This is a genomic window from Brevibacillus sp. FSL K6-0770 (assembly GCF_038000275.1).
GTDB classification, from domain to species: domain Bacteria; phylum Bacillota; class Bacilli; order Brevibacillales; family Brevibacillaceae; genus Brevibacillus; species Brevibacillus parabrevis.
Window position 1 is genome coordinate 5,390,172 of sequence record NZ_JBBOBQ010000001.1, and the last position, 55,334, is coordinate 5,445,505.

At 47.1% G+C, this 55,334-nt stretch carries 65 protein-coding genes and 1 riboswitch (2 of these 66 cut by a window edge); of the genes, 11 read left to right on the forward strand and 54 right to left on the reverse strand.

Annotated features, from left to right (window positions below; all coding sequences use genetic code 11):
• The 39 genes from NST23_RS25605 to NST23_RS25795 form a co-directional block, all read right to left on the reverse strand.
• A protein-coding gene (locus tag NST23_RS25605; RefSeq protein WP_173596418.1) for a Gfo/Idh/MocA family protein crosses the window boundary here: on the reverse strand, window positions 1-369 show its start. 606 nt of this gene lie to the left of the window's left edge; 369 of the gene's 975 nt are visible here — the first part of the coding sequence; the start codon lies at window positions 367-369; the stop codon falls past the left edge of the window.
• 12 nt (window positions 370-381) lie between these two features.
• Window positions 382-1,404, reverse strand: a complete 1,023-nt coding sequence (locus NST23_RS25610) for a Gfo/Idh/MocA family oxidoreductase (RefSeq protein WP_242775242.1) — start codon at window positions 1,402-1,404, stop codon at window positions 382-384.
• Complete coding sequence (locus NST23_RS25615; protein WP_173596416.1) at window positions 1,404-2,285, reverse strand: SGNH/GDSL hydrolase family protein; 882 nt, start codon at window positions 2,283-2,285, stop codon at window positions 1,404-1,406. Before NST23_RS25615 ends, NST23_RS25610 begins: the two co-directional genes overlap by 1 nt.
• Before the next feature lie 27 nt (window positions 2,286-2,312).
• Complete coding sequence (locus NST23_RS25620; RefSeq protein WP_173596415.1) at window positions 2,313-3,140, reverse strand: SDR family oxidoreductase; 828 nt, start codon at window positions 3,138-3,140, stop codon at window positions 2,313-2,315.
• Complete coding sequence (locus NST23_RS25625) at window positions 3,121-3,840, reverse strand: acylneuraminate cytidylyltransferase family protein (protein ID WP_173596414.1); 720 nt, start codon at window positions 3,838-3,840, stop codon at window positions 3,121-3,123. Before NST23_RS25625 ends, NST23_RS25620 begins: the two co-directional genes overlap by 20 nt.
• Window positions 3,837-4,748, reverse strand: coding sequence for a Gfo/Idh/MocA family protein (locus tag NST23_RS25630; RefSeq protein WP_173596413.1), 912 nt, complete (start codon window positions 4,746-4,748; stop codon window positions 3,837-3,839). Before NST23_RS25630 ends, NST23_RS25625 begins: the two co-directional genes overlap by 4 nt.
• Window positions 4,745-5,794, reverse strand: a complete 1,050-nt coding sequence (locus tag NST23_RS25635) for a nucleotidyltransferase family protein (RefSeq protein ID WP_173596457.1) — start codon at window positions 5,792-5,794, stop codon at window positions 4,745-4,747. The genes NST23_RS25630 and NST23_RS25635 overlap by 4 nt, the downstream gene beginning before the upstream one ends.
• A gap of 13 nt (window positions 5,795-5,807) precedes the next feature.
• The gene (locus NST23_RS25640; protein WP_173596412.1) at window positions 5,808-6,440 is read right to left on the reverse strand and encodes an acetyltransferase; all 633 of its coding nucleotides are present in this window, start codon (window positions 6,438-6,440) and stop codon (window positions 5,808-5,810) included.
• On the reverse strand, window positions 6,437-7,516 hold the full coding sequence (gene neuB, locus NST23_RS25645) for an N-acetylneuraminate synthase (protein WP_173596411.1): 1,080 nt from the start codon (window positions 7,514-7,516) through the stop codon (window positions 6,437-6,439). Before neuB ends, NST23_RS25640 begins: the two co-directional genes overlap by 4 nt.
• 15 nt (window positions 7,517-7,531) lie before the next feature.
• On the reverse strand, window positions 7,532-8,203 hold the full coding sequence (locus NST23_RS25650) for a PIG-L deacetylase family protein (protein ID WP_173596410.1): 672 nt from the start codon (window positions 8,201-8,203) through the stop codon (window positions 7,532-7,534).
• Window positions 8,203-9,363 (reverse strand): UDP-N-acetylglucosamine 2-epimerase, encoded by a 1,161-nt coding sequence (gene neuC / locus NST23_RS25655; protein ID WP_173596409.1) that lies wholly within the window; start codon window positions 9,361-9,363, stop codon window positions 8,203-8,205. The genes NST23_RS25650 and neuC overlap by 1 nt, the downstream gene beginning before the upstream one ends.
• Window positions 9,360-10,019: an HAD family hydrolase gene (locus NST23_RS25660; RefSeq protein WP_173596408.1), complete on the reverse strand. Its 660-nt coding sequence runs from the start codon at window positions 10,017-10,019 to the stop codon at window positions 9,360-9,362. The genes neuC and NST23_RS25660 overlap by 4 nt, the downstream gene beginning before the upstream one ends.
• Window positions 9,991-10,893, reverse strand: a complete 903-nt coding sequence (locus NST23_RS25665) for an ATP-grasp domain-containing protein (protein ID WP_173596407.1) — start codon at window positions 10,891-10,893, stop codon at window positions 9,991-9,993. Before NST23_RS25665 ends, NST23_RS25660 begins: the two co-directional genes overlap by 29 nt.
• 28 nt (window positions 10,894-10,921) lie before the next feature.
• A complete protein-coding gene (locus tag NST23_RS25670; RefSeq protein WP_217365012.1) occupies window positions 10,922-11,449 on the reverse strand; it encodes a TylF/MycF family methyltransferase in 528 nt (175 codons plus the stop codon).
• Between the two features lie 179 nt (window positions 11,450-11,628).
• Window positions 11,629-12,804, reverse strand: a complete 1,176-nt coding sequence (locus NST23_RS25675; RefSeq protein ID WP_173596406.1) for a LegC family aminotransferase — start codon at window positions 12,802-12,804, stop codon at window positions 11,629-11,631.
• Window positions 12,801-13,811: an NAD-dependent 4,6-dehydratase LegB gene (locus NST23_RS25680; protein WP_173596405.1), complete on the reverse strand. Its 1,011-nt coding sequence runs from the start codon at window positions 13,809-13,811 to the stop codon at window positions 12,801-12,803. The genes NST23_RS25675 and NST23_RS25680 overlap by 4 nt, the downstream gene beginning before the upstream one ends.
• Window positions 13,812-13,826: 15 nt before the next feature.
• Entirely contained in the window at window positions 13,827-15,704 is a 1,878-nt protein-coding gene (locus NST23_RS25685; protein WP_173596404.1) for a motility associated factor glycosyltransferase family protein, read from the reverse strand.
• Window positions 15,691-16,272 (reverse strand): hypothetical protein, encoded by a 582-nt coding sequence (locus NST23_RS25690; protein WP_173596403.1) that lies wholly within the window; start codon window positions 16,270-16,272, stop codon window positions 15,691-15,693. Before NST23_RS25690 ends, NST23_RS25685 begins: the two co-directional genes overlap by 14 nt.
• A gap of 130 nt (window positions 16,273-16,402) precedes the next feature.
• Window positions 16,403-17,227 (reverse strand): flagellin N-terminal helical domain-containing protein, encoded by an 825-nt coding sequence (locus NST23_RS25695; RefSeq protein WP_173596402.1) that lies wholly within the window; start codon window positions 17,225-17,227, stop codon window positions 16,403-16,405.
• 195 nt (window positions 17,228-17,422) lie between these two features.
• Window positions 17,423-18,121, reverse strand: a complete 699-nt coding sequence (locus tag NST23_RS25700; protein WP_173596401.1) for a class I SAM-dependent methyltransferase — start codon at window positions 18,119-18,121, stop codon at window positions 17,423-17,425.
• Window positions 18,118-18,393 carry a carbon storage regulator CsrA gene (gene csrA / locus NST23_RS25705; protein WP_173596400.1) on the reverse strand — a complete coding sequence of 92 codons (276 nt, stop codon included), beginning with the start codon at window positions 18,391-18,393 and terminating at the stop codon, window positions 18,118-18,120. The genes NST23_RS25700 and csrA overlap by 4 nt, the downstream gene beginning before the upstream one ends.
• 11 nt (window positions 18,394-18,404) lie before the next feature.
• Window positions 18,405-18,821 carry a flagellar assembly protein FliW gene (locus tag NST23_RS25710; RefSeq protein ID WP_173596399.1) on the reverse strand — a complete coding sequence of 139 codons (417 nt, stop codon included), beginning with the start codon at window positions 18,819-18,821 and terminating at the stop codon, window positions 18,405-18,407.
• 13 nt (window positions 18,822-18,834) lie between these two features.
• Window positions 18,835-19,413: a DUF6470 family protein gene (locus NST23_RS25715; protein ID WP_173596398.1), complete on the reverse strand. Its 579-nt coding sequence runs from the start codon at window positions 19,411-19,413 to the stop codon at window positions 18,835-18,837.
• A gap of 21 nt (window positions 19,414-19,434) precedes the next feature.
• Window positions 19,435-20,337, reverse strand: coding sequence for a flagellar hook-associated protein FlgL (gene flgL, locus NST23_RS25720; RefSeq protein ID WP_173596397.1), 903 nt, complete (start codon window positions 20,335-20,337; stop codon window positions 19,435-19,437).
• A 17-nt stretch (window positions 20,338-20,354) separates the two neighbouring features.
• On the reverse strand, window positions 20,355-21,842 hold the full coding sequence (flgK, locus tag NST23_RS25725; RefSeq protein ID WP_280648634.1) for a flagellar hook-associated protein FlgK: 1,488 nt from the start codon (window positions 21,840-21,842) through the stop codon (window positions 20,355-20,357).
• Between the two features lie 12 nt (window positions 21,843-21,854).
• Window positions 21,855-22,346 carry a flagellar protein FlgN gene (locus NST23_RS25730; protein WP_063230725.1) on the reverse strand — a complete coding sequence of 164 codons (492 nt, stop codon included), beginning with the start codon at window positions 22,344-22,346 and terminating at the stop codon, window positions 21,855-21,857.
• A 36-nt stretch (window positions 22,347-22,382) separates the two neighbouring features.
• Window positions 22,383-22,658 (reverse strand): flagellar biosynthesis anti-sigma factor FlgM, encoded by a 276-nt coding sequence (gene flgM, locus NST23_RS25735; RefSeq protein WP_063230724.1) that lies wholly within the window; start codon window positions 22,656-22,658, stop codon window positions 22,383-22,385.
• A gap of 132 nt (window positions 22,659-22,790) precedes the next feature.
• Entirely contained in the window at window positions 22,791-23,222 is a 432-nt protein-coding gene (locus NST23_RS25740; protein ID WP_122962640.1) for a TIGR03826 family flagellar region protein, read from the reverse strand.
• A gap of 85 nt (window positions 23,223-23,307) precedes the next feature.
• Window positions 23,308-24,165, reverse strand: coding sequence for a ComF family protein (locus NST23_RS25745; protein WP_340964893.1), 858 nt, complete (start codon window positions 24,163-24,165; stop codon window positions 23,308-23,310).
• The gene (locus NST23_RS25750; RefSeq protein ID WP_340964895.1) at window positions 24,162-26,195 is read right to left on the reverse strand and encodes a helicase-related protein; all 2,034 of its coding nucleotides are present in this window, start codon (window positions 26,193-26,195) and stop codon (window positions 24,162-24,164) included. Before NST23_RS25750 ends, NST23_RS25745 begins: the two co-directional genes overlap by 4 nt.
• Before the next feature lie 230 nt (window positions 26,196-26,425).
• Window positions 26,426-26,803: a glycosyltransferase family 2 protein gene (locus tag NST23_RS25755; RefSeq protein WP_340964896.1), complete on the reverse strand. Its 378-nt coding sequence runs from the start codon at window positions 26,801-26,803 to the stop codon at window positions 26,426-26,428.
• Between the two features lie 67 nt (window positions 26,804-26,870).
• Window positions 26,871-27,578: a response regulator gene (locus NST23_RS25760; RefSeq protein ID WP_063230720.1), complete on the reverse strand. Its 708-nt coding sequence runs from the start codon at window positions 27,576-27,578 to the stop codon at window positions 26,871-26,873.
• Window positions 27,579-27,613: 35 nt separating this feature from the next.
• Complete coding sequence (locus NST23_RS25765) at window positions 27,614-28,756, reverse strand: sensor histidine kinase (RefSeq protein ID WP_122962636.1); 1,143 nt, start codon at window positions 28,754-28,756, stop codon at window positions 27,614-27,616.
• Window positions 28,753-29,769: a polysaccharide deacetylase family protein gene (locus tag NST23_RS25770; RefSeq protein ID WP_242773983.1), complete on the reverse strand. Its 1,017-nt coding sequence runs from the start codon at window positions 29,767-29,769 to the stop codon at window positions 28,753-28,755. The genes NST23_RS25765 and NST23_RS25770 overlap by 4 nt, the downstream gene beginning before the upstream one ends.
• Before the next feature lie 143 nt (window positions 29,770-29,912).
• Window positions 29,913-31,124 (reverse strand): methionine adenosyltransferase, encoded by a 1,212-nt coding sequence (gene metK, locus NST23_RS25775; RefSeq protein ID WP_122962634.1) that lies wholly within the window; start codon window positions 31,122-31,124, stop codon window positions 29,913-29,915.
• Between the two features lie 132 nt (window positions 31,125-31,256).
• Window positions 31,257-31,357, reverse strand: a riboswitch (SAM riboswitch).
• Window positions 31,358-31,535: 178 nt separating this feature from the next.
• Window positions 31,536-34,106, reverse strand: coding sequence for a S8 family peptidase (locus NST23_RS25780; protein WP_309538606.1), 2,571 nt, complete (start codon window positions 34,104-34,106; stop codon window positions 31,536-31,538).
• Between the two features lie 286 nt (window positions 34,107-34,392).
• The gene (locus NST23_RS25785) at window positions 34,393-35,388 is read right to left on the reverse strand and encodes an SLAP domain-containing protein (RefSeq protein WP_122962633.1); all 996 of its coding nucleotides are present in this window, start codon (window positions 35,386-35,388) and stop codon (window positions 34,393-34,395) included.
• A 40-nt stretch (window positions 35,389-35,428) separates the two neighbouring features.
• Window positions 35,429-36,391: an SLAP domain-containing protein gene (locus NST23_RS25790; protein WP_122962632.1), complete on the reverse strand. Its 963-nt coding sequence runs from the start codon at window positions 36,389-36,391 to the stop codon at window positions 35,429-35,431.
• An 82-nt stretch (window positions 36,392-36,473) separates the two neighbouring features.
• The gene (locus NST23_RS25795; protein ID WP_122962631.1) at window positions 36,474-37,421 is read right to left on the reverse strand and encodes an accessory Sec system S-layer assembly protein; all 948 of its coding nucleotides are present in this window, start codon (window positions 37,419-37,421) and stop codon (window positions 36,474-36,476) included.
• Window positions 37,422-37,650: 229 nt separating this feature from the next.
• Here NST23_RS25795 and NST23_RS25800 point away from each other — a divergent pair, with 229 nt between their 5' ends.
• From NST23_RS25800 to NST23_RS25825, 6 genes are read left to right on the forward strand one after another with little or no spacing between them, the layout of a single operon-like run.
• Window positions 37,651-37,848 (forward strand): hypothetical protein, encoded by a 198-nt coding sequence (locus NST23_RS25800; RefSeq protein WP_173596393.1) that lies wholly within the window; start codon window positions 37,651-37,653, stop codon window positions 37,846-37,848.
• Window positions 37,849-37,907: 59 nt separating this feature from the next.
• Window positions 37,908-39,482 carry a spore germination protein gene (locus NST23_RS25805; protein WP_122962630.1) on the forward strand — a complete coding sequence of 525 codons (1,575 nt, stop codon included), beginning with the start codon at window positions 37,908-37,910 and terminating at the stop codon, window positions 39,480-39,482.
• 31 nt (window positions 39,483-39,513) lie between these two features.
• Window positions 39,514-40,614: a GerAB/ArcD/ProY family transporter gene (locus tag NST23_RS25810; RefSeq protein ID WP_340964898.1), complete on the forward strand. Its 1,101-nt coding sequence runs from the start codon at window positions 39,514-39,516 to the stop codon at window positions 40,612-40,614.
• Window positions 40,611-41,786 carry a Ger(x)C family spore germination protein gene (locus NST23_RS25815; RefSeq protein ID WP_340964900.1) on the forward strand — a complete coding sequence of 392 codons (1,176 nt, stop codon included), beginning with the start codon at window positions 40,611-40,613 and terminating at the stop codon, window positions 41,784-41,786. The genes NST23_RS25810 and NST23_RS25815 overlap by 4 nt, the downstream gene beginning before the upstream one ends.
• Window positions 41,783-42,004: a hypothetical protein gene (locus tag NST23_RS25820; RefSeq protein WP_122962627.1), complete on the forward strand. Its 222-nt coding sequence runs from the start codon at window positions 41,783-41,785 to the stop codon at window positions 42,002-42,004. Before NST23_RS25815 ends, NST23_RS25820 begins: the two co-directional genes overlap by 4 nt.
• Window positions 42,005-42,040: 36 nt before the next feature.
• Window positions 42,041-43,144, forward strand: coding sequence for a GerAB/ArcD/ProY family transporter (locus tag NST23_RS25825; RefSeq protein WP_173596390.1), 1,104 nt, complete (start codon window positions 42,041-42,043; stop codon window positions 43,142-43,144).
• Between the two features lie 121 nt (window positions 43,145-43,265).
• Here the strand turns inward: NST23_RS25825 and NST23_RS25830 are convergent, their stop codons facing one another.
• The 3 genes from NST23_RS25830 to NST23_RS25840 form a co-directional block, all read right to left on the reverse strand.
• Entirely contained in the window at window positions 43,266-43,433 is a 168-nt protein-coding gene (locus NST23_RS25830) for an aspartyl-phosphate phosphatase Spo0E family protein (protein WP_063230709.1), read from the reverse strand.
• Window positions 43,434-43,521: 88 nt separating this feature from the next.
• A complete protein-coding gene (locus tag NST23_RS25835) occupies window positions 43,522-44,232 on the reverse strand; it encodes a YjjG family noncanonical pyrimidine nucleotidase (protein WP_173596389.1) in 711 nt (236 codons plus the stop codon).
• A gap of 155 nt (window positions 44,233-44,387) precedes the next feature.
• Window positions 44,388-44,597: a hypothetical protein gene (locus NST23_RS25840; protein ID WP_340964902.1), complete on the reverse strand. Its 210-nt coding sequence runs from the start codon at window positions 44,595-44,597 to the stop codon at window positions 44,388-44,390.
• Here NST23_RS25840 and NST23_RS25845 point away from each other — a divergent pair.
• Window positions 44,596-45,657, forward strand: a complete 1,062-nt coding sequence (locus tag NST23_RS25845) for a GerAB/ArcD/ProY family transporter (RefSeq protein WP_340964904.1) — start codon at window positions 44,596-44,598, stop codon at window positions 45,655-45,657. The genes NST23_RS25840 and NST23_RS25845 overlap by 2 nt on opposite strands.
• A gap of 121 nt (window positions 45,658-45,778) precedes the next feature.
• On the opposite strand, the gene NST23_RS25850 is transcribed toward NST23_RS25845, so the two are convergent.
• From NST23_RS25850 to NST23_RS25860, 3 genes are all read right to left on the reverse strand, one after another.
• Window positions 45,779-45,946: an aspartyl-phosphate phosphatase Spo0E family protein gene (locus tag NST23_RS25850; RefSeq protein WP_063230709.1), complete on the reverse strand. Its 168-nt coding sequence runs from the start codon at window positions 45,944-45,946 to the stop codon at window positions 45,779-45,781.
• 88 nt (window positions 45,947-46,034) lie between these two features.
• Complete coding sequence (locus NST23_RS25855; protein ID WP_173596389.1) at window positions 46,035-46,745, reverse strand: YjjG family noncanonical pyrimidine nucleotidase; 711 nt, start codon at window positions 46,743-46,745, stop codon at window positions 46,035-46,037.
• 155 nt (window positions 46,746-46,900) lie between these two features.
• Window positions 46,901-47,110, reverse strand: coding sequence for a hypothetical protein (locus NST23_RS25860; RefSeq protein ID WP_340964902.1), 210 nt, complete (start codon window positions 47,108-47,110; stop codon window positions 46,901-46,903).
• Here NST23_RS25860 and NST23_RS25865 point away from each other — a divergent pair.
• Entirely contained in the window at window positions 47,109-48,170 is a 1,062-nt protein-coding gene (locus NST23_RS25865) for a GerAB/ArcD/ProY family transporter (RefSeq protein WP_340964904.1), read from the forward strand. The two genes, NST23_RS25860 and NST23_RS25865, sit on opposite strands and share 2 nt — an antisense overlap.
• 121 nt (window positions 48,171-48,291) lie before the next feature.
• On the opposite strand, the gene NST23_RS25870 is transcribed toward NST23_RS25865, so the two are convergent.
• From NST23_RS25870 to NST23_RS25880, 3 genes are all read right to left on the reverse strand, one after another.
• Window positions 48,292-48,459 carry an aspartyl-phosphate phosphatase Spo0E family protein gene (locus tag NST23_RS25870; protein WP_063230709.1) on the reverse strand — a complete coding sequence of 56 codons (168 nt, stop codon included), beginning with the start codon at window positions 48,457-48,459 and terminating at the stop codon, window positions 48,292-48,294.
• 88 nt (window positions 48,460-48,547) lie between these two features.
• Window positions 48,548-49,258, reverse strand: coding sequence for a YjjG family noncanonical pyrimidine nucleotidase (locus NST23_RS25875; RefSeq protein ID WP_173596389.1), 711 nt, complete (start codon window positions 49,256-49,258; stop codon window positions 48,548-48,550).
• A 155-nt stretch (window positions 49,259-49,413) separates the two neighbouring features.
• On the reverse strand, window positions 49,414-49,623 hold the full coding sequence (locus NST23_RS25880) for a hypothetical protein (protein ID WP_340964902.1): 210 nt from the start codon (window positions 49,621-49,623) through the stop codon (window positions 49,414-49,416).
• Between NST23_RS25880 and NST23_RS25885 the strand changes: the two genes are divergently transcribed.
• Complete coding sequence (locus tag NST23_RS25885; RefSeq protein WP_340964904.1) at window positions 49,622-50,683, forward strand: GerAB/ArcD/ProY family transporter; 1,062 nt, start codon at window positions 49,622-49,624, stop codon at window positions 50,681-50,683. The genes NST23_RS25880 and NST23_RS25885 overlap by 2 nt on opposite strands.
• A 121-nt stretch (window positions 50,684-50,804) precedes the next feature.
• Here NST23_RS25885 and NST23_RS25890 read toward each other — a convergent pair whose 3' ends face one another.
• The 3 genes from NST23_RS25890 to NST23_RS25900 form a co-directional block, all read right to left on the reverse strand.
• On the reverse strand, window positions 50,805-50,972 hold the full coding sequence (locus NST23_RS25890; RefSeq protein ID WP_063230709.1) for an aspartyl-phosphate phosphatase Spo0E family protein: 168 nt from the start codon (window positions 50,970-50,972) through the stop codon (window positions 50,805-50,807).
• 88 nt (window positions 50,973-51,060) lie between these two features.
• On the reverse strand, window positions 51,061-51,771 hold the full coding sequence (locus NST23_RS25895) for a YjjG family noncanonical pyrimidine nucleotidase (protein WP_173596389.1): 711 nt from the start codon (window positions 51,769-51,771) through the stop codon (window positions 51,061-51,063).
• Window positions 51,772-51,926: 155 nt separating this feature from the next.
• Complete coding sequence (locus NST23_RS25900; protein ID WP_340964902.1) at window positions 51,927-52,136, reverse strand: hypothetical protein; 210 nt, start codon at window positions 52,134-52,136, stop codon at window positions 51,927-51,929.
• Between NST23_RS25900 and NST23_RS25905 the strand changes: the two genes are divergently transcribed.
• Window positions 52,135-53,196, forward strand: a complete 1,062-nt coding sequence (locus NST23_RS25905) for a GerAB/ArcD/ProY family transporter (RefSeq protein WP_340964904.1) — start codon at window positions 52,135-52,137, stop codon at window positions 53,194-53,196. The two genes, NST23_RS25900 and NST23_RS25905, sit on opposite strands and share 2 nt — an antisense overlap.
• A gap of 121 nt (window positions 53,197-53,317) precedes the next feature.
• Here NST23_RS25905 and NST23_RS25910 read toward each other — a convergent pair whose 3' ends face one another.
• The 3 genes from NST23_RS25910 to NST23_RS25920 all read right to left on the reverse strand — a co-directional run bounded on the left by NST23_RS25910 (window position 53,318) and on the right by NST23_RS25920 (window position 54,649).
• Entirely contained in the window at window positions 53,318-53,485 is a 168-nt protein-coding gene (locus NST23_RS25910; RefSeq protein ID WP_063230709.1) for an aspartyl-phosphate phosphatase Spo0E family protein, read from the reverse strand.
• Between the two features lie 88 nt (window positions 53,486-53,573).
• Window positions 53,574-54,284: a YjjG family noncanonical pyrimidine nucleotidase gene (locus tag NST23_RS25915; protein WP_173596389.1), complete on the reverse strand. Its 711-nt coding sequence runs from the start codon at window positions 54,282-54,284 to the stop codon at window positions 53,574-53,576.
• Between the two features lie 155 nt (window positions 54,285-54,439).
• Window positions 54,440-54,649 (reverse strand): hypothetical protein, encoded by a 210-nt coding sequence (locus NST23_RS25920; protein WP_340964902.1) that lies wholly within the window; start codon window positions 54,647-54,649, stop codon window positions 54,440-54,442.
• Between NST23_RS25920 and NST23_RS25925 the strand changes: the two genes are divergently transcribed.
• Window positions 54,648-55,334 carry the 5' portion of a GerAB/ArcD/ProY family transporter gene (locus NST23_RS25925; protein ID WP_340964904.1) on the forward strand. The gene runs 375 nt beyond the window's last position, so the window shows 687 of its 1,062 coding nt (coding positions 1-687); its start codon is at window positions 54,648-54,650; the stop codon falls past the right edge of the window. The genes NST23_RS25920 and NST23_RS25925 overlap by 2 nt on opposite strands.

Here is a 55,334-nt window from a genome sequence, read left to right on the forward strand (position 1 = left end):
CATCACACTGGTTTTAAACTGTCTGGACATCTCTGATAGATGATTGGCTTGCTGTTTCGTTAGTCCGGGCGGCTTCTCTAATAGCACTGGTATTCGGTATGGGATTAATTCAAGTGCAATATCATAGATTGCTGTAGCTGGAACCGCAACTACGATACCGTCCAACTTTTCAAAAGAAAGCATGTCAGAAATGCTCGTATACGTCCGAGGTATGTTTAAATCGCACCGCGCCCTTTGGTTACCAATCTCGGTACGATTTACCGCCGCTACAACTTGAATCTTCTCGTCATGGTTCTCGTTTAGCCAATTGATTGCTTGAATATAAGAAGGAGCAATCGTCCCCGTTCCAATTATGCCCAGAGAAATCATCGAATCGCTCCTTTACGTAAATTTGAATAATCGATTTATGCACTCCTCATCCGCAATCGGTAAGGCAATTTGTTTATTACCCTTTTCATGGGACAGATGAATCCCGATCACAGCTTCTAGAGCCTTGACCGCATACTCGGGGTCAGCAGGTGCCTCATCCTGAAATACAGCTTGCAGCAGATCATGACTTAAAGCGTGAATATCGAGTTCCAATTTCTCTTTTTCAACTCGCCGCAATGGTGTTCCATAACGAGTCACTGGCAGTGCCCAATCGTCCTCGTTTCTTGTTTCAATCAAATAGAAGCGCTCTATTTCGTTGATCGTAACACGCCCGCATTTCCCATTAATAACCATCAACGGAGGAATCCCCAAATCTTCTGCCATCTCAAAAAACATGCGTGCGCCCGCTTCAAAATGGACAATCGCATATCCACCTGGGTCTTTAAAATTAGCCCCTCTCGGGTTCGCTATATTTTCATCATTCAGGAATCCGCAAACTTGTACTACATTTTGCTCCAGCAAATAACCAGCAAGATCGATAAAATGGGTACCGTTGCACCCCATTTGTCCGCCGCCCATTGAAAACATGATACTTTCCACTGAACCGATAATTCCGCTGCGCAGCTTTTCCCGTAACGATACATAATCCTTTGACCATCGTCGCCCATGATTGACAGCCAGGGTAATGCCTTCTGCGCGGGCAATTTCAACCATTTCCCTAGCTTGGGCAATAGAAGTTGCGATCGGTTTTTCGCAGATGATACGTTTCACGCCATGCTTTACCGCATCCAGATAGATGGGGTAGTGGCTGGGGCCGTTCGTTGCAATGATCAGAACGTCAAGTTGCTCATGTTGAAGCATGTCCGCATGAGATGAATAGGCGACGACCTCATGCTTCAATTGCCGCTCTTTCACTTGCTGAATTGCTTCTTGCCTCAAGTCCACTACTGCCAGTTTAATCTGTTCCATTTTTTTCATCACTTCTACGTACCTAAGCCCCATCGGACCAAGTCCAACAATCCCAATTGTTTTCATCACTTCATTTGCTCCTTGATCGTTTCAACAAGCTCAGGTAAAACAGGATGCTGAATTTTATTTTGTCGAACGAATTTGATATATTCAGTGGTTTTCCCAAAGTCGTTCATTTGATACGAAAGAGCAATCAGGTTGTACAAGTTGTCGCCGTAATAAGGGTATGCCTCGAATGATTGGGAAAAATGCATATAACTCCTATGCATATCCTCTTCAAAGCATCGACACCCCAATACGTTCTCATAAAAGGCTCGTGTAATCTGGAGGAGATGCCGACTTACAAGCTCATTTCCTCTTTTATTCAAATGATGGTCATCCGGCAACAAATACGTATGCGGATGATAAGCATCAACATGTGATTCCATATCAATGAAAAATACTTGGTGACGGTTTGCACCACTTTTCAAAACTTGGTTGTATGCAGATATTTGATGCAAGATTCCGGGATAGCGTTGCTCCATCTTCATTGAAGTTTTGCAAATTCCCAAAACAACCAGTTTCGTCTGAGGACGCATCTCAGCAAGGTAGAGAATCTCTCTGTAGAATCTCTCAAAGTCGCCAATCTCAACAAGCTGTTTCCCGCCCAAATTTTCTCGAAACCAACAGTCGACAATCCCTACTTGAAGGACAATTACGTCTGGTTGAAAGAAGAACAAATGGTTTGCAAATTGTTCGTGAATATCCTTGATGGTAGAGAAGCGTTGAGCACGATTCGTTACGCTTATGTCCGCTTCAGGATAGTTGGAACGCAACTCTTTCTCTAAAAGATACCCGTACGTCTCGTTAAAATGAACGGCCAACTCTTTATCAACAACTGGATCAAAGTTGTTAATTCGGTGAGGGCGCGGCAAAGCAAGGGAATCACCCAAAATAAGTATGTTCATGAAATCCACCCTATGTCGATTTTTCCATTACCAGGCTGACAAACCACCGTCAATTACAAATTGCTGACCCGTTACGTAACTCGATGCATCAGAAGCCAAGTACACCATTACCCCTACAATCTCATCTGGTCTTCCCATTCTGCCTAACGGAACACGATTAGAGTATTTCTCAATAAAGACTTCATTTTGGCCGCTTTGAATTCCACCAGGAATCAGAGTATTGACACGAATTTCCTGCGGAGCCCAATAGCTAGCCAAATATTTAGTCAGTCCGACGACTGATGCCTTAGAAGCCGAATAAACGGCAGGGGTGTTAATCTGCCGCCCTAAATAATGGGACCCTTCATAAATTCTATTATCCGGAGCTACGATCCCGTAGATCGATGCCGTTTGAATAATAGATCCCCCTTTTCCCTGCTGTACCATTTGCTTCCCTACTGATTGAGCAACCAAAAACATGCCATCGATATTGACGGACATAATTTCACGCCATTGATCCATAGAATACTCTTCGAACGGCGAGAAAAATGCATCTAAATCTTTGGACTTGCTTGCAGCATTGTTGTGAAGAACATGAATCTCCCCCAACGTTTTGACAACTTCATTTACCATTTCTTTCACAGATGTTGGCGAGGAGACATCACATGCTACCCCCAAACACTTGACACCAAAGGACTCTGAAAGCTCTTTGGAAAACTCTTCTGCTTCCTGTTGATTTAAATCAATAACAGCAACATTGGCACCGAATTCAGCAAGTCCCTGACAAATTTGCTTGCCGAGTATCCCAAGTCCCCCCGTTACAATAGCGGTCTTTCCTTCTAAGCTAAACATATTTTTATACAAATAAGGTTTCATATTTCTCCCTCTTTTCGCTCATTAAAAACTCGACAAATTTAAAATCAATTTCCGAATCAATATCGATCGAGCGATCCTCAGGCATTACATACAGCAACGTCTTTTCATTAAAGAGAGTTTTCTGAGCGAAAAATTCTTCGCGCTTCCACACATAAATAGAAGCATTCATATCAAAACACTTTGGAGAATCCTGTCTTCTAACAACCTGTCGCTCCAATGGCTTCGACAAGCGGACAATATTATTCGGGTCGAGTTCAACCAAGTTAAAATATGGAGACCTTCTGGCAGGGGCACCCGTTATCAAGTTAGCTCCATCTTGTTCTTCCAGAATCCGAATAGCCTCTTGAATGTCCTCTACATATCTCAATGGAGAAGTCGCATCCATATCGATAACAATATCAAAAGTCGTTTTCATCTGTTGCTCCACGGTTGTTACACAATGCTGGATAGCCGGTAATTTCGCTGACTCATCAGTTGCCATCTCGCTGGGACGTTCAATCAGTATGTCTGCACCATACTTTCTGGCTGCCTCCAGTATTTCGCTAGAATCACTGCTGACCGCTACACATTCAAACATTCCAGAAGCCTTCGCCTGCTTAATGCTAAACGCAATGAGAGGATGACCTAGCAAGGGGCGTATATTTTTATTTTTCACCCCTTTTGATCCTCCTCTGGCACAAATGGTACATAACCTCTTCATCTTGTGACCCAACTCCGTTTCTCATTTGCCTCTTCTGCTGCTTTTATCATGCTCATTACTTGCATAGCTTCATCAGATCGGCAAATGTCATGATCCACTCCACTCAAAGCAGCTCTGTGTTGCTCGATATACGTAAAATCACGTGATACGTTAAAATCCGTGTGTTCCTCGTTTACTGTTATCGTACTTTGAATCATGTCCAGCTTTATGGTGCCGTGGTCTGTATTCACTATTACAAAACGTTTCGCAACTCGATCTAAATAATTCACACTGATGGTTACAGCAGGGCAAAGCTTTGTTCTCATCAATAGCGTGTACACATCGTCGCTGCTTATCTCGAGTTCACTGAACTTCCCGCCTACCGCAGTCAGGCTTTCCCAACCTCCTAGTAACCAATTCGTATAATCAAGTTCATGGCTCAAATCTCGTAAAACACCGCCCCCCTTTTCTTTGCTCGCAGAGTAAGACTCTCTATAATCAGCCTGAGGGCGCCACTGCGGAAGATACTGACCTGTATATACATGAAAAGATAAAACTGTTTTATTGGCTAATAGCGACCGTAATTTTTGAATACCTGGATGAAAGCGAAGATTATAGCCCACATATAATTTTTGAAAAGAGTTGTTGGGCATGTTACATTCATGATCAAATATCGGCTTTTCTATAAGGACTTTCCCTTTAAATCCGTTCGCATTTAATTCTGAGATGGTGGCTAAATGTTCGGATGTTCTGTTAGCTACAATGACATAGTCAGGCTCTTCTCTTATTAACGCTTCCGAAATAGAAGGATAATAACAATCCCATTCAATTTCACGACGACTCACAACAGCTACTTTACAACCAAGACTGGTTAGCACTCTCGCATGCCGCATCCCGATAGACCCGAAGCCAATAACAAGTGCCTTCAACTGAATACCTCCATGTATTCCCTATTCGCTTTCTCAAAGTCTGTGATTCGCCCAATGTCCAACCAATACTCTCGAATCGGGAACGCAATCGTATCTTTTGCTTCTTTCAATAGCTTGTCGAACAGGCTTGGCATATCCAGATATGTGTTATGCGGGATATATTCAAGTACACTTGGATTCAACACATAGATTCCAGCATTCACAAAAAAGCGCTGTATTGGCTTCTCTTCAATGCTTGTCAACCGCTGCTTGTCCAGTCTGACTACCCCGTACGGAATCTGATGATCGTACTCACGAACACACATAGTTGCATGAGCCTGATAGTTCTTATGAAAGTCAAGCAATTGTTCAAAATGTACCTTCGTCAATAAATCGCCATTCATGACGAAAAATGGATCAGTCGGTCTTGCCGGCAACAAGCTCAGTGCTCCTGCCGTCCCTAAAGATTGCTGTTCTTCAATATAGCGAATCGTCACACCCCATCGCTCACCTGATCCAAAATGTTTCTGGATCATCTCTGCTTTATACTTCACTGAGATATAAAATTTATAGAAGCCTTGGTCTACAAAGCTTTGCAAGATCGTTTCTAATATTGGTTTGTCCCCCACCTTTAAAAGCGGTTTAGGGCAATCATGCGTGAGGGGATGTAACCGGGTTCCCAAACCCCCGGCCATTAATACGACCCAGTTTTCCTTCTTCTTCGGCCTAAGCAGTTCATCTAAAATTTCCACATGAACAATCCGACCATCCTCGTCAACAACCGGGATCTGGTGGAGCTGTTTAATTTTCATCAAAGCCAGCACATTATCCCTAGTATCGTAGGGAGAGGCCACAGTAGGGAACGAGTTCATTACTAAAGAAATATGATCGGTCAAAGCTCGTCCCTTTAACAAGCCTCTACGTATATCACCATCGGTTACAGTACCCAGCAAGCGATCTTCTTCATCCACTACAAGTGCAATTTGCCGTGCATTTTTATCTATAATTTCCAACGTATTAATGATAGGAGTTTGAGGAGATACTAGCAGATCTCTCCAGTTCACTATTCCTCACACCTTTCTAGCTGCAAGTCCCAATTATTTTAGCAGGTACTCCCACTACCTTCGTCTGTTCCGGGACATCCCTTATCACTACGGTCCCAGCTCCGATGATGCTCGACGTTCCTACTACGATGCCCTGAATAATGACAGCGCCCGTGCCTATATGAGAACTCGCATGAATTGTTATGCCTCCAGACAATGTAGCCCCAGGTGCAATATGAACGTGCTCTCCTATGATACAATCATGATCTACTGAAGCACGTGTGTTGACGATGGTATTGCATCCCAACTTGGTACCCGCTTGGATAACTGCCCCCGCCATAATTTGCACGCCTTCCCCTACAATTGCATTAGGAGAGATGATTGCACTTGGATGAATTGCATTGATAAACGAATACCCTTTTTCCTTAAAAGAAAGGTAGAGTCGCATTCTGCCCGAATTATCGCCTATGGAACCAAGGCCGTTGGCTAACAAAATCTTGTCCGCTGAGTAGGTCTCCACAACAGAATCATCGCCCAAGTAGTGAATACCCCAAAGCTTTCCTTTATTCGTTACATCTGTGTATCCAACAATTTGATAGCCCTGAAGCATCAACACCTCGGCGACAATTCTGGCATGATCACCTCCACCAAGAATTAGCACACTTTTCATAGTTCAATCACTTCATCAGGCTGATAATCTTTCATTGCTGGCTTTCCAATCAGTTCCCAAAAATGCATTGGCGTAATTCCATTCCCCGGCCGTTTGGCAGTAATATTTTCGCTGGTTAACAGCTCTCCCTTTTTAATACTGTGCGCGGCTACCAAGCTTTTGCGTGCAACATGCTTGTTTTTTAGTTCCGACAATGTCGGCATTTTCACGTTGGTTCCCAACGCCAACTCGATCTGCCTGATGGATTCTATCATTTGTTTCAACTCTTGCGGCTCAAGAGAAGCTTTATGGTCCGGGCCAGGCAAATTTCTGTCCAGAGTAAAGTGTTTTTCAATAATAACGGCACCACGCGCAACGGCTGCGATGGGAACAGCAATACCTTCTGTATGATCAGAGAATCCAACAGGGAGACCAAATGCTGTAGACAACGTATCCATTGCCCTCAAGTTGACTTCCCTAAAAGGGGCTGGATATTCCGTTGTGCAATGAAGCAATGACACTTTCTGTTGTAACGCTCGTTGTCCTTCAGCACTCGCGAACGCTCTCTGAAAGGCTGAAATGGATGAACTCTGATCCGAATGCACATATCCAAACGCAAGGACACCGAGTGCATCCTCAATTTCCCCCAAGGTAGACATTCCTGTGGAAAGAATAATCGGCAAGCCTGTCATCGCAGCTTTCAACAAAAGTGGAGCATTTGTAATTTCCCCAGAAGGCAGCTTGAGTTGATCCACGCGGATTTGCTCGGCCAATAAATCCACACTTTCAAGGTCAAATGGTGTAGACAAAAATTTAATGTTCAATTCTTTGCAGTATGCCACTAACTCCTCGTGCATGTCTGCCGTCATTTCAAGCTTTTCGACCATGTTAAGCTGGGACTCTTGCTCATCAGTCGTCTTCTTTTGATAATCGGCTTTTTCAGCATGTTTGCTGATAATATTTTTCGCCTTAAACGTCTGAAACTTCACTGCATCAGCCCCTGCTACTGCCGCTTGATGCACAAGTTCTTTTGCCATTTTCAAGGAACCATTGTGATTGACGCCTGCTTCAGCAATGATAAAGGTTTTTCTTCTCACAAAATCACCTTCTTTTTACAATATCTCTTTTAAGAGCATGAATGCTTCCGCAGCTTCAACACCAGCAGCCGATCCGCGGACATATGCGAGAGAACGAATAGTTTGTTCACTTCTTGGAAACGGAAAAGTACCCACTTCGCTTTCAAACATACGCATTACTTCTAGTTTTTTTTCTAAGTGGTCGGTAATATCCACAAAAACATTTGGTCGAAACCCGTTCGTATCCGGGTTCAAACCGAATTCCGTTTCAGATAAGGTTTCGTAAGCCAACACTCTTTTTACAAAGGAGTAGCGAAACCATTTAGTACATGAGACGGCAGCATCGAAGACATATTTATGATCGGTGTGGACATCTCCTGGATATGGAATATAGAGCACTTCTGGTTGAATGGCAAGAATAGCTGCACCCATTCTCTCCACAATCAGGCTCATCCCTACTTCATCCAGTTTCGTAGTTGGTAACTTTAGCTTATGTGTACTTGTGAAATTGTACTTCGTGGCAACCGCTTCTATTTCTCGCTCTCTAACCGCAATTTTCTCAGCGGAAAATCCTTGCTCTTCCCTCATCTCCGTAACAATTATCCAATGAACCTGATCGCCCTGTTCACCGTGTTTATAAATCGTCCCCCCACAACCCAATGTCTCATCATCGGGATGCGGAGCAATAAAAAGTACATTTCTGCTCATTAGTATGTAATGTCCTTTACTAAAAGATTGTCATCAATAGGAATATCAGCCAGCACATTTGCTATTTTCTGTGAAGAAAATCCATCGCCATAAGGATTGACACAATTCTTTACCTGTTCTCGATAATTCCTATCTGAGATAGCCTTGATAACAGCCGAACATATTTGCGGAACGGAGTGCGGAACAAATTGAACATTTTCTGCATGTAATCGGCCCTTCTGCCTGTTTCCTATATTAATTACAGGCAGATGCAATAAAGGAGCTTCAAGAATTCCAGCGCTAGAATTGCCAATCATGCAGCTCGCCTCTCTCATGATATTAACAAATTCCAGTCTGGGAATGTTTTTTGCCATATAAAGATACGGAAGATCTTGATATTCTTGTATAGCTTTAATTAATTGCTGGCTACCTGCATCTGAGTTCGGGTAACTTAGAATCGTTTTGATTCCCAGTTCCTTAACCGCTTCCATCGTCTGCTTCATCTGAAAGTAGGCTTCGTTAATTTCTGTCGAGATAATATGCTGAATCAGCAAAAGGAGTGGCTCGTTTTCTTCGATTGTAAAACCCAGTCTTGTAGATAATTCTTTTCTAGAAAGAACTGGTGTCTGTCGAATACGATCCAATCCTGGATTACCTGTATTGTAAACGCGGAAAGATTGTTCCCCCATTTTAAGCAACCGGGTAGCACTCTCTTCGTTTGTAACAAAATGCAAATGAGCTAGCTTGGAAACTGCATGCCTAACCTGATCATCTACGTTACCCACTACGCGGTCTCCTCCAGCAACATGAGCAACAGGAATGTTCATGTATGCTCCCACCAGAGCAGTCGTCATTGATTCTTCACGGTCTCCCAATACTAGTAAAAAATCTGGTTTTATCCGATTTACTGCCTGTACCAGACCTTGCAACTGTATAGCCAAGCCTTTTACTCGCGCAGAAGCCTGGTCACCATTTATCAAACTCTCGATTTCCTCTGCAATAAAAAAGCCGTCTTGTTTGATTTCGTTAACAGTAAGTCCATAAGCATCACTTAAATGGGCTCCAGTCACAATCAATTCCAGTTCCAAGTTAGGATGGGATTCAATCGCACAGTAGACAGAAGACATGATGTCATATTCAGAACGAATTCCGGTCACACCTAGCACTTTCCGCTTTTTCATCTTGACGCTCTCTCCCTTTGCAAACAATGGGTTAAAACAAACTGATATCCAATTCCTTTGGCGAACTGTTCGTCTACCTCTCTATCACCGAAAAAAACTACCTGTCTTGGATTCTTCACATCATGTAAAAGCTTTATTTTGTTTACTATGAGGGGAGATGGCTTCCCATATGCACTTCCATAAAGACCTGTAAAACCAACATTTTCTTCTTCAAACCACTTTGTTAACCCAAGTGCGTGGAATTTGGACCTCTGTAATGGAACCCTACCATCCGTTATAAGAAACATACCGTATTTTTGGTGAAAGTGCTGAAGCAAGTAAGTAACTCTATGTGTCAATGCCAATTTTGGCGAATAATTTCTGAATATATGCAAGCATTCCTCAATGATAGCTGCTTTTTCGCTCTCACTTAATTCACCATTCGAGAGGATTTCGTCAAAAATTCGATTGTACGAGCTTCCTTTCTCCAGCCATCTTTCTAGTAGACTTTGATAGACATCAGTAGCAGGCGAACTGACAAATGGGGCTATCAAGCTGGCAATAGGCTCATACACCTGCCTGATAAACTCCAGTTCATCATATAAGGTCCCATCCATATCAAATCCGACGTATTTCACAATATCCCAATCAATTGTTGGAAACAAAGACTTCAGCATAATACCTCTTCATTTTCAATCCATATTGGATAGGCTTAGGAGTGATTCGTTTTCCATAAATAAAATGATCTACCATCAACGAGATCCAATTTTCTGTGGCCGCAAAACCTAGAGCCATGCCGCCCGCAATTCGAGGATTAATTTCAATAAATTGAATCTCACCATTTTCTTGCAAAAAACATTGCATATTAACCGGCCCGGCAAAAGGGATAGCCCTGCATATTTTTTGCACCCATTCTTCGATCAAGGGTTGCTTCTCTACAATTCCTCCAGTAGACTTCCCTTGAATAACCCCTTCTCTGCGACGTGGTACAATGTATACTGGATGTGACTCTTTATCACAAAAAACATCTACGGTATATTCAATTCCACTTGCAAGCTCTTGTGAAATCATCCCGTCCATTTCCACACTGGATTTTTCCACTCGTACTCCAACTGCCCCGCGACCATTCCTTGGTTTTACCAACGGGAATATTTGCTCAAGGCTCGTAGCAGGAGTCGGTATTCCTTCACGAACAAAAAATTGATAAGTTTGCCACTTATCCTGAAAAGTACGTACCGTTTCTACAGGAGACAAAATTATATCAATACCTAGTTGGGACATTTGCTGTTGGCGCTCTGCCCAGCCACTCAATGTTTCATCTAGCGAGGGAATAACCGCATTCACTTTATGATCTATCAGTTTTTCCACCGTTTGTTCCCAAAGATCAGGGGCATTCTTAGATGGCATCCGAATGAAATCTGTTGCGAGGTATCGCCCGACACAATCCGGGTCGATATCAGATGCAATTGCCGCATGACCAGCTTGTCGAATGGCACGAATGATGTAGGCGGCTGACATGCTCCCGGATGCTTCAGTCAAAATCCTTAGCATAGCGAGTCTCCCCCTATCTTTTTATCTACTACAAGACTATATACGAGATATTTGGCTCAAACGGAAAGCGATTGACTTGTGTTTTTCTAAGGTCCAATGTTTCTAGTAATGCTTGTGTCTCCCCAGGCCACCATGGGTTGTGAATTTCGTCAAAAGCCAAAATTGCTCCTTTTGGCATCCGATGGAGAAAATGATCTAATGCTACTTTTGTCGGCTCATACAGATCAAAATCCAAAAATAACAAGCTTACCAATAAATGTGGATTTTCTTTTATATATTGCGGAATAGTATGAGTCGCATCGCCTTTTACCAATTCCACTTTAGAAAATTGATTCAAGAATCGGTTTTGATCATATTCTTGAATCACATCTGTCAATTCCTGAAAAGAATCGTAACCTGTAGCAAAACCACCTACACGCATTTGACTATTCTCGTTACTAATACTTCCTTGATCGCTCTCATGAATAGAAGGAAATCCTTCAAATGTATCAAATCCAATAACTCTTCGATCAAAAGCATACGGTTCAAGACCCGAAGACAGTTTTGCCCATGCCATTACGCCACCGCCATGATGCAACTATGCTTCCCTTTATATTGGCTTGTAGTTTAAACAACTCATATCTAGCTAAAAATCTAGTCATCGTTTGTCGCCGAATATATTTCTCAAAATTATCAAGTCTATTCTGTAGAGAACCATATCCTTTTTCAAAAACAGTCGACACTCTGATTCCTCCTTTATAAGGATATCAACCCAGGACTACTTGGAATATTGATCAATTTCCGTTCAATGACTGTCGCTGTGTCGATTTTCATACTCGGGCATCCCTCGAAAATTTGCAGTGTATGTAACAGCTTCCACACAGGCCTTGTCATAATGCCCTCTGAATTAGTTAACTCCAGTATCTCATCGCGAAGCTCCACGTTATCCTGATCCAGCAACAATGCATTGAGCCAAAAATTACTCGAAACGTTTTCTTGCTCCTCCCAAAATGAAATCCCAGCCAATTGGCTAAAAGCATCTCGATATAAATTGGCCAGCTTTCTTTTTCTGCTCAGGAAGTCTGGTAACTGTTCCAGTTGTGCGCATCCCAGAGCTGCGTTTATGTTGGGCAAGCGGTAGTTATAACCGACTTGATCATGCTCGAATTCCCATTTGTGCATTTTTTTGGCCGTGGTGGTCAAATGCTTCGCCAATTTCCCTAATGACTCATCATTGGTTAAAATTGCGCCACCGCCACCTGTTGTAATAACTTTATTCCCGTTAAAACTGAGTGCCGAAACACGTCCCCAGTTCCCGGTATGCTTTCCCTTGTAATAAGATCCTAGTGATTCAGCCGCATCTTCTATCAATTCCAGCCGGAACCGCTCGCATACGCTCACAATCGCGTCTAGGTCCACAGGATGTCCAAAAGTATGCATCGGCACTAACGCTTTAATTCGCCTTCCGGTAATTCGGTTGTAGCAACCATCGCCGCGGACTTCTGCAATTTCCTGCAAATAGCCTTCAAGCTTGTGAGGATCAACTCCCAATGTCTTTTCACATGCATCAACAAAATGAGGAATCGCTCCGCAGTAAACAACTGCGTTTGCCGTTGCAATAAAAGTCAGCGTTGGAATCAACACCTCGTCCCCTTGCTCGACCCCCACCAGCTTCAAGCAAATATGCAAAGCAGCTGTGCCATTTACCACGGCAACAGCACGCTTCACACCTGTATATTCGGCAAGCATTTCCTCAAAACGATCTACATATTTGCCAACAGACGACACCCAGCCAGTATCCAGGCAGTCTTTTACGTACTTCCATTCATTCCCTTGGAAACTAGGTTCATGAAGAGCAACAAATGCTTTATCGGTATCGGCTACTGCTTTTATAGTGGATACTACCGCTTCAACTGAAAATGGTCGCATCATACGTTATATATACCTGCCTTATACTGCGATAGATTCGCTGGATTCGTAAACCACTCGATCGTTTCCTGCAATCCGCGTTTCAACCCGTTTTTGTCCCCATATGCCGGTTCCCATCCCAACAATTGCTTGGCCTTTGTATTATCCGCCCACAAACGCTCAACTTCACTTTTTTCTGGACGAATCCGTTTATCATCTGTTTGGATGTCAATCGATTGCCCCATCAATTCAGCAATGATCTCTGCTGTCTCTCCGATGGATACTTCGTAGTTGCTACCTATATTAATTACCTCTCCTACGGATTGACTCGACTGTGCTATCGCTATAAAGCCACTTACTGTGTCCTGTACATAATTAAAATCACGAGTCGGATGAATGGAGCCCAGACGAATAACGTTTTGCCCACTCGCGATTTGCGTGATAATGGTAGGAATCACAGCGCGAGCGGACTGTCGAGGGCCATAGGTGTTAAAAGGACGAATAATAGCGACAGGTAAATCAAACGAGTTATAGAATGACATTGCCATTTGATCAGCACCAATTTTGCTTGCCGAGTAAGGCGATTGGCCTTGTAACGGATGCTCTTCAGTAATAGGTACAAACTTTGCTGTCCCATAAACTTCACTGGTAGAGGTATGTACAATCTTTTCCACGCTACATTCACGAGCAGCCTGCAGAATATTCAGCGTCCCTTTAATGTTCGTATCCACATAAGTATCGGGTGAATGGTAGGAATATGGAATGGCAATAAGAGCCGCCAAATGCATGACGACGTGACAGTCCTGCATCGCTTTTTTTACTCCATGCGGATCTCGAATATCCCCAGCAAAAACATCCAATTCGCTCAGGATTTCTCTTGGGGAATGATCCAGCCATCCCCATGAGTTAAACGAGTTATAATTCACAAAAGCCTTTACATCTACTCCATCTCGCACTAATTTCTCCGTCAAATGGGAGCCGATAAAACCATCCGCTCCAGTAACAAGCACTTTTTTTCCACTGAGGTTCATCTCAGCGCCTCCAGTCTATACTACAATTGGTTCCCCCAGTATTTTCTCGTGAATATCTTCCAAGATCTTTTTGACAAGCACAGAATCACTTTTGCAAGAACTCAAATAGTTACCGAATTGATCAACCACACGACGTGATTTTGTTTTTGGATCAGGCTCTGGCCGTATATCATCAAACATTTTTAGTACCAACTGAAACTCCATATGATTCATCGGTTGAACGATTCGCATATTAAGTTTATTCGCCTGGAGTCGATCAAACAATTTATCAAATTTGGTAAGGCAAACTTCCAACTGCTTGTTATTTTGACTCTCAATAAATCGATCCATATCCTCCAGCAGTTCAGCAAATCGTCGAATGATTTTGCCAAGTTCGTCGCAGGAAGAAAGCAACTCTCGAATCACCTTTTTAAAATACTCCAAGTCGTAGCGATAACCATCTTGTTGGGAGATTACTTCCAGCCAATCTGTCTTTACTACATGCGGGATCGTTAGTTGTTCTGCAATCAACTGTTCCATAGGAAGGAAGACGGTACCCTCTATATGTGCGCCGCCTTTGGTTGTGTTTATAATATCTGTTCTTGCAATCTTTTGAATGAGGGCTTCCATTTCCTCTCTCATTTCAACATGACCCCGACCGCTTAATGTGACATTGCCGTGTACATCTTTTACCTCAACCGCATATTCTTTTTTCTTATCTCCCAAATCAGTACCTGTATATTCGACACCCTGGGCGTATACCTGGCCGCCGCGATAGGCAAGGTTTTGTCCTGTGAAAATGATAGGGGAGAAGCCCAATTGGTCCAGAATCTGCAAAGTTAAGGTAGCAATGCTGCCGAACCTGTCAATATAGTGGAATGGACGATTATCTTCATCCTTCAAAAACAGATCGATGATATAATCATCACGCACCAAAAAATTGCTCATTTTCCCTGGATAATTTTGTACTGTTTCAAATCCCATCGTACTACCAAAAATCAAAGGAACACTGTCAATCTCGTTTTCGAGTACCTTTCGGAAAACTTTCGTGTTCATCGCGCTACCATCGTATGCGAAAGCGGCATCTGGCACTATTCCAGCATTCAGCAATTGGTTGATAGATGATCCAACAGCAAAAATGTATGCTAAACCATTTTCCTTGATATAACGCAGGTTTTCGAATTCGTCGTTGAGCGATGGTCCCGCCCCAACAATGATCGCTGGCTTCCCTTTGAAGTACCCGTTATGTGCAGCAAGGATATTGGGTGTCTTGACGATGGCGGGCAAATTAAACAACCCATTAATTGCCATTCTTTTCGCAAAAACTTTTCCGGTAATAATCCGTTCATGCGCAGCATATACAACATCGCGAAACATTTTGATGAAAGTTTGCGTCTGTTCAGAAAAGATCCGTTTATAACTTGGTAAAATAACGAGATAAATTTCGTCTTCCAAAAGATTAGTCAGTTCTATTAAATATTTTCTGCAATCGTCTGGATTTTCCTCAACCATCAAGTTTTTCAACCTTTTGACAGGAATCCATTCATCAATTTTTTTACGCTCGATCAGCTGCTGAAAAATAGCCATATTCGGCTCATAAATGGAAAAGGGCGTATTGGGAAATTTTTTAATGAACGCATCAATATGATAACCAAATCCCGCACCATAAAATAATACATGCCGATCCTGGATCTCTTCCAACGAATCGATAAAACGCTCGGCTTCCTTTTCCGGATTATACTTGCTGTGAACGTAATTCCATCCAGACTCCATAAGAATGGATACTGTCCAACCTTGCATCTGAGTTGGTTCCAATTTCACCTGATCTTTTATTTCAAGCTTCGGGTTTCGACACTTCGCCCAGATTTCTGGATAGTGCTTTTTTAAAGAGTTCACATTATCAATTAGCACCATTCCCATTCACCTCTTGAGAGCCAATATCCTCCAGCGCTTCTTGGATAGCTTGATAGCGAGGGATAATCTCATATTCAATCATGTCGCCAAGCAAACCAGTATCCTGTTGAATTACTGCCGTATTGATGGTTTCCATTTCGCTAGTGAAAGTAAAGAGCGTTTCATACTCTGGATAAAATGGAGTGGTATTTTGGATCCACATCAGTCCTTCTACAAGCTTGCCCAAATCCTCCCACGTTTCAGAAGTGACATTCTCTGTCTGAAAGTGGTAAGCCAACCCATTGAGATACTCTATCGAACGGCTCGTATAATCCTTTATCGATAATAACGTTTCCTTCGCCAACTCTTCTTCTGTCATTAAAATTGGTTCAATCGTTTCAATCGTTTCAATCGATTCGGCGATTTCTTCCTCAAAATCTTTGTATACCTCTCTGCCATCGATTCGCACTCCGCAAAACGTCATTGTTTTTTCTGCCATCGTTGCTTTTATAATAGAAAAAATGTATTCGATAACGTTTTCTTGTGTCCGATCAACATGGTACTCTTGGCCAGCTACTAGTATCTTCATGAGAACCTCCCTTTCATCGCTCTTTATGTATATCGGTTCCTTTTCAACATTCAATTATATGATAAACATGGAAAAATAAAAAAGCATGGGCTTCCAGGTGGAAACCCATGCTTTATTTTGCACTGAAAAATTAGCGGAGCAATTGCAGAACGCCTTGTGGCAATTGGTTTGCTTGTGCCAGCATTGCTTGAGAAGCTTGTGTAAGAATGTTGTTCTTAGTGAACGCCATTTGCTCTTTCGCCATATCTACGTCGCGGATACGGGATTCAGCAGCTGTCAGGTTCTCAGCAGTGATGTTCAGGTTGTTAATGGTGTTTTCCAAACGGTTTTGGTTAGCACCCAAGTAGGAACGAGCAGCAGATACTTTGTTAATGAATGCATCGATGCTTTTCAGCACGCTTTTCGCAGCGCTTTGAGTATCGATTTTCCAAGCGCCAACTTTAGTTGCAACGCTGGTCAGATTGAACTTGGAAGTGTCCAGAGTCAGAACTTGGGCAGCATCTTGACCGATTTGCAGGTCGATGTCTTTATTGGAGTTTCCATCCAACAGGCTGATACCGTTGAATTTGGTGTTAGTTTTGATGTTTGTTACCTCGTTGGACAGCTCTGTCAACTCTTCTTGCAGGCGTTTGCGGTCTGCATCGGAATCGTAAGTACCGTTCGCAGATTGAGTAGCCAGTTCTTTTACACGAACGAGGATGTTGTTTACAGTTTGCAATGCACCTTCAGCTGTTTGTACCAAGGAGATACCGTCTTGAGAGTTGCGGGAAGCTTGCTCCATACCACGGATTTGTGCGCGCATGCGCTCGGAGATGGAAAGACCAGCAGCATCGTCAGCAGCACGGTTGATACGGTAGCCGGAAGACAGCTTTTCAACGTTTTTCGACAGGTTGCCTGTGTTGACACTCAATTGACGGTGAGTGTTCATTGCGGAAATATTGTGGTTGATAATCATTGTTTTTCCTCCTTGATTTATACCCGTCACGTCCATGTGACTGAGATCTATTTAGGACTATTTTACAATCGCGCGCTTGTAACTTTGTCCCTACATTACTTATATCGGTAAATTACTCGTCAACTTTAATGGATTTCAAAAGTTTTTTTCAAAAAAATCTCCTCTTTGTACACCTAACCAAAAAGGAGATTCAAGTTACTTCATATTTCGCAAAATGAGATGATACCTGGAAGAGTAGCCACCCGTATTAACGTTCTCGCGTCTGATCAGATTACATTCCAATATTTCGAAATTACATCCAATCAGCTTTTCAATTTTCCCGTAGTTAAAATAAGACTGGACGGTTCCTTTCTCATGAAGAGTTTCCACGTCTTCTTCTCCCGAAAATTCCCGAGCATGACGAGAATCATCTCCGGAGATTAAATCACAGTAGAATAGCCCGCCCTTTACCAATACTCGCTTAACCTCGTCCATGGTTTGAGTGGCCTCTTCAAACCGCATACTATCCAAGACTCCGTGACTTATAACGAAGTCAAAAAAATCATTTTCCCACGGCAGACTTTGCGTGTATCCTTGTCTAACTTTACTGTCTAAATTTGAAATGCCTTCTTTTTCTGCCCATGTGACCGCTACTTGAATTGCCGTATCAGAAAGGTCGATGCCGTAAGCATCCAGCCCCATCTGATGAGCATATATTACATGCCGTCCAATTCCGCATCCCAAATCCAATATTTTAGGCTTAGACGAATTCGTGTAAACATCTCGAAACTCGAACAGACCTGTTCGCTTGCGAATATACTTCGATGTGAACCTGATAATTTCTTCATGAGGATAAAAAACAAAGTTATCTTTGTTCTGATAGGAAGCTTCCCATTCTGACTTGTAGCTACTCATGTCTCATCATCTTCTTTCTCATGAACATCCTCATGTACAGTCCTCTGTTCTTCTTTCAAAATAGCCTTCATAGAGGACCACGACACTGTGCTTTCAGAGGCTACACGATTCTCTTCTTGAATCGCTTCATATATTTCGGTTCGATAAATTTCTACATCTCTTGGTGCTTCAATCCCTAGTCGAACCGTTTCTCCATCAACAGAAATCACTTTAATGACTATATTGTTATTCAGCATGATAGACTCATTTTTTTTGCGAGATAATACTAGCATTTGAACATCACCTACTCTCTTGTCGAGATTTGCTCGACTAACAACGGCTGGTGAATGGAATATGTGTCGTCCTGTAAAATTACTTGTTTGGCCATACGATTTGCGAGATTAACCACAATAGGTGCCTTCAAGTTCACAGAGACACGCTGCATTTCTCGAATAGTTACAATTGTAAAGATTGCTATGGGGGTTTCATCTTCTATGCGGAGTGAAGTCTTAGCTGCTTCAGAAAGTTCAAATTCGTATCCGCTGAAAAAAACAAATGGATTGACCACCCAAAACCCGATCTCCCTTTCTTCAGCAGACTGAATCAGAAAAAAAGGGCTTTCTTCTTCCTGCATCAACTGAAAAAACTGCAAATGGGAAAACCCCGGAATACCATCTTCAAAAAATAGCTTGCCCAATTCCACTCGTTGACTTGCGTTCATGTTTTCCCCTCGCTTATATCGTTTGATCCAGTTGACCGCCTACAGTATCAATTTTCAGGCTATTGTACTGTATCATATATGGCTCCACCTTCCCCGGCTTGTATGACAGTTCAGGTTGTTTAATCACAGGATCAATACTCATTCCGTTGCGCTCAACATGGATGTTCACAGGCGTCGACTCGACACGGATCTCTACACCTTCATCAGTTGACGCTGCCGGCGGTGTATATCCACTCTCCAACATGCGCAAACCTTTTTCTCTGCCAATAGATGCTATGACATTCTCTTTTGTATAGATCCGCATCATTCTGTCTCCCTCCTGACTTTTCTCCGCAATGGCTTGGAGGGCTTTTTGTTGACCATATGAAGCAAGACTAGCTGTAAATTCCATAGAAGTCATAATACCAATGTTGGTACGCGCCTGACTAGAATCAATGGACAAAACAGTGCGAGCTTGTTCAATTCGCAGCTTTGCAGGTACTTGTCGCAGGTTCAATTCAGCTTGCGGCTGTTTAATCTCCTGGACAGGCTTGTTTATATTTAATCCTAGTTGAGCAAACGTGCTCTCCAATCGAATTTTTGGAATTTGCATCGGCTACTCTCCCTACTTTTTCTAACGCAGAAAATCCAGCAAAGTTGGCTGAATGATTCTGGCGCCTGAACCTAGAGCTGCGGAGTGAACACTCTCCTGTGTTTTCAGATCTGTCATCACCTTTGCCACATCAGCATCTTCATTCTTTGACATTAGCTCATTAATACTTACCTCTTGCGTCTTTAAACGGTCCGCAATTAGTTCAACACGGTTTACACTTGCTCCCAGTGCGGCTCGCTCAGCTAATAATTTGTCAAACTGCTGCTCCATCCCTGTGAGAAACTGAGTAGCATCTCTACCATTTTCTAACTCACCAATAATATTATCCAATACCTTAAACATATTGTTTGCATTATCCGGAAAATTGAATAGGTTTTGCGCATTAATATTTGATGTTACAAAAACATTTTGGCTTACTTCCAAATTGATAGAAGAGCTATTCGTACTGACAAAATCACCTTTGCCCCCATTAGCTGTAAAATCGTACGGCGCTTTATTTGTATCTGTACCAGCAAAAATATACTTTCCATTAATTTGCTGATTGGCTAAAGTTCCTAAGTGGATTTTCAGTTCGCTAACTTCAGACGCCATTGTCTTCAAATCGTCAGGCGAAATAGCTCCATCCCCGGAGTATACAAGAAGCTCCTTAATACGCTTCATGACGTTCCCAATTTCATCCATCGTACTATCCGTCATATCCATCCAGGACTTCGCTTCATCCACGTTCCGCTTATACTGATCATTCTCCATCAATGAGGAACGATAAAACATCCCGCGTGCTGCCACTACCGGGTCATCGGATGGTTTGGCAATTTTGCTCCCCGACGACAGCTGTTGCTGTAGCTTGTCCATGCTGCGCATGGAATTATGCAGATTCCGCAGCATATTGCTGTTCAGCATGTTCTGCGTTACACGTACCGCCATGATCTATTTCCTCCTAACTAGAGGCCAACTCGGCCCATGCCATTGATGACTTTGTCCAAGATTTCGTCCATGCTTGTCATGACGCGGGCAGATGCGCTGTAAGCGTGCTGAAATTTCACCATTTCTGCCATTTCGTCATCGATCGATACGCCTGATACGGATTGCCGCTGGCTGTCTACAGTTCCGACCAGCATTTCCGAGTTCAACTGATTGCGGGTAGCTTCTTGTGCGTCCACACCCAATTGGCTGATCGTATAACGATAGTAGTTATCCAAAGTTGAGCTTTCCGCCAGATCGTTCGAGCCCGTTCCGGCAGCCAACACTTTAAATTTGATGGAGGCAATCGCCAACGCGTTTTCGTTGTTTCCAACCGGTGTATGGACTGCTTCCGGTTTTGCCGCAGCGATAGCATCCAGGCTTCTCATAATCTCGGGATTAACGACAAGACTAGAGGCACTTGTTGGATAATTTTTCGTTGTAGCATCTGCAGCCAAAGCAGTTGCATCTACAAAGAATGGCAGATCCTGTGCGGTGCCATTATTAATATCGTTCAAGCTCCGTCCTGCGCGATGTATATCATTGATTTCCTTAGCCAAATTCACAGCCAAGACATCCAGACGTTTTAGCATATTTGGCACAATCTGATCACGCGATTGGAGAGTGCCTGCCATATAACCAGATGTCGGAACGAAAGCCGCTCCACCCAGCGTGAGATCACTCAAACCCGTGGCGACATTTCGCTGAGCAACTACTGGTTGGGCAGCAATGCCGTTAACAAATTCGCGTCCTTCAATCGTTACGTTCACCATACCTGCAGTGGTTTGCGTCACTCGGATATCTACCAGCTTGGAGAGCTTATCCAAGAGAACATCACGTTGATCATACAAATCGTTTGGCTGGTAGCCATGTGGCACGATATTGGAAATCTGATTGTTCAAGCTGGCTATTTGCTGTCCCAAAGAGTTGATTTCCATCGCCTTCACATTCACTACATTGTCCAGATCAAGTTGCACTTCTTTGATATGGTTCGTCAATGTGTTAAATGTATCCGCAACCGCCTTGCTGCGTTCGCGAACAACAGCACGTGCCGATGTATCTGTCGGGTCTTTAGCCAAGTCCTGCCAGGCTTGCCACATCTGGTCCATGACTTTTTGCAGCCCTGTATCAGAAGGTTCGTTCATTATCCCTTCCAGCTTTTCAAGTGTTTCCAAGCGACCATCCCAATATCCTTGACGCTTGTGCTCATTTCGATATTGAATATCCAGAAACTCTTCTCGCAACCGCTGAATACTGTCAGCTTGCACACCCGTACCAAGCAATCCTGGCTCGATGGTTGCCTGCATCCCAACATAAGGCAACCCGGTAGTAGCCTGCATGTTGACCCGCTGACGGCTGTATCCTTCCGTATTCGCATTCGCAATGTTATGCCCCGTCGTATTCAGCGCAGACTGCTGTGCGAACAGGCCGCGTTTGCTTACTTCAATTCCGTGAAAAGTCGAGCGCATGTCAGCACCTCTTTACGCTTTTTTATTGAAAAAAGTTCGGCTCGCCTGACGGTAGGTGTCCGTGCTCGGATTGCCGTAAATGAAGTCGTCCTCCGGCGTGTCCGTGATCAGGTCGAGTGTCATGTTTACAAAAGAAAGGGATTGCTCCAGCAACTGCTGATTCAGCTCGTTTGCCTCACGCAGTTCGGCGACAATCCGGACAAGCTCGTCTCGATAGGATGCAAGCCGCGTCTTCTCTTCCGCACTGGTCGTCAACTTGATCAATTCAGCCAGTGTGCCTTCCTGAAGCGCAAAGCCTTTCTTTTCGGTCAGTTCTTGCACCAAGGTTTGGCGGGCTGCTTCAGCAGCAGTGACGCCCTTGATCAGCTTTTGTTCCTGGCGGGTAATCGCCACCAGCTCATCGACATCTCCTTTTACCAGCACGTCTTTTTTGTGTGCGGCCAAAGTGTACAAGGCTTTGTGCAACCGGATCAAGTTGTCGAGCAGATCGTAGAGTCTATCCATGTTCGCGCTTCTCCTCGTCTTCCCTAGAGAACTGGTTTATAGCTTTTTCCAAAAGGACAGGAGCTTCTCTGCAATTCGCTCGCTGGAGACACGATACGTGCCTTCCTCCACTTGCTTCTTCAATTGCTCCACCTTTTCACGACGCTGTGGCGCGTTCGTGTCTTCCACCTGGCGCTGCATTTCCAACGCTTCCGTAGAAATGTTTACTTCATCCTTGCCCATCGGGATTTTCCCACTTTTGCCTACCTGGTTGTTGCTCGTCTTGTTGTAGGCGTTGATCATCCCGACACGGTTCGGTTCATTAATCCGCATCTGATTACCATCCTCTCAATCCACCGGACATTTTCATGGGAACACGTCCCTTTATCAAAAGAAAAACCGATGATACCTCTTAGTAGTATCATCGGCAATTTCCTGATTGACGATTAGTTTTTTTGCGCAAAACTATTCGTCAGTATTCTTCCTTCTTCGATAAGCGGCTGCTTCCGCCTGACGTGCGCGAGCATCTTCTGCAAGGCGCCGATCCACTTCAAGCTGCTGCGAAATCTCGTGTTTCAAGTCTTTCATGCACGAGTCGCACATGTTTCCGGTACGGATCAAAATTCCACAAATTTCGCATGGGTAACCAAGTTCCGGGTTGCCTTCTACAGAAATGCGCCCTTCCTTGATAAACTTCGTAATTTGCTTCACGCTCACACCAGTAGCTTCGCTCACCTGATGAATATTAGCTCCGCGATTCTCGCGCTTGCGCAGAAACCGGGCGCATTTTTCATATTCCTGCTCCACTTGTTGATAGCATTTGGGGCAAATGTCACGGACTGTTTGTACAAATAAAGCATCACACCGCGAGCAGTTTGCCAGTTTGCCCAGAGACATAGAAACAACCCCTTCAACATCCAGAAAGTTCATTTGGTTCGCAACTGCTGATTGCTTCCATGATAACGTAATTTTACCAAACTGGCTATCTGTATATTGTCAAGGAATAAATTTCACAAACTGTTCCCAAGTGTGCTCGCAAAGTGCTGGCACAAGAACGAAGAGTCGAGCCTGTCGTATATATATCGTCGATCAGAAGAACCCGCAGAGGAGTGCCGGACATTACAGGACTATTCGCCCCGCCCTTGACCTTGACTCGCGCGACCCCGCCAGAGCAAGCAGAGGATAGGTCTGCAAGCACAGCCCCTTGCGCCCACGCAAAAGCATCTCTCATGCTCTCCTCGCGATACACACGCCCGCCTTGCTTGCTCAGCTTCTCTGTCGCTTTCGTTCGCTCCAGCAACGTTTTGACCGGAACTCCTATGGCGTGTCCCAAAGCTTTGGCAAGCAGTTCCACCTGATTGAAGCCTCTTTCCCGAAGCCTTGTTGGATGAAGGGGAACAGTCGTGATGCAAGTAAAACGCGAAGGCGTATGGTAGCGGTAAATCGCGATGGTTAAAAGCGCACTGAAAAAACTAGCCAATCGCTCATCCCCACGGTATTTGAACAGGCTGACCAGACTTTTTCCTTTCTCGTCATATTGGAGCAGGCTGCGGTTGTTAGACAACGGCACGCTCGCTCGATCTACGCAATCGCGGCACAATCCATCGCGACAAATGACCTCGCTGCACATGTCTCGCCCACACTGATGACAAATCTGCTCTCCGATGAACGGCAGGGCTTCCAAGCAGCCTGCACACACCTGGAGCTTTTGCAGCAAACGATATACGACCGGGTAAGTGGCGGCTGAACTGGAAAGAGATCGTGCACGCTTGCGGACAATCCCTTCTCTTTGCAGGGCATTCAAATGTCCGCCACAAGCCACACATGACTGGATTGTCACGCATTATCCACCCCAGCTTCCGCAAGCTTTTTCGCCAATTGGTTCATTCGGCTGATTTGCCTGACTGCCAGCTTCGTGGTCGCAGCGCGCTCAGCCTGCAAAAAAAGCACAGAGCCTGCCGTGTCATCGAACGATCTGCCCACGCGCCCCGCAATTTGCACCAAAGAGGCTTCATCGAAGACGGGCGCCTCCGCTCCTACGACAAGCACATCGCTCTTCGGAATGGTGACCCCGCGTTCCAGAATCGTGGTTGTCACCATGAGCGTATAGCGTCTGTTGCGAAAAGCGAGCACCTTTTCCTCGCGCAACGGGTCGGAGGCGTGGACGCCCGCCATCTGTTCCGACCGATCCGGCATCGCCTTTTGCAAATAGGCAAGCACCACGTCCACGTCGTCAATGCGGGGAACGAAGACGAAAACTTGCCGCTCGGCATCCAGTGAACGCTTGACTGCATTCGTCATCTGCGGCACCGCTCGCTTCGTCCGAACGCGCTTGTGCAAGCCTTTGATCGTGAGAATCTCAGGCACAGGCAATGGCTTGCCGTGGTAGCGACCGGGTAAAAGCACATGAGTGGCTGAAGCAAGCGGCAATGCCGCGGAACTTGCTGATTTTGAACGAGCGTTTGAAACGAGCCGTTTTTGCAAATAGAGCGGGGGAGTCGCGCTCAAATAGAGCAGCTTGCCCGTCTCGTGTACAGCTCTCGCCAGCGCCCGATAAAGCACAGGATTGTTGTGATAAGGAAAAGCATCGGCCTCGTCAAGTACAACCAGCAGGAAGCGGCGATGATAACGCATGACTTGGTGGGTCGTTGCAATCGTGATATCGCTCTCTTCCCATTTCTCGGCACTGGCGCCATGGACAGCAATTACACGCGCTTCGGGAAACACTCGCCGAATACGCGGAGCCAGCTCCAGCACTACGTCTTTTCGCGGAGTAGCGATCAATACACGCCCTCCCGACGAAAGTGCCTCAGCGACAGAAGGAAAGAGCAGCTCGGTTTTCCCAGCCCCGCACACTGCCCAAATCAAAAACTCCGACCGCCCCGGATGTGAGCCCGCTACGAACCGCCGAGCGCGTTCGGCAGCTCTCGCCTGATCTTGCGAGTAGCGCCCTGTCCACTCCAGCCTGGCCGGCTGCCCCATTCCTTTTTCTCTCCCAATGTCGGCTGAGGCACTTGACGCAATCAACATATACGGCGTGCAGCACTTGCTCCTGCCCATTCCCAGGCATATCGTGCAGTAGGCGCAGCCTTGCTCACACGAATGGCAATATATCAGCTGCAACGCTCTGCCCTCGCTGCCGCATCGCTCACAGAAAAGCACCAGTCGCTTGCGTCGCCAATTGCTGACGACTCCCATGCGCACTCCTGGAAGCCACTGCACTTTGCCAGCCAAGACTCCTTCATGCAGCACAGCTGCCAAATCGCCAACTTCTACCCCTCGCTTGCACAAAAGCGTCTCGATCTCTTCCCAGAGAAGCGCTCGTCCATCCAGCAGTTTGCCGAGAACGCTTGCGCTCGCTCCATCCGCTGTGAGCGAAGTTCTTCGAAGCAATGAATGGCGCGAGAAAATCTTGTACCCTCCTGCTGATTCAGCATCCTTTTGACAAGCATGCACTTCGCATCTGAACTCTACAACCTTCCATGCAAACCAGTCTTTTGGCGGCTGCCTCATGCAAGCGAACGCACTGGACCAGAAAACTTGATTGTCATCCCGCTCCCTGTCGGTCACTTCCCGCCCATACAGCCCACTCGCCTCCCGAACCTTCCCCACAGCCAAATGCCGCAGCTCAGCGACCACTCCATCCGTCAGCTTTTGCCGCTCTGGCAGTCGCTTGCGTATGTATTCGTTTATTTGCTCCCGTAAGGAAAAGGCCAAAGCGAGCGATGACGTCTTGCCGATGACGTGCAGAATGCAGCTCTCTCGCTCCTGCCAAAAAGATTGGTCGACAGCAAAGCTCGGTGTCACGTACGTCTGAACCGACGACACTGCTTCTGTGCCCGATTTGATGTACAGCAAAAACTCGCGCATGTGCCTTCCCCCGCTCCCCACCTGTCCTCTTACCATCAGTTTGCAAAAAGACAAGACGGGTCAGCAAATCTTTTTCACGAGCAAAACGCAGCATCACCGTCTCGCTGACCGCAAGCAGCCCCATCGACTGTCAGGAAAAGGACCGAGACATTTTTCACACAAACACAAAAAAGACTGCCGATGTCCTCGACAGTCCTTTTCATTCATCCATATGCCTGAAAACAAAAACATCAGGCTCCTTCTTGCTTGTTCCGCAGATCAACTACAATAGCTCCCACCAGCTCGGCTTGGCTGTCAGCTACAGGCACCCCACAGCAGTACGGCTCGCGAGTCAAAATCGATAGCATCCGGGATGTATCATCGGTAGATCCTTCATCTATCAAAGTAATCCGGACAGGCTTGCCACTCCATTCGGAGCGAAACAGCAAACTTCTGACCGCCCGCTCCAGCACCTGCTCCGAATTGTGCACCAACAAGCGGTAATGCTCGTGCGAAAGCTCTGTCACGCCGTCCATTCGACTGGCCCATCGATCAGCGATCATCACCAGCAATGAGGAGAAGCCAAATGCCGCCAGTAGCCATACAACCAGTTCTTCCATCACGGTCATACCCCCTCCTATACAAAGGTATGCCGAACAGCTTGAACAGGGTGCCAACTGGACGCTCATACGGATTCTACAGTTTTACCCATCCGTTTTTGATCGAGATGACAACCGCTTGCGTGCGGTCTTGAACGTTCAGCTTTTGCAAAATGCTGCTGACGTGATTTTTCACAGTTTTCTCACTGATGAACAAAAATTCTCCGATCGCCCTGTTGCTCTTTCCTTCAGCCATCAGTTGAAGCACTTCCCGCTCGCGGCGAGTCAGGGACTCGATCACTTTTGGATCGATCGTTTGCGAATCATCCACGGAGAAGCTTCGCTCTGTGCTGCCTTCATGCTCGCTGAGACGACGGAACTCCTCGATCAGCTTGCCCGTTACCTTCGGATGGATGTAAGCGCCGCCGCTTGCTACGACGCGCACGGCATCCACCAGATCGCTGGTGCCCATTTCTTTGAGCAAATAGCCCGATGCACCGGAACGCAACGTGCGGTAAACGTATCCTTCATCATCGTGAATAGAAAGCATGATCACTCGCGTAGAGGGACTCACAGAAATTACATTTTCCGCAGCAGAGACGCCATTGATGTTTGGCATATTGATATCCATCAACAAAACATCCGGCTTGTGCTCTTCGGCGAGCAAAGCAGCCTCTCCGCCGTCCGCTCCTTCTCCGACGACCTTGAAGTCATCTTCCATTTCCAAAATGCGCTTGACTCCTTCACGGAACAATTGGTGGTCGTCCACAATCACGATGCGGAGCTCTTGCTGTCTTTTATCCATGTTTCATCCCCCTGTGTACATAATTCTGTATCGGTTCATATTTTTAACGGTATTTGGAAAATAACCTTTGTTCCCTCACCCGGAGCTGATTGCAGGTCCACATTGCCTTCCAGCAGCTGCACACGCTCGCGCATTCCCAACAGTCCAAAGGAATTTCCGTTTGCCATGCGCTTCTCCAGATCGAATCCAACGCCATCGTCTTTGACGACGAGACTCAGCGACTCCTGAAGAAACTCAAGCTTCACTTGTACCGAAGAAGCTCCTGCATGCTTCTCCACGTTGTTCAGGCACTCCTGAACAAGCCGGAAGATTGCAGCCTTGACGGAACTGCGCAGCGGTGGCTCCACACCAAATACTACCAGATCAATCGAAGCCCGGATACGTTCTTCGCACGTCTGAATGTATTTTTGCAAAGTGGGAACCAAGCCGAGGTCGTCCAAAGCCATCGGACGAAGGTCAAAAATGATCCGTCTTACATCAGCCAAACTTAACCGAACCATTTCTTTCAGCTCGTGAAGCTCCATTTGCGCTTCCAGAATACGTTCGTTTTTCAACATGCGCTCGACGATTTCGGAGCGCAAGACGACGTTTGCCATCGATTGAGCCGGACCGTCGTGAATCTCGCGCGCGACACGTTTGCGCTCTTCTTCCTGCGCCTGAATGATCTTCAACCCCATCAGTTGATGCTGCTTGGCCGATTCCAGCGCTTCCCCGATCTTGCTCAGGTCGCCAGTCAGGTAGCCAAGCACCACACCCATCTGGGATACAAGCTTCTCGGCGCGTACAATCGTTTCCTCCAATGTACGCAATTGCCGCTCCAGATCATTGCGCCGGCGCTTCAAGTTGTTTTCCCGCTCGCGATAGATGGAAAGCTCCACCTGGATGCGGCTCGCCTCTTCATAGGCGATACGGATGTCATCCTCCGTGTACATGTGAAAGTTGCGGCTGACCTGCACAAGCCTGTTGCGCGACTTTCGATAGGCCAATTCCAACGCATCGACCTTTTGGATTACTTTGGAAATTTCTTGCCTCAGCTCATGCAAATCAAACTTTAGCGAGTTGCCTTGTTGTCTTGCATCTTCGGCTATATCAAAAATTTGCGTTTTACTTGTTTCTACTGTTTCAATGGTTCTCTTGATCACCCCATCCAGCACGCTGATGTCGATCGCTTTGTTCATGATTGCTCTCCTTCGAACTCTTTTTTCGCTTTCGTGAACAGCTGTTGGAGTTTGACCTCATCTACGTCTCGCAGACCCACATCATTGCGTGGGATGGCAAAAGGATCTACCTCTCGTTTGGCGAAACCGGGCGTAGAAGTAAACACATACTCATACCCTGCTTGTCGGGCTGTTTCCAAAACGATCGGATTCGTGTAGCCAAAAGGCAGTGAAATCGCCTTAATATCCTTGCTCATCCAACCGTGCAAACCTGCGCGAGACATACTGAAATCAACATAGAGCCGATCCCTGTATTCCTTTTCATTTTCTAATCGCTTTACATCCTGCAAGTAGACGGGAGCAGTCTCTGGTCCCATCTCTCCCCATTCATTCCGCGCTTCCTCTTCATGCAGGCTGTAGGTATGGGAACCAATATCAGCCAAGCCAGAGTGAAGCATTTCCATGACTTGTTGACGCGTGAGTGGCGTCGTCATGTTCTCCCGTTTTCGTTCGGCTACATCTCGCAAGCGTCCTGCAATCACGAAGTTCACTGACGGGTAGCCGTATGTACGCAATATCGGAAAAGCCTTCGTATAATAACTTTCGTAGCCATCATCAAACGTAATCAGGACAGCATTTTCTGTCGGCAAGCTCCCGGTATCGACAAAGCGCAAAAACTCATCCAGCGTAATGGGATGCAGGTCATTTTCGTGCAAAAATGCCATATGTTCTGCGAATTGTTCGGGCGCAATCACGTAACGTTGGCCTGCAGCATCTGTCACATGATGATACGTCAGGACGACGACTTGATTGTTATACCACTTTTGCGGCTTTACCGTTGCTTTTTCGTTTCGCGTGACGTTTGGCTCAGCGTTTTCCGTCTCGCTTATGCTTATAGACGTATCGACTTGGGGAAAAGGTTGCACTTTTTGCGCATTCTTTTTTGACTGGTACAAATCACCAAGCCCCAATATCGTCACAACCAACAGTAAACAACTGATAAACACTGTCAGGAAGAGCCTTTTGTTCGGCAAAGAAACCCCTCCTTCACTTCCTCACTAGGAGATTCGACACAGTCCTACATTTTCCCTTTGATCAGGATTCACCAATAATTGGAAATTTCTTCCCATAACAAAAAGAGCCCAGTAGCTTTTACCAGGCTCTTTCTTTGCCGTGCTTATTTTGCCAGTTGAGCAGCCTCTTGCTTCAGAACTTCTGCTTTGTCTGTTTGCTCCCAAGGAACATTCAGGTCATTGCGTCCGAAGTGGCCGTAAGCCGCTGTTTGTTTGTAGATAGGACGACGCAGGTCGAGCTGTTTGATGATACCAGCTGGACGCAGGTCGAAATGTTTGCGAACGAGTTTCACGAGATCTTCTTCGGAAACAGTTCCTGTACCAAAAGTATCAACTGCGATGGATACTGGTTGTGCTACACCAATCGCATACGCTACTTGTACTTCGCACTTGTCAGCCAAGCCAGCTGCCACGATGTTTTTCGCAACATAGCGAGCAGCATAAGCACCGGAGCGGTCTACTTTTGTCGGATCTTTACCGGAGAACGCGCCGCCGCCGTGACGAGCGTATCCGCCGTAAGTGTCTACGATGATTTTGCGGCCAGTCAAGCCAGCATCCCCTTGTGGTCCGCCGATAACGAAACGGCCAGTTGGGTTGATGAAGTATTTGGTTTCAGCATCCAGAAGTTCAGCTGGAACTACTGGTTTGATTACATGCTCAACCAGGTCTTGTTTGATTTGCTCCAAAGTTGTTTCAGGAGCGTGTTGAGTAGAGATAACGATCGTGTCGATGCGAACAGGCTTGTCTCCATCGTACTCAACCGTTACTTGTGTTTTACCGTCAGGACGCAGGTAAGCGAGTGTGCCGTTTTTGCGAACTTCGGTCAAACGACGAGCCAGTTGGTGGGACATGCTGATCGGCAATGGCATCAACTCAGGTGTTTCGTTGCAAGCAAAGCCGAACATCAGACCTTGGTCGCCTGCACCAATCGCTTCGATCTCAGCGTCAGTCATTTTGCCTTCGCGCGCTTCCAGTGCTTGGTCTACACCCAGTGCAATGTCAGCGGATTGCTCGCCGATTGCTGTGATAACACCGCAAGTGTCAGCGTCAAAGCCGAACTTAGCGCGATCATAGCCGATTTCACGAATGGTTTCGCGAACCAGCTTTTGAATGTCTACATAAGTGTTGGTTGTGATCTCACCCGCTACGAGAACCAGACCTGTCGTTACAGAAGTTTCGCACGCTACGCGAGCGTTTGGATCTTTGGACAGGATGGCGTCCAGGATGGAGTCGGAAATTTGGTCACAAATTTTATCCGGATGTCCTTCGGTTACAGACTCAGATGTGAACAGACGACGACCTTTTTGCAAAGCCATGAGAAAATACCTCCTTTGACCTCATACAAATAGTTTGGTAGCCGAGTCAGGATTTTATCGACGTAAACGCAAATAAAAAACCTTTTCCATCTTTCGGAGGAAAAGGTTTGAGCGCTTTTAGCTTCCTTCATCCTCTTATCGGCCAGAACAGATTTCCGTCCTGCTGGTTAGCACCGCTCTAGTCGGTTGCCGGGCTTCATAGGGCCAGTCCCTCCGCCTGCTCTGGATAAGAGTATCCATTACGGATTATAGAATAATTGTTTTTCGGGGTGGTGTCAATAGACTTTTCCCACAACTCCGGTTCGAAGCAGGCCAGCCTGTACAAAACGTTGATGAAATCGCCTGCGGGAAGCGAGCGATGATGACTGTAGCGCATGGACAGCGCCTTTTGCACAAGCTGGTCAAGCCTCTTTATACTTGGTACGATTTGGCGATCAATACAACAACCTCGGCCCGCGTAGCGGTTCCCTGAGGCTTGAAGGTCTTGCCATATCCGTTCAGCCACTTTTTTTGCGTCAAAGCCTCGATCGCCGGCGATGCCCAATAGTTGACCGGAACATCGCGATAAGAGGACACGCTGCGGCTATTCACAGCTACCCCTTTCGCCCTGGCGATCATGGTGGCCATCTCGGCCCGCGTTACCGCCTGATCAGGCTTGAGTTGACTGTTTGGATACCCCTTCAAGACTCCGAGCTGATAAGCTACCCCAAGGGTGTTGTACGCCCAGTGCTTTTTTGGCAAATCGGAAAAGACGTCCTTGCCCGTGTACATACTGGCTACTTTCGAGCCGGTGACACGCATCGTCGAAACGAGCATGGTCGCAAATTGGGCGCGGGTCACTGCCTGATCCGGCTTGAATGTTGCGTCGTCGAAGCCTTTGATGATGCCTTTGTCGCTGAGCTTGGCGATTTGCGGACGCGCCCAGTGGTTAGAAATATCCCGATAGCCGGAAATGAGCGGCTGCGGGCTGAGCGTCAATTTGTAGGAATCGTACTTGAAAGGCACGATGCTGCTCATGCGCACGAAATACTTCCCTTTAGGCAGGCGTATGCCGAAAATTTCACTGCCTTGGTCTGACCGCTCTGCCACTTCGGTTGTCGAAGCAAGCGCCACGTTCATGTTTTTCTCATTGTAAAGGGCGATGTGAAACCCGCTTGCTACCGGGATGAACGGAGCGCGAACTGTGACGTACGATTCCGCATCCAATGTAAATTGAAACCAGTCTGAATCTGTCGACGCCGGAATGGTTCCTGACATGACTCCTCCACTGGCAAGCGGAGCAGCTTTGCTATACGTATTATTCGGCTCGTTCCCATCTTTTTTCAACGGGGTAAAGGCGAGATCGAGGCGATATTCGCCGTTCATTGCATTTTGCTGATACTCGCTGACGCGAATGTAGTATTTTCCTGGCGAGACGTCCTTGCTTGCACGTTCGGAAGGATTATCCCTGTCGCTGTTATCGTATACCGGGTCCCAGACCGTATTTTTTCCCGGCTCTTGCTTTCCGATGGCAAGTACCAAGTCCACTCGCTTGTTATCAGGTGTGACCGTCACGTCCATATGCCCGTACTCGCGGACATAGTAGGAGAACCAATCCTGATCCCCTTCCTCATGGAAATTGCCCGTCACGCTGATCTGGTTGCCCACCAGCGGCCTTGCCGTAGCCATCGTATTGTTCGGTTCATTCCGATCCGGGTTGATGGTGAATTTGCTCGTCAGCACATAAGTAAACGCATTAACTCCACCGTTTCTCACCAGCTTGATATTCATTCGCCCAGCTTTTGCAGGAACCGTTATCGTATCCCCGTTCCCGATATAGTAAGTGACCGGCTGACGATTTGCCGGATAAAAAGTCGCTGACATGGCTGAAGATACGCCTGAGTTTACGGATGCGGTGAGACTTACTTTTCCATCGTAAGGAACGTCCATCTTGAACCAGTCAACCGTATCGTTTGGCCCCAGATTGCCACGGACTTGCGCTTCGATCGGAAACGCCTTGGCTCTCTCCAAAACGTTGTTCGGCTCCAAAAAGTCGCTGGACAGCGCACTGCGCACTGCCTTGTTTACGTCCAGAAGACCGTAGCCCGCTTGCCGATCCCAGCCGCCTTCGCCAATATCTGTCGCCGTCTGATAAAGCATCTGCCTGACGTCGAGAGCAGAAAGCTTGGGATGACGAGCCAGAATGAGAGCAGCCGCGCCTGCTACCTGAGGCGCTGCTACAGATGTTCCGGAAACTGAACCGTATTTGCCGCCGAGCTTGGTTGTATACACATTAAGCCCCGGTGCCACCAGATTCATCTCCGGCCCTGTATTCGACTGGTAAAGGACCTGGTTTCTTCCGTTTATCGCCCCCACCGCAATTACGGTCGGGTACGCTGCCGGATACGCGACACGGCTTGCCTCATTTCCGCTCGCCGCCACCAGAACCGCTCCGTTTCGTTCCGCGCGGTCGACCGCATTTTTCATAGCCCGGGAGTAAGCCATGCTGCTAAAAGACATCAAAATGACCTTTGCCCCCCGATCGAGGGCGGCGTTGATTCCTTTGGCGATCATGTCAACATCCGTAGTAGATGCGTTTTTGTTCAAGACTTTGACGGGCAAAATTTTGGCGTTCCAGACCACCCCGGCTACGCCGATCCCGTTGTTCCCTTTTGCCCCGAGGACCCCGATGACTTCTGTTCCATGCCCATTGTCATCCTGCGCACTTTTCCCCGGATTGACCAGGTTAACACCAGGGAGCAAATTCCCCTTCAAATCAGGGTGATTGTAATCGGCCCCTGTATCGAGTACAGCAATCGTGATCGCCTGATTGCTGTTCACCACTGACCATGCCTTGTCCGCTTTGATTTGACTCAGGTGCGTCTGGTTGCTCAGGTAGCTGTCATTGGAGGCAGGAGCAGCAGCGAGTGCCTGCCTGGCTTCCAAAGGAGCGACGGTGAGCAGCAGCGCCAGTGCGACGGTCACTTGAATTGATTTTTTCATAAAAAACAGTCCTTCCCTCTCTCCCTGCAAATCATGCAGCAAGAAAACCTCTGTCGAAGCCGTTTCCGTCATAAGGCCGCGCTTTAGCGGAAGGTTTTCTTAACGTATGAATACCCGCAAACTTTTGCAATCAATCCCAATACGTTCAAAAAGGTATTCGAGTATGATATTCCTCGTCCTAGCATAGCGGATAAAAAGGGCGAATTGCAACCCTAATTCCCCAATATTTGGAACGTTTTGGCAGTAGAAAAACCCTTTTCACCAGTGGCAAAAAGGGTTTCGTTCATTACTGCAGCAGACCTTTATTGTCTTCGGTTTCAGGCGCTACGTATGTTTCCTGTTTTTTTCTTTGACGCGCTTGCGGAATGAAAGCAGTCAACTCTGTCACGTCTACTCCTGCTTTTTTAATCGAAGAGGACGGGATGTCAAATGCCCAGACACGCTGGCTGTTCGCTTCCACCTTCATGTTTTGCAAGGTGTAGTTGACGCGGGCAACCGCTTCGCCATCCTTGTCGTGCACCAGGATCGGCACCTCGGTAAACTCCAGGCGCTTCTCCAAACCGTTGCGGAATACAACAACGACTTTCAGACCGTTATCCTCGTTCGGCTTGATTGCGAGAACTTGCAAGTCCACCTGCCCAGCTTCTACCGGAGCTTCTGCCGCTGCTTTTTGCAAATACTGCTCTTGCTCACTGGCACTCAGCCCCATGTTCAGCTCGTGGCTTCCTTCGAGTCGCTGTTTTTGCGGCTTTTTATACACAATCGTCAGCGGTACTTCTTGCTCCGGAATGCGGTCAAACTCTTCCCAACGGAACATAAACTCCGCCGGACGACTGGACATGGAATCGACTGGTCCGCTTGTCATCAAGTCGAACGTCTTTTTCGCCACCTCTTCGCCTTCTGCTGTTACGAGAGAGAGCGGCAGTTTTTGCAACAGTACGTTGCGGTCTGTCGCATTGCGAATGTAGGCAAGCACCAAATAGCCTTCTACGGTCGCCTGTGTGAAGAACGGAATGACACCGACCTCATCACGTACTACAGGCGGCAACTCATCGTGCACATATTGCAACAGTTCCTGCTCGGCCTCGTCCAGCTGCGCGTCCCACGGACCGTTCATCGACAGGAACAGCTCTTTTGACTCCACGCGGTTTGCAGACTGCTGCGGATTTTCAATACCGGATACGCCCAAGTAAAATTCATTGTGCAAATACTCATGAATGTCCTCTCGTACCTGCTCCAAGCTTTCTTTGGAACCAAACCAGTTTTCCAATAACCAACTCATATGTCAACCTCCTCTTTCCCACTTTAGAAAAATCACGCGTCTACTCTACGTCAAGAATCCATCTACGCAGATTGGCATCAGGCTTTTTCACAAATTCCGGCGGGAACACGATCAGCCACGGACGACTGTTGCCAGGCTGGACACAGATCTTTCTGGCGTCAAGAACGCCTCGCGCAACGACATCCCCGTCTGTATCGGAAATCGTTACTTTCAGTTGCTCAGGGCGATACTCCGTCGACAGACCATTGCGGAACAGCATCGCAGCGACCAGTTGCCCTTCTTTCGTTTTGCCGATATCAAAACCCGTAACTTGTACGGTATTCACCGGGATTGGCGGCAAAGAATTGGCGAGCTTCTCCAGACGATCCTTTTGCCGATCGGTCATGCGGTTCTCCATCTCCGGGTCCAGTTCAAGCGTGCGTGGCCAAATATGCGCGCGGTTCCCTGCCTTCATCACGACTTTCCAGCGACTGAACTGGAAGTTGTCGTGCAGATAGGACTCTTCCGGGAACAGCACTTCCCATGGACGGCTCGTATGCGGCGGAATCGAGCCCATCTCGGACAGATCGATTCTGATCCGCGCAAACGGCTTGTCGTCCAGATAGATCGCCAAACCAATCGTTTTAAAACGAACTGGCTTATCTGTCGCATTGCGGAAGAACATCGTCACGATCATGCCGTTCGGTTGGGGAATCATACTGAAGCCCGTCACGCTGATCAAACCGCGCGCGATTTCTGGAAGCTCCTCCTGCAAAAAGCGCAGCGTGTACTTTTTCTCGGAATCCAGCTCTTGCTCCCACAAAGGATGCAGCGACAGCTCTGTCTTGATTTTCTCGCGTTTAGCCGGAGCGCTGGTCTTCGCCTGTTCCTTTTCCACTTCCACTTCGGTTTCTTTCAGTTCGTCAATGTCGAATGCCGACTCTTCCTGAATTTCTTTCTTCAATTCATCCAGAGCTTTCTCGCCCTGTTCCTTGCCAAACAAATTCTTCATAAAAGAAAACATGTGTTACCTCCTCACACACGTCCGAACCCGAACGCAATTTCTCTCTCTTCATCATAAACATTTCTATACGGCTCATGCAAATCTAGGCTTGCTGCGGAACATTCACTCGCCAGCGAGAAAGATCCGGCTGCTCCAGCAAAATGCTTTCCGGAGGATAAATAAACAGCCATGGCTTGCTCGTATTGGCATTCACCGTCAAGCTTCCCAGTTCAAACACTCCTTCAGCCACCTTTTCTCCTGTCGCATCATAGAGAGCAAGCGGCAACGTTTCAAAGGAAAGAGACTGCGGCGAGCCGTTGCGAATCAAAAGCATGACGTGAAGTGCGCCTTCCTCGGAGCGACGAATTTGCACACCCTGGATATTTACTTCTCCCTCATTGAGCGCAGGAAGTGTTTTCGCCAGCTCGATCAAGGAATTTTTTTGTTCATTCGACAGCGCCTTGATCCAGGACTCTTCCAGTTCCAGTTGCTGTGGCAACACCATTTTCTTTTGTGCCATCTCGAATGCAATCTTCCAGTTCGCCAGCAGCACGTTCACTTGCAGAAAGTGTTCACGCGCAAATACAAACGACCACGGTCTTGCAGATCGCGGCGGAATTTCCCCTATCTCGCTAAAGTCAAACGTCTGGCGGGTAAATAGCTGCTGATCCCCGAACAATACCACCAGCGTCATTTCCTTTAGGTTGATTGGATGGTCCGAACTGTTGCGAATAAACGCCGTGATTTCGATTCCATCATCATGCGGAACGAGCGCTGTTCCAGCGAGGGAAATGTTCCCTTCCTGCAGCGGCTCCAGCTCCTGTGCCATAAAGGAAAGCGCGTATTTCTCCTGCGCACCCAGATTCGCTTCCCACGATTCATGCAGGGACAGCGTGGTAATGACGCCGGCAGATGTTTTGTGTAGACCTTGCTTTTCCTGATGAGACTGTTCGGTATCAGAAGCGGACAGAATGGATTCCTCCTGAACCTGTTCTCGCACCTCTTTTGTGGTAGGCGTCTTCCCCATTAAACTCTTCAAGAAGGATAACATAGCACCGCTCCCAACTTTTCTCTACATCTATATAGTGTTTGCGTTCGTCATTCACTATAGCATAGTGACATCCTTTTGCAACATAGAAAACTTGGCATTAACCCGCCTGCTGCAAGCGCGGTTCCCGCGTCTTTGGTCCGGCAACAAACCACCCGCCTTGCCAGGGGAAAGCGGCGAGTAATATTTGTTAGGATACCTGTACGAATCAGTGATGTCAAGGAATGGAAAGATGTCACCAGAACGAGGTCAATTCCATTTGATGAGAAAGTTTACAATATTATTCATTATTGATAAAATGGAAGTGTCTAAACAAATAACTTGGGGAATACCTTTTGCGCCAGCTGACCGATTCAGCTGGTTCTTTTTTTGGGCAAAAACAGTGAAAATGCCGACAAAGCTGCCAGCGTTGGATTATAAAAATTCATAATTGGACAAACTGTCTAGTAACAAAAATTGGCCTCACTGTGTCGGAAAGGAGGACCTCGCTTGAATCGCAACGGACGAAAATGGTGGAGAACAAACAAGCATAAACTCGAACCTGCCAGGCAAAACAGCCCAAGTCCCTACGCTCATTTGACCTTATCAAAAGAGACGAAGGAAAACCTCCAAACGTTGCAAGACATCTACTCCAAATGCTCGGACGTCATTTTTCGGCCTTTTTATATCGGGAAAACAATCAAGGCGCATGTCGTGTTTATTAGCGGTCTGTGTACCGTTCAAGACGTAGATCAGTACGTGTTGACGCCGCTCATGCAAGCAAATGAAAACGAATTTCCTGACATGGAGCAAATGGCTGAGCAGGTTTTGGCTGTCTCTCGCATCAAAAATCTTGCTACGATTGCCGACTGTATTGAAGAAATCGGCAGCGGCAATCCCGTCTTGCTGTGGGAAGGAGAAGAACGGGCGCTGTCGCTTGGTCTGGCCAAATGGGAAAAGCGAAACATCGAGGAGCCCTCGGCAGAGGTGGGGATACGTGGGCCGCGAGAAGGCTTCACGGAAACATTGGACGTGAATACCTCCCAAATCCGCCGCAGAATCAAAGATCCGGCTTTGAAAATGGAACGCATGAAAATCGGGGGATACACGCAAACGGAAGTGATCGTGGCCTATATGGAGGGAATTGTCGACCAGACCTTGGTCGAAGAGGCAAAAGCGCGACTGAATCGCATCCAGATCGACGGGATTTTGGAGAGCGGATATATAGAAGAAATGATTGAGGACAATCCTGCCTCGCCTTTTCCGCAGTTAAAAGATACGGAACGACCGGATACAGCTTGCTCCGCATTACTGGAAGGCAGAGTCGTCATTCTCGTTGACGGCACGCCTTTTGCCCTGATTGCTCCAGTGACGTTTTTCGCTCTCTTTCAGGCTGCGGAAGATTATTACCAGCGTTATATCATCAGCACGGCGATTCGCTGGCTGCGCTATTTGTTTCTCGGGATCTCTTTATTGCTCCCTTCCTTGTACGTAGCCATCATTACGTTTCATCAGGAGATGGTGCCGACGTCTCTTCTGATCAGCATGGCGGCTTCCCGGGAGGCTGTGCCTTTTCCCGGCCTGGTCGAGGCGCTCTTGATGGAAATCACCTTCGAAGCTTTGCGCGAAGCCGGAGTAAGATTGCCCAAGCAAATCGGGGCTGCCGTCAGTATCGTTGGGGCGCTCGTCATCGGACAGGCTGCCGTTGACGCCGGACTCGTATCCGCTCCGATGGTCATTGTCGTAGCCATTACCGGAATCGCCAACTTCATGGTGCCGCGGTACAGCGTCGGTACGGCCGTCAGACTGCTGCGCTTTCCGATCATGTTTCTCGCGGGCACACTCGGACTGTTGGGAGTCATGCTCGGACTCATTGCGATCGTGGTTCACCTGTGCACCTTGCGTTCGTTCGGCGTGCCGTATTTGTCCGGGATTTCCCCGCTCAAACCAAAAGAATGGAAAGACATTTTGTACCGCTCTCCATGGTGGGCCATGAAGACGCGCCCCCACTTCACCGGAGAATTTAATCAGTACCGTCAGGCTCCCGACCAAAAGCCTGGCCCCGAACGCTCGGAAGATCCATAAACAGACAAGGGAAAGCGAGGTGTAGGAAGCAATGCTGGAAAAAGGAAAAATATCCGCCTTTCAAATGGCCGTTCTCATGTACCCGACCATCGTCGCTACGGCTTTGCTGACGGTCCCAAGCATTACTGCCGCCTACGCCGACAATGATCTGTGGCTCTCCCCCATCTGGGCTTCCTTGATCGGTTTTGTCACGGTGCTGGTCGTAGACGCCTTGCACAGACGTTATCCGCAAAAGACGATCATCCAGTACAGCGAGCATATTCTCGGGAAGCTGCTCGGAAAAGCATTCGGCGCATTTTTGATGCTGTTATATGTACTGCTGACCGCTCTAGTAGTCAGAATCTACGCGGAGTTTCTCGTAGGCAGTTTTCTCACCCAAACACCAATCGTAGTCGTCATCTCTACCATGCTGCTGCTTTGCGCTTTTGCCGTCCGCGGAGGCGTCGAAGTAATCGCGAGAGCGGCAACGGCATTCTCACCCTTTTTTGTCCTGCCGCTGCTGCTCCTGATTGTCTTGCTGTTCACGGACTTTCAGTTCGACCGAATTTTCCCGATCATGGCAGACGGCGTAGGACCATCGCTAAAAGGAGCGCTCATTCCGCAAGGCTGGTTTACGGAGTACATGCTGCTTGCCTTTTTGCTCCCCTTTTTGACCGATCGGGAAAAGGGCAGAAAATGGGGTGTCCTCTCTGTTTTTGCTGTCATGCTGACATTGCTCATCTCCAACCTGATCGTGCTCTTTTTGTTCGGAACCGATGTGGCAACGATGCTTTATCCATTGATGGCAGCCGCTCGCTATGTCAGCTTTGCCGACTTTTTCGAAAATCTGGAATCGCTTGTCATGGCGATCTGGATTATGGGCGCCTTCATCAAAATTTCCGTCTTTTATTACGCCACTGCCCTTGGGAGTGCGCAATTGCTCAACTTGTCAGATTATCGCCCGATCGTTCTCCCGCTAGGGTTTCTCATTACACTATTCAGTTTTTGGAGTATCCCCAGCCTGATGGAAACCAGCAAGTTTGATGTGGCCGTCTTCCCGTTTCTCGGCCCGCTCGTTCTGACTCTTTTGCCTCTGCTGCTCCTCTTGTTGTCCTTCGTGCGTCCTGCCAGACAGGAGGGAAAATCGTCATGAAGCGGATTTTGCTGACGCTTCTCATGATGTCGCTGTTGTTTCTCGGCGGGTGCTGGGACCGAACCGAGATCAATGATCTGGCGATTATTACTGGAGCTGCGATTGATGCAGCAGATGACAATCAGATCGAGCTGTCTGTCCAAGTATTCATCCCCCGCGCCCTTAGTGCGGGCAGAGGCAGCACAAGCAGCGGCGGCAATCTCACGCTTGTAAAGTCGGCGAAAGGTGCCAGTATTGCCGATGCCATCGCTCTGCTGCAAACGAAGATTCCGCGAAAAATTTTTTGGGGCCACTGCGAAGTATTCATTTTTGGGGAGGACATGGCAAAACGGGGAATTGCCGAAGAAATGGACTTTCTCGTTCGCCACCCGCAACCGCGCGAAAGAGCTTACATGTTTGTCAGCAAAGGCAAGGCAGCGAAGACCCTGGAGCTTCGTCCCGAGCTTGAACGCTACTCGTCCGAAGTCATACGCGAAATGTCAGATATGCATATCGGAATGCTGGTCACGATCATTCAGTTAAAAGAAATGCTGCGGGGCAAATCAAATGCTGCCGCTCTCCCCCTGATCGATGTCATGCCGCCGCCAAACGAGGCCAAAGGGTTGGAGACAGCGCCATACATCATGGGAACCGCCGTTTTTCGAAAAGGCAAGATGGTCGGAGAGATCAACGAAAAAGCGACGCGCGGCGTCATGTGGATACGCGGAGAAGTAGAGCGCTACACCGTCACCGCCAAGCTTAAAAATGTGCAGGGCACAGTCTCTCTCAACCCCATCCACTCGGATATCAAATTCATCCCTTCGATCCGCAATGGACAATGGCAAATGACGATAAAGGCGAAAACGGAAGGAGACGTTGTGCAAAACGGCACGAACCTGGACATGAGCAGTCCCGAGATGATCAAGCTTGTGGAAAAAGCTTTTCAACAGGACATCGAAGACCGCATTGAGCTTGCCCTCAAACAGGTACAACACGAAATGAAGGCAGACATCTTCGACTTTGCCACGGACTTTTATCGGGAATATCCTCAAGAGTGGAAGGCAGCCAAAAACAACTGGGACGACATTTTCCCCAACGTAAAAGTAATCACGGATATTCATGCATACGTTCGCCGACCTGGCCTGGTTACGCTTCCTGGCGGCATACCCGAGGAGGAGGTGAGAGAAAAGTGAGATGGGGCGTTACGCTAGGCGTTACATTGCTTGTCCTGCTCATCATTCTCTTTGAGCTTCCAGCTTTGCGGCAGAAGCCGCTTCGAGACAAAATCGCTTTTTTCTCCCTCTTGTTGTGTGGGTGGGTATTGGCCCAATTCGATTTGCCCAATATGGCCGGGCCTGTCACTTGGCTGAATGAACTGTTCAAGCCTTGGGGAAATTTGATGAAAAAATAAACGGCGGCGCGTGTGATCTGCCAGAGGTGATCATCTATGCTTGAAAAAGGCAAAATATCGGCTTTCCAGATGGGCGTCATGATGTACCCCACGATTATCGCCACAGCCATCCTGTCCTTGCCGGCAACGATGGCTACCTACGCCCATAACGATCTGTGGCTGTCTCCCATTTGGGCATCGTTCGCCGGTTTTCTGACGGTTTACGTCTCCCATCGGCTTCATCAGTATTACCCGCAGCAAACGCTGATCGAGTACAGCTGCCAAATCGTCGGGTTGATTCCCGGAAAACTGATCGGCTTGCTCTACTGCTTCCTCTACTTGATGTGGACGGGGCAAATCGTCAGAAACTACGCCGAGTTTGTCGTCGGCGCTTTTCTGTTCAACACTCCGATCGTCGTCGTCATCGCAAGCATGATTTTGGTCTGTGTCTTTGCTGTTCGCGGCGGCATTGAAGTAATTGGCCGGGCAGCCCTGTTGTTCATGCCGCTGTTCGTACTTCCCTTATGCCTCATGGTCCTTTTGCTGCTGCCTGATCTGGATTGGCAAAACTTTTTTCCGGTACTGGAAAACGGCATTGTCCCTTCGCTGAAAGGAGCTGTTGTTCCGCACATCTGGCTTGGCGAGTTTTGGCTGACGGCTTTTCTCTTTCCGTTGTTAGCCGACAGCAGCAAAGGCCGAAAGTGGGGAATGCTTTCCGTGCTGGCTGTAACCATCACGATGATTGCCACCAATTTGTTTTCCCTGTTCTTGTTTGGCAGCGATGTTTCCAGCATGCTCTACCCTTTAATGATTGCTTCGCGCTACGTCAGTATTGCCGATTTTTTCGAAAATCTGGAGTCTGTGGTGATGGCAGTCTGGGTGCTGGGCGCTTTTGTCAAAATATCGGTATTTTTCTACGTCATCGTCCTCGGCAGTGCACAGCTGATGGAAGTAACTGACTATCGACCGCTCGTATGGCCAATCGGCTTTTTGATCGTGCTGTTCAGTTTTTGGGGTATCCCCAACATGATTGTTTTTAACTATCTCGACGAAACTTCGCTTCCTTACTACGGCTTTTTCATGCAAATTCTGTTGCCGCTGCTTCTCTTGCTGATTGCCAAACTGCGAAACAAGCCGCAACGAATGAAGTCAGCCGCATAACAACAGAGCGCGACTTTGAGCAAAAGCCAGCCTCAGGTTATGCGGCTCGGTTTGTATAGTTTTATTATTCAGTCAATTAATAACAGGTTTATCCACAGGTTGTGGATAATTTTTTGCTCATTTATGTGTGTAACTGGAGGCATTTTTGGTATTTGACGATATACTCATCCAATTTTTGCGACATATCGATCACAGTCGGATGCAGAAAGCTTCCTTTTTCCAAAACAAGTTCGGATAACTCTTTACGCATGCTCTCGATACGATGCAACAGATCAGTTGGTTGATCCATGCTAATTCCTCCAGAAACAGTTAGATCATAAGTCCTAGGATTATTATATCATTCGATAGACAGGAAATATAAGGGAAATTATATATTCTTATATAGGCAGCCGCTCATCCGCTGTCAGTCTGACAAGCTCAAGCAAATGAGTCAGATCGCGAATCTCGTACGTAGGCTCGATGTCCAACCGATTTTCCTTGCCTTGCGGATTGAACCAGCATGTATCGATCCCGTAGTTGTGTCCGCCTCGAATATCGGAAGTAAGCGAATCTCCTACGATCAAAGCTTTCGACTTGTCTGTCACTTGCAGTTTGGAAAATGCATAGTCAAAAATTCGCGCATCCGGTTTCTGAAACCCGGCCTCTTGGGAAATAATCAACTGTTCGAAAGCATGGCGAAGAGGCGATGCTGCGATTCTCGCTTTCTGCACTTCGGCAAAGCCGTTTGAAATGATAGCCAGGCGGCATCCCGCCAAACTGCTGCATACTTCCTGCGCTCCTTGAATCAGCGGCGTTTCCTGTGCCAGATTGGCCAAAAACTCTTCGTTGAAAGCAACAGCATCATAGGACAGCTCATGCGCTGAAAACAGACGGCTGAACCGCTCCACTCCAAGCTCGTCCAGTGACACGATTCCTTGTTCCAGCTCCAGCCACAGTCTTTTGTTGATTTCACTGTACGTTGCTTGGTAGGCAAGCCAGCCTTCGGGCATTCCAAAACGGTGGAAAGCTTTATCCATCGCATTTTTTTCCGAAATGCCAAAATCGATCAACGTATCGTCCACATCAAAGAAAATCACTTCGTATTTCACAGTTCTCTCCACCCGTCTCTTCCGGCTCGGCACCAGTCGTTTCTTTTTTCATCAATCAATCTATCATCTTATTATAACAGATTTGACATAAGGAACTGCCTATCATCTGGAAGAGTACGGAAGAAAAGTAAAAGAGTCTCCTCTTGCACAGCCCATCAGGTAAAGCGTTGCGTCTTGTACCATCTTCTCTTTCTTTTTGTCACTTTATCAGCCAGCAGTCCCCAAAATGCTTGCACCGAGATGACGATGAACAGCTGCGCATACGTAAATTTGATGAAAAAATAAACGGCGGCGCGTGTGATCTGCCAGAGGTGATCATCTATGCTTGAAAAAGGCAAAATATCGGCTTTCCAGATGGGCGTCATGATGTACCCCACGATTATCGCCACAGCCATCCTGTCCTTGCCGGCAACGATGGCTACCTACGCCCATAACGATCTGTGGCTGTCTCCCATTTGGGCATCGTTCGCCGGTTTTCTGACGGTTTACGTCTCCCATCGGCTTCATCAGTATTACCCGCAGCAAACGCTGATCGAGTACAGCTGCCAAATCGTCGGGTTGATTCCCGGAAAACTGATCGGCTTGCTCTACTGCTTCCTCTACTTGATGTGGACGGGGCAAATCGTCAGAAACTACGCCGAGTTTGTCGTCGGCGCTTTTCTGTTCAACACTCCGATCGTCGTCGTCATCGCAAGCATGATTTTGGTCTGTGTCTTTGCTGTTCGCGGCGGCATTGAAGTAATTGGCCGGGCAGCCCTGTTGTTCATGCCGCTGTTCGTACTTCCCTTATGCCTCATGGTCCTTTTGCTGCTGCCTGATCTGGATTGGCAAAACTTTTTTCCGGTACTGGAAAACGGCATTGTCCCTTCGCTGAAAGGAGCTGTTGTTCCGCACATCTGGCTTGGCGAGTTTTGGCTGACGGCTTTTCTCTTTCCGTTGTTAGCCGACAGCAGCAAAGGCCGAAAGTGGGGAATGCTTTCCGTGCTGGCTGTAACCATCACGATGATTGCCACCAATTTGTTTTCCCTGTTCTTGTTTGGCAGCGATGTTTCCAGCATGCTCTACCCTTTAATGATTGCTTCGCGCTACGTCAGTATTGCCGATTTTTTCGAAAATCTGGAGTCTGTGGTGATGGCAGTCTGGGTGCTGGGCGCTTTTGTCAAAATATCGGTATTTTTCTACGTCATCGTCCTCGGCAGTGCACAGCTGATGGAAGTAACTGACTATCGACCGCTCGTATGGCCAATCGGCTTTTTGATCGTGCTGTTCAGTTTTTGGGGTATCCCCAACATGATTGTTTTTAACTATCTCGACGAAACTTCGCTTCCTTACTACGGCTTTTTCATGCAAATTCTGTTGCCGCTGCTTCTCTTGCTGATTGCCAAACTGCGAAACAAGCCGCAACGAATGAAGTCAGCCGCATAACAACAGAGCGCGACTTTGAGCAAAAGCCAGCCTCAGGTTATGCGGCTCGGTTTGTATAGTTTTATTATTCAGTCAATTAATAACAGGTTTATCCACAGGTTGTGGATAATTTTTTGCTCATTTATGTGTGTAACTGGAGGCATTTTTGGTATTTGACGATATACTCATCCAATTTTTGCGACATATCGATCACAGTCGGATGCAGAAAGCTTCCTTTTTCCAAAACAAGTTCGGATAACTCTTTACGCATGCTCTCGATACGATGCAACAGATCAGTTGGTTGATCCATGCTAATTCCTCCAGAAACAGTTAGATCATAAGTCCTAGGATTATTATATCATTCGATAGACAGGAAATATAAGGGAAATTATATATTCTTATATAGGCAGCCGCTCATCCGCTGTCAGTCTGACAAGCTCAAGCAAATGAGTCAGATCGCGAATCTCGTACGTAGGCTCGATGTCCAACCGATTTTCCTTGCCTTGCGGATTGAACCAGCATGTATCGATCCCGTAGTTGTGTCCGCCTCGAATATCGGAAGTAAGCGAATCTCCTACGATCAAAGCTTTCGACTTGTCTGTCACTTGCAGTTTGGAAAATGCATAGTCAAAAATTCGCGCATCCGGTTTCTGAAACCCGGCCTCTTGGGAAATAATCAACTGTTCGAAAGCATGGCGAAGAGGCGATGCTGCGATTCTCGCTTTCTGCACTTCGGCAAAGCCGTTTGAAATGATAGCCAGGCGGCATCCCGCCAAACTGCTGCATACTTCCTGCGCTCCTTGAATCAGCGGCGTTTCCTGTGCCAGATTGGCCAAAAACTCTTCGTTGAAAGCAACAGCATCATAGGACAGCTCATGCGCTGAAAACAGACGGCTGAACCGCTCCACTCCAAGCTCGTCCAGTGACACGATTCCTTGTTCCAGCTCCAGCCACAGTCTTTTGTTGATTTCACTGTACGTTGCTTGGTAGGCAAGCCAGCCTTCGGGCATTCCAAAACGGTGGAAAGCTTTATCCATCGCATTTTTTTCCGAAATGCCAAAATCGATCAACGTATCGTCCACATCAAAGAAAATCACTTCGTATTTCACAGTTCTCTCCACCCGTCTCTTCCGGCTCGGCACCAGTCGTTTCTTTTTTCATCAATCAATCTATCATCTTATTATAACAGATTTGACATAAGGAACTGCCTATCATCTGGAAGAGTACGGAAGAAAAGTAAAAGAGTCTCCTCTTGCACAGCCCATCAGGTAAAGCGTTGCGTCTTGTACCATCTTCTCTTTCTTTTTGTCACTTTATCAGCCAGCAGTCCCCAAAATGCTTGCACCGAGATGACGATGAACAGCTGCGCATACGTAAATTTGATGAAAAAATAAACGGCGGCGCGTGTGATCTGCCAGAGGTGATCATCTATGCTTGAAAAAGGCAAAATATCGGCTTTCCAGATGGGCGTCATGATGTACCCCACGATTATCGCCACAGCCATCCTGTCCTTGCCGGCAACGATGGCTACCTACGCCCATAACGATCTGTGGCTGTCTCCCATTTGGGCATCGTTCGCCGGTTTTCTGACGGTTTACGTCTCCCATCGGCTTCATCAGTATTACCCGCAGCAAACGCTGATCGAGTACAGCTGCCAAATCGTCGGGTTGATTCCCGGAAAACTGATCGGCTTGCTCTACTGCTTCCTCTACTTGATGTGGACGGGGCAAATCGTCAGAAACTACGCCGAGTTTGTCGTCGGCGCTTTTCTGTTCAACACTCCGATCGTCGTCGTCATCGCAAGCATGATTTTGGTCTGTGTCTTTGCTGTTCGCGGCGGCATTGAAGTAATTGGCCGGGCAGCCCTGTTGTTCATGCCGCTGTTCGTACTTCCCTTATGCCTCATGGTCCTTTTGCTGCTGCCTGATCTGGATTGGCAAAACTTTTTTCCGGTACTGGAAAACGGCATTGTCCCTTCGCTGAAAGGAGCTGTTGTTCCGCACATCTGGCTTGGCGAGTTTTGGCTGACGGCTTTTCTCTTTCCGTTGTTAGCCGACAGCAGCAAAGGCCGAAAGTGGGGAATGCTTTCCGTGCTGGCTGTAACCATCACGATGATTGCCACCAATTTGTTTTCCCTGTTCTTGTTTGGCAGCGATGTTTCCAGCATGCTCTACCCTTTAATGATTGCTTCGCGCTACGTCAGTATTGCCGATTTTTTCGAAAATCTGGAGTCTGTGGTGATGGCAGTCTGGGTGCTGGGCGCTTTTGTCAAAATATCGGTATTTTTCTACGTCATCGTCCTCGGCAGTGCACAGCTGATGGAAGTAACTGACTATCGACCGCTCGTATGGCCAATCGGCTTTTTGATCGTGCTGTTCAGTTTTTGGGGTATCCCCAACATGATTGTTTTTAACTATCTCGACGAAACTTCGCTTCCTTACTACGGCTTTTTCATGCAAATTCTGTTGCCGCTGCTTCTCTTGCTGATTGCCAAACTGCGAAACAAGCCGCAACGAATGAAGTCAGCCGCATAACAACAGAGCGCGACTTTGAGCAAAAGCCAGCCTCAGGTTATGCGGCTCGGTTTGTATAGTTTTATTATTCAGTCAATTAATAACAGGTTTATCCACAGGTTGTGGATAATTTTTTGCTCATTTATGTGTGTAACTGGAGGCATTTTTGGTATTTGACGATATACTCATCCAATTTTTGCGACATATCGATCACAGTCGGATGCAGAAAGCTTCCTTTTTCCAAAACAAGTTCGGATAACTCTTTACGCATGCTCTCGATACGATGCAACAGATCAGTTGGTTGATCCATGCTAATTCCTCCAGAAACAGTTAGATCATAAGTCCTAGGATTATTATATCATTCGATAGACAGGAAATATAAGGGAAATTATATATTCTTATATAGGCAGCCGCTCATCCGCTGTCAGTCTGACAAGCTCAAGCAAATGAGTCAGATCGCGAATCTCGTACGTAGGCTCGATGTCCAACCGATTTTCCTTGCCTTGCGGATTGAACCAGCATGTATCGATCCCGTAGTTGTGTCCGCCTCGAATATCGGAAGTAAGCGAATCTCCTACGATCAAAGCTTTCGACTTGTCTGTCACTTGCAGTTTGGAAAATGCATAGTCAAAAATTCGCGCATCCGGTTTCTGAAACCCGGCCTCTTGGGAAATAATCAACTGTTCGAAAGCATGGCGAAGAGGCGATGCTGCGATTCTCGCTTTCTGCACTTCGGCAAAGCCGTTTGAAATGATAGCCAGGCGGCATCCCGCCAAACTGCTGCATACTTCCTGCGCTCCTTGAATCAGCGGCGTTTCCTGTGCCAGATTGGCCAAAAACTCTTCGTTGAAAGCAACAGCATCATAGGACAGCTCATGCGCTGAAAACAGACGGCTGAACCGCTCCACTCCAAGCTCGTCCAGTGACACGATTCCTTGTTCCAGCTCCAGCCACAGTCTTTTGTTGATTTCACTGTACGTTGCTTGGTAGGCAAGCCAGCCTTCGGGCATTCCAAAACGGTGGAAAGCTTTATCCATCGCATTTTTTTCCGAAATGCCAAAATCGATCAACGTATCGTCCACATCAAAGAAAATCACTTCGTATTTCACAGTTCTCTCCACCCGTCTCTTCCGGCTCGGCACCAGTCGTTTCTTTTTTCATCAATCAATCTATCATCTTATTATAACAGATTTGACATAAGGAACTGCCTATCATCTGGAAGAGTACGGAAGAAAAGTAAAAGAGTCTCCTCTTGCACAGCCCATCAGGTAAAGCGTTGCGTCTTGTACCATCTTCTCTTTCTTTTTGTCACTTTATCAGCCAGCAGTCCCCAAAATGCTTGCACCGAGATGACGATGAACAGCTGCGCATACGTAAATTTGATGAAAAAATAAACGGCGGCGCGTGTGATCTGCCAGAGGTGATCATCTATGCTTGAAAAAGGCAAAATATCGGCTTTCCAGATGGGCGTCATGATGTACCCCACGATTATCGCCACAGCCATCCTGTCCTTGCCGGCAACGATGGCTACCTACGCCCATAACGATCTGTGGCTGTCTCCCATTTGGGCATCGTTCGCCGGTTTTCTGACGGTTTACGTCTCCCATCGGCTTCATCAGTATTACCCGCAGCAAACGCTGATCGAGTACAGCTGCCAAATCGTCGGGTTGATTCCCGGAAAACTGATCGGCTTGCTCTACTGCTTCCTCTACTTGATGTGGACGGGGCAAATCGTCAGAAACTACGCCGAGTTTGTCGTCGGCGCTTTTCTGTTCAACACTCCGATCGTCGTCGTCATCGCAAGCATGATTTTGGTCTGTGTCTTTGCTGTTCGCGGCGGCATTGAAGTAATTGGCCGGGCAGCCCTGTTGTTCATGCCGCTGTTCGTACTTCCCTTATGCCTCATGGTCCTTTTGCTGCTGCCTGATCTGGATTGGCAAAACTTTTTTCCGGTACTGGAAAACGGCATTGTCCCTTCGCTGAAAGGAGCTGTTGTTCCGCACATCTGGCTTGGCGAGTTTTGGCTGACGGCTTTTCTCTTTCCGTTGTTAGCCGACAGCAGCAAAGGCCGAAAGTGGGGAATGCTTTCCGTGCTGGCTGTAACCATCACGATGATTGCCACCAATTTGTTTTCCCTGTTCTTGTTTGGCAGCGATGTTTCCAGCATGCTCTACCCTTTAATGATTGCTTCGCGCTACGTCAGTATTGCCGATTTTTTCGAAAATCTGGAGTCTGTGGTGATGGCAGTCTGGGTGCTGGGCGCTTTTGTCAAAATATCGGTATTTTTCTACGTCATCGTCCTCGGCAGTGCACAGCTGATGGAAGTAACTGACTATCGACCGCTCGTATGGCCAATCGGCTTTTTGATCGTGCTGTTCAGTTTTTGGGGTATCCCCAACATGATTGTTTTTAACTATCTCGACGAAACTTCGCTTCCTTACTACGGCTTTTTCATGCAAATTCTGTTGCCGCTGCTTCTCTTGCTGATTGCCAAACTGCGAAACAAGCCGCAACGAATGAAGTCAGCCGCATAACAACAGAGCGCGACTTTGAGCAAAAGCCAGCCTCAGGTTATGCGGCTCGGTTTGTATAGTTTTATTATTCAGTCAATTAATAACAGGTTTATCCACAGGTTGTGGATAATTTTTTGCTCATTTATGTGTGTAACTGGAGGCATTTTTGGTATTTGACGATATACTCATCCAATTTTTGCGACATATCGATCACAGTCGGATGCAGAAAGCTTCCTTTTTCCAAAACAAGTTCGGATAACTCTTTACGCATGCTCTCGATACGATGCAACAGATCAGTTGGTTGATCCATGCTAATTCCTCCAGAAACAGTTAGATCATAAGTCCTAGGATTATTATATCATTCGATAGACAGGAAATATAAGGGAAATTATATATTCTTATATAGGCAGCCGCTCATCCGCTGTCAGTCTGACAAGCTCAAGCAAATGAGTCAGATCGCGAATCTCGTACGTAGGCTCGATGTCCAACCGATTTTCCTTGCCTTGCGGATTGAACCAGCATGTATCGATCCCGTAGTTGTGTCCGCCTCGAATATCGGAAGTAAGCGAATCTCCTACGATCAAAGCTTTCGACTTGTCTGTCACTTGCAGTTTGGAAAATGCATAGTCAAAAATTCGCGCATCCGGTTTCTGAAACCCGGCCTCTTGGGAAATAATCAACTGTTCGAAAGCATGGCGAAGAGGCGATGCTGCGATTCTCGCTTTCTGCACTTCGGCAAAGCCGTTTGAAATGATAGCCAGGCGGCATCCCGCCAAACTGCTGCATACTTCCTGCGCTCCTTGAATCAGCGGCGTTTCCTGTGCCAGATTGGCCAAAAACTCTTCGTTGAAAGCAACAGCATCATAGGACAGCTCATGCGCTGAAAACAGACGGCTGAACCGCTCCACTCCAAGCTCGTCCAGTGACACGATTCCTTGTTCCAGCTCCAGCCACAGTCTTTTGTTGATTTCACTGTACGTTGCTTGGTAGGCAAGCCAGCCTTCGGGCATTCCAAAACGGTGGAAAGCTTTATCCATCGCATTTTTTTCCGAAATGCCAAAATCGATCAACGTATCGTCCACATCAAAGAAAATCACTTCGTATTTCACAGTTCTCTCCACCCGTCTCTTCCGGCTCGGCACCAGTCGTTTCTTTTTTCATCAATCAATCTATCATCTTATTATAACAGATTTGACATAAGGAACTGCCTATCATCTGGAAGAGTACGGAAGAAAAGTAAAAGAGTCTCCTCTTGCACAGCCCATCAGGTAAAGCGTTGCGTCTTGTACCATCTTCTCTTTCTTTTTGTCACTTTATCAGCCAGCAGTCCCCAAAATGCTTGCACCGAGATGACGATGAACAGCTGCGCATACGTAAATTTGATGAAAAAATAAACGGCGGCGCGTGTGATCTGCCAGAGGTGATCATCTATGCTTGAAAAAGGCAAAATATCGGCTTTCCAGATGGGCGTCATGATGTACCCCACGATTATCGCCACAGCCATCCTGTCCTTGCCGGCAACGATGGCTACCTACGCCCATAACGATCTGTGGCTGTCTCCCATTTGGGCATCGTTCGCCGGTTTTCTGACGGTTTACGTCTCCCATCGGCTTCATCAGTATTACCCGCAGCAAACGCTGATCGAGTACAGCTGCCAAATCGTCGGGTTGATTCCCGGAAAACTGATCGGCTTGCTCTACTGCTTCCTCTACTTGATGTGGACGGGGCAAATCGTCAGAAACTACGCCGAGTTTGTCGTCGGCGCTTTTCTGTTCAACACTCCGATCGTCGTCGTCATCGCAAGCATGATTTTGGTCTGTGTCTTTGCTGTTCGCGGCGGCATTGAAGTAATTGGCCGGGCAGCCCTGTTGTTCATGCCGCTGTTCGTACTTCCCTTATGCCTCATGGTCCTTTTGCTGCTGCCTGATCTGGATTGGCAAAACTTTTTTCCGGTACTGGAAAACGGCATTGTCCCTTCGCTGAAAGGAGCTGTTGTTCCGCACATCTGGCTTGGCGAGTTTTGGCTGACGGCTTTTCTCTTTCCGTTGTTAGCCGACAGCAGCAAAGGCCGAAAGTGGGGAATGCTTTCCGTGCTGGCTGTAACCATCACGATGATTGCCACCAATTTGTTTTCCCTGTTCTTGTTTGGCAGCGATGTTTCCAGCATGCTCTACCCTTTAATGATTGCTTCGCGCTACGTCAGTATTGCCGATTTTTTCGAAAATCTGGAGTCTGTGGTGATGGCAGTCTGGGTGCTGGGCGCTTTTGTCAAAATATCGGTATTTTTCTACGTCATCGTCCTCGGCAGTGCACAGCTGATGGAAGTAACTGACTATCGACCGCTCGTATGGCCAATCGGCTTTTTGATCGTGCTGTTCAGTTTTTGGGGTATCCCCAACATGATTGTTTTTAACTATCTCGACGAAACTTCGCTTCCTTACTACGGCTTTTTCATGCAAATTCTGTTGCCGCTGCTTCTCTTGCTGATTGCCAAACTGCGAAACAAGCCGCAACGAATGAAGTCAGCCGCATAACAACAGAGCGCGACTTTGAGCAAAAGCCAGCCTCAGGTTATGCGGCTCGGTTTGTATAGTTTTATTATTCAGTCAATTAATAACAGGTTTATCCACAGGTTGTGGATAATTTTTTGCTCATTTATGTGTGTAACTGGAGGCATTTTTGGTATTTGACGATATACTCATCCAATTTTTGCGACATATCGATCACAGTCGGATGCAGAAAGCTTCCTTTTTCCAAAACAAGTTCGGATAACTCTTTACGCATGCTCTCGATACGATGCAACAGATCAGTTGGTTGATCCATGCTAATTCCTCCAGAAACAGTTAGATCATAAGTCCTAGGATTATTATATCATTCGATAGACAGGAAATATAAGGGAAATTATATATTCTTATATAGGCAGCCGCTCATCCGCTGTCAGTCTGACAAGCTCAAGCAAATGAGTCAGATCGCGAATCTCGTACGTAGGCTCGATGTCCAACCGATTTTCCTTGCCTTGCGGATTGAACCAGCATGTATCGATCCCGTAGTTGTGTCCGCCTCGAATATCGGAAGTAAGCGAATCTCCTACGATCAAAGCTTTCGACTTGTCTGTCACTTGCAGTTTGGAAAATGCATAGTCAAAAATTCGCGCATCCGGTTTCTGAAACCCGGCCTCTTGGGAAATAATCAACTGTTCGAAAGCATGGCGAAGAGGCGATGCTGCGATTCTCGCTTTCTGCACTTCGGCAAAGCCGTTTGAAATGATAGCCAGGCGGCATCCCGCCAAACTGCTGCATACTTCCTGCGCTCCTTGAATCAGCGGCGTTTCCTGTGCCAGATTGGCCAAAAACTCTTCGTTGAAAGCAACAGCATCATAGGACAGCTCATGCGCTGAAAACAGACGGCTGAACCGCTCCACTCCAAGCTCGTCCAGTGACACGATTCCTTGTTCCAGCTCCAGCCACAGTCTTTTGTTGATTTCACTGTACGTTGCTTGGTAGGCAAGCCAGCCTTCGGGCATTCCAAAACGGTGGAAAGCTTTATCCATCGCATTTTTTTCCGAAATGCCAAAATCGATCAACGTATCGTCCACATCAAAGAAAATCACTTCGTATTTCACAGTTCTCTCCACCCGTCTCTTCCGGCTCGGCACCAGTCGTTTCTTTTTTCATCAATCAATCTATCATCTTATTATAACAGATTTGACATAAGGAACTGCCTATCATCTGGAAGAGTACGGAAGAAAAGTAAAAGAGTCTCCTCTTGCACAGCCCATCAGGTAAAGCGTTGCGTCTTGTACCATCTTCTCTTTCTTTTTGTCACTTTATCAGCCAGCAGTCCCCAAAATGCTTGCACCGAGATGACGATGAACAGCTGCGCATACGTAAATTTGATGAAAAAATAAACGGCGGCGCGTGTGATCTGCCAGAGGTGATCATCTATGCTTGAAAAAGGCAAAATATCGGCTTTCCAGATGGGCGTCATGATGTACCCCACGATTATCGCCACAGCCATCCTGTCCTTGCCGGCAACGATGGCTACCTACGCCCATAACGATCTGTGGCTGTCTCCCATTTGGGCATCGTTCGCCGGTTTTCTGACGGTTTACGTCTCCCATCGGCTTCATCAGTATTACCCGCAGCAAACGCTGATCGAGTACAGCTGCCAAATCGTCGGGTTGATTCCCGGAAAACTGATCGGCTTGCTCTACTGCTTCCTCTACTTGATGTGGACGGGGCAAATCGTCAGAAACTACGCCGAGTTTGTCGTCGGCGCTTTTCTGTTCAACACTCCGATCGTCGTCGTCATCGCAAGCATGATTTTGGTCTGTGTCTTTGCTGTTCGCGGCGGCATTGAAGTAATTGGCCGGGCAGCCCTGTTGTTCATGCCGCTGTTCGTACTTCCCTTATGCCTCATGGTCCTTTTGCTGCTGCCTGATCTGGATTGGCAAAACTTTTTTCCGGTACTGGAAAACGGCATTGTCCCTTCGCTGAAAGGAGCTGTTGTTCCGCACATCTGGCTTGGCGAGTTTTGGCTGACGGCTTTTCTCTTTCCGTTGTTAGCCGACAGCAGCAAAGGCCGAAAGTGGGGAATGCTTTCCGTGCTGGCTGTAACCATCACGATGATTGCCACCAATTTGTTTTCCCTGTTCTTGTTTGGCAGCGATGTT

Excerpts from the sequence above, each read along its gene's own strand:
- flgL (WP_173596397.1), bottom strand. The coding sequence starts at position 20,337 with ATGGCGGTACGTGTAACGCAGAACATGCTGAACAGCAATATGCTGCGG.
- NST23_RS25810 (WP_340964898.1), top strand. The coding sequence starts at position 39,514 with ATGCTGGAAAAAGGAAAAATATCCGCCTTTCAAATGGCCGTTCTCATG.
- NST23_RS25615 (WP_173596416.1), bottom strand. The coding sequence starts at position 2,285 with ATGAACATACTTATTTTGGGTGATTCCCTTGCTTTGCCGCGCCCTCAC.
- NST23_RS25620 (WP_173596415.1), bottom strand. The coding sequence starts at position 3,140 with ATGAAACCTTATTTGTATAAAAATATGTTTAGCTTAGAAGGAAAGACC.
- NST23_RS25910 (WP_063230709.1), bottom strand. The coding sequence starts at position 53,485 with ATGGATCAACCAACTGATCTGTTGCATCGTATCGAGAGCATGCGTAAA.
- NST23_RS25795 (WP_122962631.1), bottom strand. The coding sequence starts at position 37,421 with ATGTTATCCTTCTTGAAGAGTTTAATGGGGAAGACGCCTACCACAAAA.
- NST23_RS25660 (WP_173596408.1), bottom strand. The coding sequence starts at position 10,019 with ATGCTGAAGTCTTTGTTTCCAACAATTGATTGGGATATTGTGAAATAC.
- NST23_RS25610 (WP_242775242.1), bottom strand. The coding sequence starts at position 1,404 with ATGAAAACAATTGGGATTGTTGGACTTGGTCCGATGGGGCTTAGGTAC.
- NST23_RS25870 (WP_063230709.1), bottom strand. The coding sequence starts at position 48,459 with ATGGATCAACCAACTGATCTGTTGCATCGTATCGAGAGCATGCGTAAA.
- NST23_RS25880 (WP_340964902.1), bottom strand. The coding sequence starts at position 49,623 with ATGACGCCCATCTGGAAAGCCGATATTTTGCCTTTTTCAAGCATAGAT.
- NST23_RS25900 (WP_340964902.1), bottom strand. The coding sequence starts at position 52,136 with ATGACGCCCATCTGGAAAGCCGATATTTTGCCTTTTTCAAGCATAGAT.
- NST23_RS25905 (WP_340964904.1), top strand. The coding sequence starts at position 52,135 with ATGATGTACCCCACGATTATCGCCACAGCCATCCTGTCCTTGCCGGCA.
- NST23_RS25755 (WP_340964896.1), bottom strand. The coding sequence starts at position 26,803 with ATGACCGTGATGGAAGAACTGGTTGTATGGCTACTGGCGGCATTTGGC.
- flgK (WP_280648634.1), bottom strand. The coding sequence starts at position 21,842 with ATGCGCTCGACTTTTCACGGAATTGAAGTAAGCAAACGCGGCCTGTTC.
- NST23_RS25710 (WP_173596399.1), bottom strand. The coding sequence starts at position 18,821 with ATGAACGCAAGTCAACGAGTGGAATTGGGCAAGCTATTTTTTGAAGAT.
- NST23_RS25675 (WP_173596406.1), bottom strand. The coding sequence starts at position 12,804 with ATGATGCGACCATTTTCAGTTGAAGCGGTAGTATCCACTATAAAAGCA.
- NST23_RS25685 (WP_173596404.1), bottom strand. The coding sequence starts at position 15,704 with ATGGTGCTAATTGATAATGTGAACTCTTTAAAAAAGCACTATCCAGAA.
- NST23_RS25825 (WP_173596390.1), top strand. The coding sequence starts at position 42,041 with ATGCTTGAAAAAGGCAAAATATCGGCTTTCCAGATGGGCGTCATGATG.
- NST23_RS25920 (WP_340964902.1), bottom strand. The coding sequence starts at position 54,649 with ATGACGCCCATCTGGAAAGCCGATATTTTGCCTTTTTCAAGCATAGAT.
- NST23_RS25740 (WP_122962640.1), bottom strand. The coding sequence starts at position 23,222 with ATGTCTCTGGGCAAACTGGCAAACTGCTCGCGGTGTGATGCTTTATTT.
- NST23_RS25785 (WP_122962633.1), bottom strand. The coding sequence starts at position 35,388 with ATGAGTTGGTTATTGGAAAACTGGTTTGGTTCCAAAGAAAGCTTGGAG.
- flgM (WP_063230724.1), bottom strand. The coding sequence starts at position 22,658 with ATGCGGATTAATGAACCGAACCGTGTCGGGATGATCAACGCCTACAAC.
- NST23_RS25765 (WP_122962636.1), bottom strand. The coding sequence starts at position 28,756 with ATGAACAAAGCGATCGACATCAGCGTGCTGGATGGGGTGATCAAGAGA.
- NST23_RS25695 (WP_173596402.1), bottom strand. The coding sequence starts at position 17,227 with ATGATTATCAACCACAATATTTCCGCAATGAACACTCACCGTCAATTG.
- NST23_RS25650 (WP_173596410.1), bottom strand. The coding sequence starts at position 8,203 with ATGAGCAGAAATGTACTTTTTATTGCTCCGCATCCCGATGATGAGACA.
- NST23_RS25730 (WP_063230725.1), bottom strand. The coding sequence starts at position 22,346 with ATGGATAGACTCTACGATCTGCTCGACAACTTGATCCGGTTGCACAAA.
- NST23_RS25800 (WP_173596393.1), top strand. The coding sequence starts at position 37,651 with ATGTCACCAGAACGAGGTCAATTCCATTTGATGAGAAAGTTTACAATA.
- NST23_RS25625 (WP_173596414.1), bottom strand. The coding sequence starts at position 3,840 with ATGAAGAGGTTATGTACCATTTGTGCCAGAGGAGGATCAAAAGGGGTG.
- NST23_RS25830 (WP_063230709.1), bottom strand. The coding sequence starts at position 43,433 with ATGGATCAACCAACTGATCTGTTGCATCGTATCGAGAGCATGCGTAAA.
- NST23_RS25865 (WP_340964904.1), top strand. The coding sequence starts at position 47,109 with ATGATGTACCCCACGATTATCGCCACAGCCATCCTGTCCTTGCCGGCA.
- NST23_RS25760 (WP_063230720.1), bottom strand. The coding sequence starts at position 27,578 with ATGGATAAAAGACAGCAAGAGCTCCGCATCGTGATTGTGGACGACCAC.
- NST23_RS25885 (WP_340964904.1), top strand. The coding sequence starts at position 49,622 with ATGATGTACCCCACGATTATCGCCACAGCCATCCTGTCCTTGCCGGCA.
- NST23_RS25815 (WP_340964900.1), top strand. The coding sequence starts at position 40,611 with ATGAAGCGGATTTTGCTGACGCTTCTCATGATGTCGCTGTTGTTTCTC.
- metK (WP_122962634.1), bottom strand. The coding sequence starts at position 31,124 with ATGGCTTTGCAAAAAGGTCGTCGTCTGTTCACATCTGAGTCTGTAACC.
- NST23_RS25700 (WP_173596401.1), bottom strand. The coding sequence starts at position 18,121 with ATGAGTAGCTACAAGTCAGAATGGGAAGCTTCCTATCAGAACAAAGAT.
- NST23_RS25850 (WP_063230709.1), bottom strand. The coding sequence starts at position 45,946 with ATGGATCAACCAACTGATCTGTTGCATCGTATCGAGAGCATGCGTAAA.
- NST23_RS25780 (WP_309538606.1), bottom strand. The coding sequence starts at position 34,106 with ATGAAAAAATCAATTCAAGTGACCGTCGCACTGGCGCTGCTGCTCACC.
- NST23_RS25840 (WP_340964902.1), bottom strand. The coding sequence starts at position 44,597 with ATGACGCCCATCTGGAAAGCCGATATTTTGCCTTTTTCAAGCATAGAT.
- csrA (WP_173596400.1), bottom strand. The coding sequence starts at position 18,393 with ATGCTAGTATTATCTCGCAAAAAAAATGAGTCTATCATGCTGAATAAC.
- NST23_RS25670 (WP_217365012.1), bottom strand. The coding sequence starts at position 11,449 with ATGGCATGGGCAAAACTGTCTTCGGGTCTTGAACCGTATGCTTTTGAT.
- NST23_RS25680 (WP_173596405.1), bottom strand. The coding sequence starts at position 13,811 with ATGAACCTCAGTGGAAAAAAAGTGCTTGTTACTGGAGCGGATGGTTTT.
- NST23_RS25640 (WP_173596412.1), bottom strand. The coding sequence starts at position 6,440 with ATGAAAAGTGTGCTAATTCTTGGTGGAGGTGATCATGCCAGAATTGTC.
- NST23_RS25690 (WP_173596403.1), bottom strand. The coding sequence starts at position 16,272 with ATGAAGATACTAGTAGCTGGCCAAGAGTACCATGTTGATCGGACACAA.
- neuC (WP_173596409.1), bottom strand. The coding sequence starts at position 9,363 with ATGAAAAAGCGGAAAGTGCTAGGTGTGACCGGAATTCGTTCTGAATAT.
- NST23_RS25845 (WP_340964904.1), top strand. The coding sequence starts at position 44,596 with ATGATGTACCCCACGATTATCGCCACAGCCATCCTGTCCTTGCCGGCA.
- NST23_RS25790 (WP_122962632.1), bottom strand. The coding sequence starts at position 36,391 with ATGTTTTCTTTTATGAAGAATTTGTTTGGCAAGGAACAGGGCGAGAAA.
- NST23_RS25860 (WP_340964902.1), bottom strand. The coding sequence starts at position 47,110 with ATGACGCCCATCTGGAAAGCCGATATTTTGCCTTTTTCAAGCATAGAT.
- NST23_RS25750 (WP_340964895.1), bottom strand. The coding sequence starts at position 26,195 with ATGCGCGAGTTTTTGCTGTACATCAAATCGGGCACAGAAGCAGTGTCG.
- NST23_RS25890 (WP_063230709.1), bottom strand. The coding sequence starts at position 50,972 with ATGGATCAACCAACTGATCTGTTGCATCGTATCGAGAGCATGCGTAAA.
- NST23_RS25715 (WP_173596398.1), bottom strand. The coding sequence starts at position 19,413 with ATGCAAATTCCAAAAATTCGATTGGAGAGCACGTTTGCTCAACTAGGA.
- NST23_RS25665 (WP_173596407.1), bottom strand. The coding sequence starts at position 10,893 with ATGCTAAGGATTTTGACTGAAGCATCCGGGAGCATGTCAGCCGCCTAC.